A 46,628-nucleotide genomic window follows, 5' to 3' on the forward strand; every position below is an offset into this window, starting at 1 on the left:
GTGCGCGCCGGGCGCAAGGTTTATTACCGGCGCGATGCGGTTCAAGACTGGCTGACGCAGCAGGAGATGCCGAACCCGCGGCGTGTGGGGGCACGCCGATGAGCATCCCCCTGCCCTTCCGGCAACGGAGCCGTCGCGCTGAACGTGATGAGGCGCGCGCGGACTGGATTGACGAGCGGCGGCGCGAGGCCCGCATCGTCGTGGCCGACGTCATCCATCATTCCGACCATCTGCTGCGCGTCGCCTGCAATGTGCTGATCCGCCATGGCGAGACACCTGAGGAACGCGAGGATGCGCGGATCTTGCTGGTCGTGCTGGAGGCCAAGGCCCCGGGGCGCGGTAATCATCACAACCAGGATCCGGAGGTGGAGCGATGAAGCGGCGTGGAACGCCTGAGGCAGATCTGCAGCGCGCTGTTGTGGTCGCCCTACGCTTTGCCCTGCCCAAGGGGGCGATCGTGCATCACTGCGCCAATGAAGTCACCGAGGCCGGGCCCCGCGGTGCGCGACGTCAGGCGATCCTGGTTGGCATGGGCGTCCACCCCGGCTTTGCCGATCTCATCGTGCTCTGTGACGGGCGCGTGCTGTTTCTGGAGTTGAAGTCTCTGAAGGGGCGGCTCAGTCCCGCGCAGGAGGCATTCCGCGACGCGGTGCTGGCGCTGGGCTTTGGCTGGGCGCTGGTGCGCAGCCTCGACGATGCGCTGGGCGCGCTGGCCGATCACGGGTTCACCACACGGATCGTGCAGGTCGGTACACCGGAGGCCCCGCGCGATGCAGGGGCACGCCACGATGGTACCGCACTCTTAGCGCGGAGGGCCACATCATGAGCCATGCCGCCACCAACTGGGCCATCCAGCGCCGTGGGCTCAAGCCCACCACCAAGATTGTGCTCTGGCATCTGTGCGATCGGTTTAATCCTGACTACGGCTGTTTCCCCTCCCAAGCGCGGCTGGCGCATGATTGCGAGATCAGTCGCTCGACCTTGAATGATCATCTTGGTCAGCTGGAAGCAGCTGGATTGTTGCGCCGTGTGCCGCGCATTCACCCTGTAACCAAACGACAGATGCCCACACGCTACATCTTGGGGTTCGAGCCCGGCTTTACCCCGCATGATACGAACCCGTGTCCAGAAACCGGACACGGCGCATTGCCATTCGATGGGACAGTGTCAGGGGACCAGAATTTCTGCGCCGAACTGGCCGATGAGCAGGACCCGTGTCCTAAAACGGGACACGGGATTGAAGCGCGACCCGTGTCCGATTTTGCCCCTGACCCGTGTCCGGAAAATGCCCAAAGCCGTGTCCGGAATCCGGACACTAACCTTGTAAGAGAACCTTTAAGGGAACCAGTAAAGGAGGAGGAGGATGCGCGCGGGCGCGAAATCGGTTTTGATGATTTTTTTGGCGACCTGCTGCAAGCGCTGGGCTTCAATGCCGACCGCGCACTGCCCGCCTGGTGGCAGGGCTGGCCAGCACGGCAGCACGTCCAGCGCTGGATCGATGATCTGGGCATGTCGCAGGATCGCATCCTTGCCGTAGCCCGCGAGAGCCGCGAAGCGCACCCTGCCCCGCCAGATGGGCCCAAGGCGCTCGATCGGACGATGGAACGGGCGGTACGGCGTGACGCCGAGACTGGGACTACCGCAGCAGGCAGCGGTCGAACAGCCAATGGGCAGCGCAAGCGCGAGGCCGGTCCCCGTCCCAGTGATGACCAGCTGGCCGCGTTCTACGCCGGGATGGTCAATTCCGATGCCTTCCTGCCTGCCAATGCCATCAGCAGCGCCATGTGCGGATTGATGCTGGCACGCCAACTGGTCACACCGGACCAGCTGCGTCAGCGGGGTGTGCTATGAGCAAGTTTGATCGCAGATTGCCCCGTATGCGGGTGCCGCCCAGCGCAGGCGGCAAGCCGAAACGTGCGCTGGGCGTGCAGCAGGCGCTGGAATGGGCCTTCCGGGTCGAGAAAGCCCAGCTCGAACTGCCACCACGACAGGACGCCGATGCGGAAAGCCGCGGCTTCGGGTTGGAGTATGTTCTGATGCAACGCGCCGTACTGGGCTGCAAGGTCGATGGCGGTCAGCACAAGAGGGACAGCTACACCCATCCAGACGCCGAGGTCATCGCGGCCACGGTGGCCGGACTGCCCGACAGCCTTGGTGGGATCCGCATGGCCCTGCGCGTCACTGAGCTTGCACGGGCCGGGATGACACCTGACTGCATGTCGGGTGCGGTGCCGCGTTGCGTGCCCCGTGAGACGCGCGAGAACCAGCACGGGGTCCGATCCGTCACCGAGGTGATCGGGACAGAGCGCGTCCTCTCACGAGGCAAGTGGCGCAGCGTTGATGTGCTGCACTGCCCCGTCATCTGGCGGCCCCATCCGGAGCAGATAGCATCTGCACGGCGCGGCTATAACGACTGGTGGGCGACGTTGGATTGGGTGCGCGATGGGATAGTGGCAGCCGGGATGCTGAGGGAGGTGAAAGTCACGGGAGTGATGCCGAAGTTGAAACCTTGGAAAAACAAGTGATAACGTCGATCCCGGCCCAAAGCGGACTTAGACCGTCATGCCCAATGCTGCAGCGCGGCCAAAGACGGCGGTCGTTTCCCCGAATACAATTTTCTTAAACTGAACTCGCTCGTTCGGCTTCAATTTGACGTTCGTAAGTTTCCAACAAGAAGTGTCCGCGTAGCCATTGGAGAACATATTGCGTCAACCTTGGATGGTCTGCATGCTGGACAAATGCACTAACAATTTGAGCGAGGCTCAAGCCATTCATACGAATCAAGTTTTGCAGCACCTTACTGGTAGCACACCGCGCTTTGGTTCCATTTGGATAAAGTGTAAATGCACGCCTCGCAAATTCAGCTGCAGTCGTGACATGACTCGCGACATCTGCATTCGGAGTTCCCAGATAAGCTGCTGCATAAGAAAATCTTTGAAGATCGGGCGTATCATCACACATGAGCATTCGCATCAACGTCAATTCGTTGAAAGCAACATAGGAGTGTCCAAGAGCGCATAAACGTAACAAAACATCGCCATATGCCTCAACACTGATAGCTTGTTCAGCCACCAAGGTTCGAAGCAAGGCATCCATTCCAAAAGCTTCTTTATTACAAATGTCGGTCGCGACCTGCCGCAGGCGAAGATCGGCCGAAAGTAGGATACCGTCCTCCCTCTCTACAACGCTTAAGCAATCAAACTGTCCGCCCAAAAAATCCGCAAGGCGCAGCAAGTCTACACTCATCCCTGAAGGCACTTCGATACCAACGATATTGCAAACGGCTGCAACCTGATCGCGAAGCTTCTCCATCCCTGTCGCTTGCATCGTCACTTCGTCGGCGGACAATTCTTGAATGGTAAATCCGTCACCTTGCGCCGACATTGACTTTCGTCCGTCCGGACTGTCGCCCATCTCTTCTATCATTTCAGAAAAATCATCGATTGTTGAAGCGGGAACCGTGAGGTTGGGAAAGACTTCCTTGGCCGGTTGCAACATTTCCAACTTTGCCATCAACCAGACTGTATAAGCGTCGATCACTACAATGCGTTCCGATGCACCAATGGCGATTGACAATTCTCGTTCTGTGTCAGCGGCATAGCCAGTCGCACTAAAGACCTGTTTGCCACTCTGCGCCAAGTGGATGGCAAAATCTATGACGTTATCGCCGCCCGCCTTCGCCATTGCTCCCAAGGGCATTGGATTGTCGCGGTACTGATCTTCCAGACGCTCAATCGAACTTCGACGTTCTCGCAAACTCTTAAGGAGCGGAGTGACATCGTCACCGACCATCGTGACTGAGTAAAAGCTTCCGTTATTGGGGAACTGGTCTTGTAGCGTGCGCGTAATCTCGTGAAACAGATGTAAGTATTTTGATTTAATTTCGGACACTGTCCATACAAAGGTATTAGGGCCAGCAAACGTCTCAAAAGTGTCGCCCTGATGCTTACCCAGCGCGCCCTGAACGATAGGATTATCAATGGAAACATGGTCTTGAAGATCGCTTTCAGCCTCAGTAATGACAATCGACCAATCATTATTATGTGGACGCGTAAGCTTCACCATCGACCCGATAGCGACAACATCCGTTGACGGAATCTGTGGGGCATCGCTGTCAAATGCATCCCCCAACATCAATCCACTGTATCCCAAACAAACTTTGAAATCATTGCGGTTTCTCGATGTCAAATCATACGCGTATTCCAAGGCATCGGCTCGACCATTACGCCATAAAAGTTGCGCCATGCCCATTCGGTCGCCCTTTGGGCCCTCAAGCACTGCGAGATCAACGGTTTCTAGAAATTTCTTTGCGCGCTTTGCCGCTCCGTCGCGAGACAATGCCTGCCAGAACGCTAGCTGTGTACGGACGCTGTTCGGTTCAGCAACCAAAGATCGTTTCAACCAAGGAGACGCTTCGTCAGGCTTGCGACGGTTGAGGTGGAAATGCCCTCCAGCTCTGTTGATCTCGGCACCGTTATCACCCGCCTTCCTGACTGCTGCAAAGAATAGAATTCCGGATTCATACGGTACGGATGTCCTTGCATAAGACATGGCCAACCAATTTCGCGCACGGCCGTCTTGACTAGGATCGACATGGTCACGGAGCAACTTAATCACAATTTCTGGGATATCGCGGTCCATCGCTTCCCCAGCTAAAGCCCGTCTAATTTCTGCATCCCCTACTAAATCTGCATTCGCCGCTCGATCAAAAACCTCTGCGGACAGATCCTCGAATCCCGCCGCCATGATCATCTGAGACAAGAAAAGATCGCGCTGCGGAGAGGTGGCTTCGCTGCGTTGGTAAATCCCTCTAAAACCTTCTTCCTTTTCGCCCTCAGGGCCCGTCATCACGCGAAGCACATCGCTCATAAACTCAGGATCAATTCGCCCGCTAGGCCCGATTTCTTCTGGATAGGTTTCGCATATCTCTAGGGCATCGCCCCAAGCTTCATCGCGCAAAGCGCGCTCAATTTTCAATACCGCCGCACCTTCAAAGTCTCGGGTCAATACCCGATCGAGCAAAGCATCATTTCTGGTTTCGATTGCAAATGCACCAAGCACCTGCGTCGTACCTTTGTCAGTTAGCAACAGGTCCGTATGTGTAACTATTAGGGCTTCTGCTGCCAGTCGGTTGCCCGTGACACGATGTGCAACAAGCGTATTTTGCAACAAAACGAGATCAGGTGTGCTTTTGGAGGCTTCTGTTCCAAGATGGGTTTCCCACTGTTGCTCTAATTCAGTCGCCGCTGTAGCCGCTCTCTCCATTATCGCCGTATGCGCGGCCGGGTCACCTACATCCATAACAACAGCTTGCACGGCGGCATTAATCGCCGCTTCTGCCTCATGTCGCTTGGCTCGCGTGGATTCCGGGTACAGTGCTGCGCATTTGACGGCATCATTGAGCCATGTGTCGTCACTATTAGCCCGCTTGGCATCAACCAAAGCGAGACAGACGTCTTTGGATTGACTGATAACGCCCGGGAGCGCCCCTCGGTCAAGAACCTCTCCCTGCGCGCTTTTCGTGTAGATCAGGTTCGCCCAATGCATCGGTGTATTGGGCTCTTCATCAATGAGTTTCTCTAGTAATTTGGTAGCTTGGCCTGTGTCTCCAGCAATCAAATAACCAACGACAGCATTAGCTCGAATCTTAGGGCTGTCCGGATCGATTCTCAGGGCAGTTAGGAAGTGCTCAGCGGCTTCATCATATTTCCCAAGAGACTTGAGACACATCCCTTGTAGCGAACGCACGCGCGCCATAAGTTTTGGGGGGATTTGATTGGAGCGCTTGTTGTCTTCAAATCGTTCACTGAGAAGATCCAGCGCTGTTTGAAATTTGCCGCCTAGCACAAAGCTACGGCAAATTTCCAATTCACCATCAAGCGGGTCTGCATCAATAACTCCAACATCCAGCTTGCTAGCAAGAGCATCAACACGACCCCTCGTGTCCTCGATTTTATCAACTATTTCAAATTGCTCCAATCGGAGTCCCGCAGTTTCTTTTTTCAGTTCCTTGACGTCTTGGCCTTGCTGGTTGGTCGCCTGTGTGACGCTCTCCTGCCAGCCAGCTTTTTGTTTGTCTAATTTCGACGGCAACAACCAGCGTGCGAAAGAATTGAATATACCTCCACCGGGCAACAAAGACATACCAGTCTCAGCCGCAACTCTCGTTGTTTCAGTAATCTTTGTGCCTTTCCCAGGCTTCTCTATCTTGGTCAACTGCTTCGCCTCACGCCTATTTCAAATTGCGCAGCCGCTGTGGCACAACTTCTACAACCTTGTTTTTATGACCGCAATTGTACAATGAAACGCCCATGGGTATATAGCGTTCCGGCTAAAATCATTTGATTTCCGATTGGCAGTTCAAAGGATCGCTAATAGTCATAGTGCATATGCAGCGAACTTCCGCTCTCCGCCCTTCATGTAGAAATGTGCATGGCGCAGCATCTGTCACTACCGGCCCTTTCTGCCGATCATTCCCCTTCACAAAACACCCTGCGCGCCTGTTTGGCAATCACCGCAGCCCGCGCTACACAACTCGGATCTCCGATCTTCCGGTGGTGAGGTGATGCACGGGCGACAGCCCTCGCCCCCCCCACCCATGGTTCCTCCTCGGCCCCATGTGTATACGGTGGGGCTTAGCGCGGCATTTCGCTAGCGCCTGGCTTTTTCACCGGGGAATCCAGGCGGAATCCACTTGGCGCGCGATCTGGGGAAAAGCGACTCATTATCAATGGGTTGCGGAATCACGACTTTGGCGTGCTGGATTCTTTTGTGGAAGCCAGGGAATCCACTTTGCGGAAGCCATGTGTGGATGCCTCCCGTTGTGCAAGGAAAATTTTGACCTTCTTGGCATGTGATCGAGTGCGGTCATGTGTCAGGCCTCACTGTGCGGCTTTTCACATGCCGCGGGCCGGTATGGAGATACGCGGATCAGGTCCAAATCACCCATGACGCGCTCAAGGCGGCGCTTTGGCTTCCCCTGGTTTTCCTGATCCCGATCTGATCGATCATTTGCCCATGCGGGTCATTGCCTTCCTCACACTTCCGAGCGGCAGGTTGCAGCAGGGTTCAATTTCACCCCACCATCACCGGCCCCCGGTATTCTTCGTTTTTCGTCAACATGGCCCAAAGGTAAGCGGTCGCTGGGGACCACGGGTAGCTTATCTTGACGGCGTGAGGTTCCACGGCAGCAAGTCGTCGAGGCGGCTTTGCGGATGACCGTTTGCGATCGATGTCAGGGTTGCCTTGAGATAGGCGAAGGGCTCGACGTCGTTGATCTTGCAGGTCTCGATCAGTGAGGCGATGCGACCCCAAGCGATGCCACCTTCGTCGTGACCCGCGAAGAGCGCATTTTTCCGATTGAGCGTAATTGGGCGGATTAGGTTTTCGACGCGGTTGTTGTCGATCTCGACGCGGCCATCGGCCAGGAAGGTCTGCAGCCCGTCCCAATGATTGTGGATGTAAGTCAGCTTTTCGCCCAATCGGGATTTGGCGGAGATCTTGCGACGTTGTTCTTGCAGCCAATCGCCGAATGCTGCGACCAGCGGTGCGCTGAGAGTCCGGCGGGCAGACAGGCGCTGGCCGGGCGAGACACCACGGATATCGGCTTCGACGGCATAGATCTCGGCGATGCGGCGCAGGCCCTCGGCGGCGATCTGTGATCCGTCGCGGTCGAAGACTTCCTTCAGCTTGCGGCGCGCGTGCGCCCAGCAATGGGCCACGCGAATGGGGGTGCCGCCCTTACGGGTAGGTTTAGTCAGCCGGTTATAGCCCTGGTATCCGTCGATCTGCAGGATGCCGTCAAAGCCGGTGAGGAATGTTTCGGCATTCTCGCCCGCTCGGCCCGGGGCATAAAAGTAGACCACACCGGGCGGATCTTCACCGCCCCATGGCCGGTCATCGCGGGCAAGAGCCCAGAGATAGCCGGTTTTGGTCTTTCCGCGCCCCGGATCCAGCACCGGAGCGGTGGTTTCGTCCATGAACAGCTTGTCTGATCGTTTCAGGTGTTCGGCCAGCCGGTCGACGACGGGCTTGAGGTGGAACGCCGCCTTCCCAACCCAGTCCGCCAGCACCGCGCGGTGCAGATCAAGACCCGCCCGCGCCAGGATCTGGCTTTGGCGATACAACGGCAGATGGTCGGCATATTTGCTGACCAGCACATGGGCGAGCGTCGCTTCTGTCGGTAATCCGCCCATGATCAGGTGGCTGGGCGCCGGTGCCTGGGTCACGCCGTTTGTGCAGGTCCGGCAGGCGTATTTCGGGCGCACGGTGACAATCACACGCAAATGCGCCGGCACGATGTCCAGCCGCTCCGTGCGGTCTTCGCCAATCTTGTGCATGATACCGCAGCCACAAGGGCAGATCAGGCTGTCAGGTTCGATAACCTCTTCGATGCGCGGCAATGCGGCCGGGAGATTGCCGATGGTCCGCTTTGGCGCGTGCTTGGTTGCCGTCTTGTCATCTGCCTTGGCGGCAAGATGTTCCTTCTGCACCTCGACCTCGGCCAGTGCGATGGACAGATCCTCAAACGCCAGCTGCCGTTCATCCTCGGTCAGCTTTTCCGACCGCTTCCCATGCAGGGCATGGTTCAACTCGGCAATCAGATGCTGTTGGCGTTGGGTAATATCCTGAAGTGCTGCGATCGTTTCCATCAAGGTCGCAACCACTGCACGCTGCGCGGCCGGGATAGTGGAAAGGTCAATGACAGGTGTCGCGATCATGACCCGATATTATGATAAAATCTCAGTAAAAACACGCAAAAGACAGCGGTTGATTCATTCTGCCGCAGCAGGGGGCCGTGTCTCCAATGCCTTGACCTTGCGCCAGTCCAGACCGGCAAACAGAGCCTCGAACTGGGCGTGGTTCAGCGCCATTACCCCGTCCTTGATCGCTGGCCAGGTGAAGGTCGTATCTTCCAACCGCTTGTAGGCCATCACCAGTCCGGTGCCGTCCCAATACAAAAGCTTCAGCCGATCGGCACGGCGCGATCGGAAGACAAACACCGTGCCGGTGAACGGATCCTTGCGCAGCACCGATGACACGACTGACGCAAGACCATCATGACCTTTCCTGAAGTCCACAGGCTGCGTCGAGACCAAAACCCGCACGCGGTTTGACGGGAACATCATGGCCGCGCCCCGATTGCCCGCACGATCTCGGCAATCCGGTCAGAACGCGTCTCTCCGTGCAATCGGATCGTGACTTGGCCTATCGCAATCTCGATCGATGCTGAGGGCGGTGCTGCAGGCTTGACTGGCTGCCCTGCAACAGCGGGCACATGCGCCCCACCGCCGCCATCCGACACCATGACAGGCGCAAAACAGAAGCTGTCATCTTCAACCGCAGGCAAAACCAGCCGGCCATCACGTGCCCGCCTGCGCCATTCTGAAAGGTGGTTCGCGCGAAGCCCATAACGCGCAGCAACCGCGTTCACCGTCACACCCGGCTTCAACGTCTCGGCAACGACCAGCGCCTTGACCTCGTCAGGCCAGCGACGCTGACCATTTCCCCGCATCTCTACACCATAATACCTGAGAAACTCACCCGTAGTTGCCATCGCGAAACTCCCGCACCAATCTCCGTCAGGCGCGGCATCGCAGATCAGACTATCGGCCGGAAGGTGGGGGCCAGACGCCGCTTACGCCCAAAGTCCCCGCGCCATCTTGTTAGCCAAAGCGATGGCGACCAGCATGCGTGGCTTTCGGGCCAGCATTTTCGCAAGCCACGACCCTTCCGCAGCCCCCCTCCGGCCTGCCCAGCCCACCACGGCCATCGCCCCGATGATGAGCAAGCGGCGGATATCGCGCTGACCCATTTTCGATGTCTTGCCCAATATCTGCTTGCCGCCGGTCGATCGCTGCAATGGCACCAGACCAAGCCATGCCGCAAAGTCACGCCCGCAGCGAAAGCTTTCCATCACGGGCGCAAAGGTTTCGACGGCCAGCGCCGTGATCGGGCCTACGCCCGGCATGGTCCGCAGACGCCGGGCGACCTCGCCCTGGCCTGAAAGACGAGAGATTTCCTTGTCGAGCACCGCAAGCCGCTCGGTCAGCCGTGTGATCTGGTCAATCACCTCACGACAAGCAAAGCGCACCAGCGAAGGCAGGTCGCTGCTGTCGTCTTCGACGATCAGGGCCAATTGCTTCACGTTCTGGACGCCGGTCGGCGCGATGTAGCCGAACTCATAAAGATGCGCTCGCAGCGCATTTATCGCCTCGGTGCGCTGGCGAATAAACTGCGCGCGGGTCCGGAACAAAACCGCCCCTCCCTGCTGCTCTGGCGTCTTGGGGTCCACAAAGCGCATGGTCGGGCGCAACGCCGCTTCGACGATGGCCTCGGCATCGGCGGTGTCGTTCTTGTGACGTTTGACGAAGGGCTTGACGTAACGCGGCGCAATCAACCGCGGCTCATGGCCCATCTGCGCCACCTCGCGCGCCCAGTAATGCGCACTGCCACAGGCCTCCATTGCCACGATGCAGGCGGGATGGCCCGACATGAACTTGTGAAACTGAACCCGCGTCAGCTTCTTGCGGAACACGACCGAACCATCGGCCGCTGCGCCATGGAGCTGGAAAACGTTCTTTGCCAGATCGACGCCAATGATGGTAACTTCTTTCACGGATGCCTCCTTCGATTTGCTTGGTTTCAACGTCCAAAGCTTGGCACATTGCGATGCCGTAGGGGAGGGAGGCATCCACTCCATCACCTGCCAGACACCTTCAAAACAGCGGTTTGACCCGAGACGGGGAGGCATTAGCGCCTCGCCGGATCGGGACTTCACTGGCCGTTGGTTGCGACGCCACATCAGCTGCACACATCGCGTGTGGCGTGCACCCGGACCCAGCGGCCTCGTCCGCGCCCCGTAAAAACGGGGATGACTACCGTAGCCGAAGATCGTTTCGACCTGCGCCACGGCTTCGACGCAGCTTGACCCTTTGCGCATTGTCCAACAACACTGATACCAACAAGGCAGATCCGCCAATGCGCCAGCGGCAAAGGAATTGCGATATGACGACAGATCTTCAGGTTGTACCGGCACGGTGCGGCCGCGCGGTTCGTTTGGACAAAGGACTGGCGATCCAGATCATCAACACCCATGGTCAGCAGGTCGTCGACACCTGGTGCTTCAATGCCGACGACCTGTCCGAGTTCATGTCGATGGAGCATCTGCACGCCAACTTGCAGGGGATTTTTCCTGCGCAGGGCGATGGTCTTGCGACAAACCGGCGGCGGCCGATCCTGATTTTGGAGGAGGATACCTCTCCCGGACGCCATGACACCATCATCGCGGCCTGCGACGTGCATCGCTATGCAGCGCTGGGCTGCCGCGATTATCACGACAACTGCACCGACAATCTGCATGCGGCCCTTGGACAACTGGGCCTGCGCGCCCCCGACTGCCCTGCCCCGCTGAACCTGTGGATGAACATTCCGATTGGCCCCGACGGCAAGATCGCCTGGGGAGAGCCGCTGAGCAAGCCCGGGGATTATGTGACGCTGCGCGCCATGATCGATTGCATCGTGGTCATGTCAACCTGCCCGCAGGACATGATCCCGATCAACGGTTCGGCGTGCCTGCCGACCGAGGTTCACTATCGGCTGATGGACTGACCGGCAGCAGAACGATCTTGGGATCACCCCAGCCCGGGGTTGATCCGATAGACCCGCGCGCCGTCGCCTTCTTTCGCCGAGGTCACGATCAATCCCTGCTTCTTGCCCAAGGCACCCGACATTGCGCCCCTCGCGGTGTGCGGTTGCCATTGAGTTGCTGCGACAATCTCCTCCATCGTCGCACCCTCTAGTGCCTGCAGCATCGCGATCAGCATTGCCTGCTTGGTGCCCGCTCGTGGGTTCGGCTTCGTTACCTCCGCCACCTCGGTCGCATTTTTGCGGATGGCAACCACGGCTTTCACCACCACCGGCTCGATCCCGATGGCCAGCAATCCAGCGTCGGTGACCACCAGCGTGGTCCCATTCCCATCGCCGGTCTCGCGCCAGAGCGGTTCGCCCCGGCTTGAAGAGGCATCGATCTCCTGCAACCAGCCGCGCTCAATCATCCGGTTGACAGCCATTTTCGCCGCCGCCCCCGCCAGACCCTTGGGCAATGGCATGGCAATGTTGTCAGGGCGCTGGGCACCAGCAGTCAGAATGATGGTCTGGGTTTCGGTGAGTTTGATCATGGCGTTCCTCTTACTGATCATGGTCGACAAGGAAGACGATGATGCGCGACAGCAGATCGTTGCAGCCTTAAGCATCGGCCCCAAGGATCACGTCGCCGTCTTCGTCGCGTTCCAGATCGGCGATCTCGCGTAGCAGGGCGATGGCATCATCGCAGGCGGTGAGGCGTTCGGCCTCCCAAGCGGCGGAGATGGCGCCCTGTTCGATCTGCTGGCGCTGGGCGGGATCAAGCGGCATGCTCGCCCTCCTTGAAGGCACCGTCGGTGATCTGGCGCAACAGACTGGCGTAATGGTTCAGGGTGCCAACATGGCCCCAGTTGATCTCGTCGGGGTTGGTGTTGAAATGCTCGTCGCTCAAAGCCTTCAGGCACTCCAGCATCTCGTCCATCTGGAGTTTGGTGGTTATGAAGGCGTTGAGGGCTTTGTCGTTGGAGGCGTTGGCGCGGCGGGTGGTCATGGCGTAGTCTCCGGGGGTGAGTTGCATCGTTTTGGTGTAATCACCATCACTCTGGTGGGGCGCTGAGTTTAGGCATTTCCGTGCAATATCAGTGCCTTCTGATTACACTTCGGGCGCATCGGCGTGCGGCACCACATTCACCCACTGGCATCCGATCCACATGTAGAGGTGGGCGAATTCCCGCGTCGGGCGGGGCAGGATGCGGGGATCGCGGGGCGGGCTGAAGCAATCCAGCGCCTCGGGCGTGACTTGCCGGATTTCCTTGGCGGCGAGGATATCTTCGGGCTTCCACTGGGCCAGCGCGGCCAGCATGTGGGCTGGGTATCCATCGAAGTGCACGTAGACATGCGCCCACTCATCGGGACCGATCTGGATGGCGATCTGCGCGCGCGTGCTCATGGCGTTGCGTCAGATCAGCTGCAGATCGACCAGCACCACGCTGGCAGCGGCCAGTTGCGCGGTCGGCAGGTCGATCTTGATGTGCGAGAACAGGTCCGAGCAGTTGGCCTTGATCCCGCCTTCGCGCAGCGCGGCTTCGATCACCTTTGCAACCACGCTGGGGCGGCTGCGGTCAAGGTGGTCGGGCAGCGTGGCGAAGTCGATGCGGATGGTGGTGGTGGCCATGGTCATAACTCGTCCCTCCTTCAGCGTTGGGTGGCGGCGGCCAACATGGCCTTGGCACCAGCGACGCGCCCGGCCTCATAGGCCGCTTCCAGTGCGGCGCGCATCGCCCAGACGGCGACATCGTGGAAATCCAGCCGGTCGCTGTTCTGGGTTTCCAGCGTCTCAATGAAGAAGTGCCTGGTCGCGATGTCGAGGATCAGCGCCTCGGGTGCTGTGGGTGTGGCTTTGGTCGTTTGTGTCATGGTCTGGATCTCCGATCCGGGGTGATTTCCTGATCGGAGAATCGCTCTTACCCAAAGTGTAATCAACAGAAATAGATCTTCTTTTCCTGTTTATTTCCAATAACTTGATGATAACTCAATCGCCATGAATGGTATGTCTGAGCGGGAATACTCCAGCCATTCCGGGCTGTCGCGCGGGGCGATCCAGAAGGCACGAAAAGCCGGACGGCTGGTGGTTTACGGCGACGGATCGATCAACGCGGCGGCCTCTGATGTCCGGCGTGGCGAGATGACCGACCCGGATCAGCAGCACCGCAGCACCGGCGGCGACAGCGGGTTTGCCGGACCAGCGGACATCTCGTCGTACCTCAAGGCGCGCACCGCGCTGACAGTCTATCAAGCGCAGGAGCGCCAACTGGCGATCCAGAAGAGGAGGGACACATTGGTTGACCGGGCACGCGCCGCGGCGCTGATGGCCGCGCAAGTGGCGACTGAAGTGGAAAGATCATCGGACACGCCGGTGACGATTGATGCCGGAACTATGCAACGCGTCCTGGAAAGCCACGTCCGCAAACAGTTGGAGGCTCTTGCTGATCTTCGAGTCTCGTTAAGCTGAGAGCGATTTGGGGCGAAATACAATCCAGATTTCTATGTCGCAGACGACAAGTGCGCTTTGCGACCATTTTTGGCCATAGGACAGTCTGCTTGGCCGGATGTGGCGATCAGCGACCCTGCATGAAGACTCTGCGCTTATTCCAAAGGTCGATTATGCAGTGTCGCTGACCGATCCAGCACGCGAATTCCGCGTAGTGCCAGTTGTTCCAGCACCGTCGACTGATAGCTCGCAACAGCCGCGCGCAACCAGTACTCAAACCGATTTGCAGCCTTTGAGCTGACAACATTTGGCGACGAAAAAAGGGAATATGTTTGCGTGCTGATCAAACCCGCATCGAACGGGACAATCAATTCGCCCAGACGGATCAGCGGCAGCGTCAGAAAGCTGTCCCCCATCGCCAGCCCGCCACCGGAGGTAGCAACCGAAATGCACAGGGTGGTTTCGTTGAACAGGGTCTTGTGCAGGCGCGCGCCTCCGGGATCAAATCCAGAATACTGGCACCATTCTTCCCAGACGTCATAATTGTTGTCGATGAAATACGGGGCTTCGGCGACGCATTGACCGGGCTGCAAAAATCGGTTGGCAAAGCCTTGCGTGCAAACCGGCATGTCAATCCACCGGCACAATTCGCTTTCCATCAGCAGACTCGACGGATGTTCGCCATGCATCCCATAAAAGATGCGAAAATCGAAATCCTCGTCATGGCGGAAGCTGCCATTCTTTTCAGCGGTTATTTCAACCGAAATGCCTGGATTGGCCACCAGAAATGACCCGACCTGCCCCGCCAGCCAGCCCGAGGCGAAATCGCGGCAGACCAGAACCCGCACACGCTGACCCTGACCCTGACCCTGACCCTGACCCGACCGTCGGACGACGCTTTCGGTTGTGGAAGAGATCAGATCGAACGCCTGCTTCAACCCGACGCACAGCTCTTGCCCGGCGTCTGTCAGGCGGATTCTGTTGCCGGTGCGTTCAAAAAGGGCGCAGCCAAGGTCCTGCTCCAGCAAGGCGAGCTGCTTGCTGATTGCAGGGCGAGTGACGTGCAATTCTGTCGCGGCTGCCGAAACGCTGCCGGTGCGCGCCACGGCATCGCACGCCCGCAATGCGGTAAGGGATCGCCACTTTCGCATTCCGTTCGTCCTGTGATTAACCTGAAGTTACGCTGGCTGAAATCTTGTCACTTGTCACGTCAAAGCTGTGACAGGCAAGGTTGCAGGCATCGCGCTGCACCAGCATGGGGCGGTATTATCAATCGAGCAGGAGATTTCGCATGGTGGCCCCGATCCGATTTTCATCATCAGGACCAACAGGTTGGGATGCCTTAGGCGATATACCTCTGGATCACGCAGAGCTTTTGGCTGGCCTGCCGCTGGGTCAGGATTTCAGCTACTTTCAGCGCCCTGAGGCAAAACTTCGCGCCGGAATCTGGCGATCTACCGCTTATACCGAACACTACGAAAACTATCCTTGCGATGAATTCATGATCGTTCTGGAAGGTGAAGTGACGCTGGAGAATGACGAGATCTGCGAAACCTATCGCAAGGGCGATGCTTTTTTGGTTCCGAAAGGCTTCAAGGGCATCTGGCGGCAGCCTGTGGCGATGTTGAAATTCTATGTGATCGTCGAATGACACTGCGTCAGGCTGAACCTGCGTTGCGCGATGAGGGTATCTACGATTACGTCATCATTGGGGCCGGATCGGCGGGCTGTGTTTTAGCCAACCGTTTGGGGGAAGATCCCAAAACGCGTATTCTGGTGCTGGAGGCAGGCGGCAGCGACCGCGCCACGATCGTGGCCATGCCCTCTGCGCTGTCGATGCCGATGAACACTGCCCGGTTCAACTGGGGCATGACGACCGAGCCAGAGCCGGGTCTGGACGGGCGGGTGATAAACCTGCCGCGCGGCAAGGGCCTTGGTGGATCGTCCTCGATCAATGGCATGTGCTGGGTGCGCGGCAATCCGATGGACTATGAGCTGTGGGAGGCTTTGGGTGCAGACGGCTGGCGATGGTCCAACGTTCTGCCATATTTTCAACGGCTGGAAGATGTGCAAGGCGGTGGGCCGTTGCGAGGCACTGATGGGCCGATCAAAGTGACGCGTGGCCGGGAAACCAACCCGCTTTACCATGCATTTGCGCAGGCCGGGGTGCAGGCAGGCTATGCGCAAAGCCCGAACATGAACCAACGCCAGCACGAAGGCTTTGGCCCGATGGAGATGAACGTTGGCGGCGGTGCGCGCTGCAGCGCTGCGGTCGCTTATCTGCGGCCTGCGATGGCGCGCGGCAATGTGCGGGTGATCACCGGGGCGCTGGTGGACAAGATCGAATTTGCAGGCCGTCACGCCACAGCGGTGCTGTTTGCGGTCAATGGTCAGGCGTGCCGAGCGCAGGCCGGGCAAGAGGTGATCCTGTCTGCCGGTGCGATCATGTCGCCGGTGATTCTGAAACGCTCGGGTGTGGGGCCGGCGTCTGAATTGCGCGACCATGGCATTGAGGTGCGCCACGACAGCCCCGGAGTTGGCGAAAACCTGATGGATCACCTAGAGGTGTATATCCAACAAGAATGCACCCAGCCGATCAGCCTTTACCCCGCACTTAGCCTGCTGGGCAAAGCGCGGATCGGTCTGGAATGGCTGCTGACCCATCGCGGTTTGGGGGCCACCAACCATTTTGAAAGCGGTGGCCATATTCGCAGTCGTGCCGGAATTGTTTACCCAGATATCCAGTATCACTTTTTGCCGCTGGCGATTTCTTATGATGGCAAATCGGCGGTGCGGGGCCATGGCTATCAAGTGCATGTCGGCACCAAACGCTCAAAAAGCCGGGGTTGGGTGCGGCTGCGCGATGCAAGGCCGCAAAGCCTGCCACGGGTGCAGTTCAACTACATGACGCATCCGGACGACTGGCCGGAGTACCGCGCCTGCATCCGGCTGACGCGTGAGATTTTCGCACAGACCGCTATGGCCCCCTATCGCGGGGCAGAGCTGGCTCCGGGGGCGGATGTGACCAGCGACGACGCGCTGGACGCCTTCCTCAAGCGGAAACTCGAAAGCGCCTATCATCCCAGTGGTACCTGCCGGATGGGCACCGACGCGGCGGCGGTCACCCACCCCGACGGCCGGGTGCATGGGCTGCAGGCGCTGCGGGTGGTTGATGCCTCGGTTATGCCACAGGCCACGGCGGGCGATCTGAACGCACCAACCTTGGCACTGGCCGAACGGATGGCCGATCTGATCCGGGGCCGCCATCTGCCTGCGGCCACCGATGCCCCGCTTTTGGCCGCGCAAGACTGGGCCACAGCCCAACGCACGCCGCACATCTTGCGGGATTATTCCAGCGACCGTGCAGCCTTGCGCGACATGCTGCTGGCCAACGCACGGGGCAAGGCGCTGCCCACCTGACACGCGCCGGCAATCGCAACCCACAGCAAGGAGACAAAGATGACCCGTATCCGCCAGGACCAAAGCTTGAACCGTCGTCGTTTTCTGCAATCCACCGCGGCAGGCGTCAGCCTGTTGGCGATGCCCGCAATCATCGGCAGAGCCTCGCTCGCCACCGCACAAACCAGCTTTGCCGGTGAAAGCCTGATCGTTGTACCGTGGTCGGGCAATTATGAACTGGTGTTCAAGGAAACTGTGATTGACCCGTTCAACGCGCAATACGGCACTAAGGTTGAAAGCGTTGGCGGCTGGGATCAAATGGTGCCGCAGATCATTGCAGCCCCGGCCGACAATCCCCCATTCGATATCACCGTGACCGAGGAATTCATCGCAGGTCAGGGCCAGTCCGAAGGGCTGTGGGCCAAGGCCGATCGCGCAACCATTCCCAACCTTGACGCGGTCTACCCGTATTTCGCCGAAACCCGGCCGGGCTATGAAAGCTGGGGCGTGCCATTCGCCGGGGGCACGTCGATGCTGATTGTGCGCAAGCGGCTGGAAATTGCGCCTGATACCTGGGGCGTGCTGTGGGATGACCGGCTTGCAGGCAAGGTCACGGCGGATGGATCGTCGTGGTGGTGGTCGCTTTCGGTTCCGGCCGCGATGAGCACGGCACATCCGGGCCTAGATGAAATGTACGAACTCGCCACTGCCGAGCCGTTGTTTGCCAAGATGGATCAGCTGAAAGTCGCGCGCTGGTATATGACCGGCGCCGAACAGGCCAACCTGCTGAACCAAGAAGAGGCGGATGCGGCGCTGACTTATTCCTCGGATGCGCTTGGTTTTCTGACCGATAGCCCCGATGAATATGTCGCTGGCGTGCCGAAAGAGGGCACTTCGGCTTGGACCGACTGGTTCATCAAGGTGCGCGGCACCCGGCACAACGATCTGGCTGATTTCTTTTTGAACTATCTGCTTGAAAAAGAAACGCAGGACCGGTTCCTGGCCAAATCCATGGTGTTCATGTCGCGCAAAGACGTGATGGTGCCGCCGCATTGGACTGGCTATCCGCAATCAAACGCCGATTTCCACAAGATGTTCCAACTGATCACCATCGATGGCTGGGCCAAGATCAATGCCAATTATCAGGCATTCGATGATCGGATGAAGCAAACCATCACCCGCTCGGCGGGCTGAACCGAAACGGCGGCATCCGCAGGTGCCGCCGTTCGCTTTTGCAATGGAAAAGGACGCCCCGTGCCGCAAGCAGCCCTTGATCTGGAACATATTTTCCGAAATTACGGCCCCGTTGTGGCCGTGGATGATGTGTCGCTGACCGTGGCCAAGGGCGAATTCGTGACACTGCTGGGGCCGTCGGGGTCGGGTAAAACCTCGACTTTGCGGCTTATTGGTGGCTTTGAAAACATCGACGCCGGTGCGATCCGCATCAACGGCGCGCGGGTTGATCATCTGCCGCCCTATCTGCGCGACACCGCGACGATTTTCCAGTCGGGGGCGCTGTTTCCGCACAAGACCGTGGCCGAGAACGTGGCGTTCGGCTTGCGGATGCGGCGGGTTTCCAAGGCGGATATCCGCGCTCGTGTCGCCGAAGCCTTGGCCGTGGTGCGGCTGCAAGGGTTGGAAGACCGCTATCCTGACCAGCTTTCGGGAGGGCAAAAGCAGCGGGTGGCGCTGGCGCGGTCCATGGCCGTGCGGCCCGCGATATTGTTGTTCGACGAGCCCCTGTCGGCGCTTGACCTGTCGTTGCGTCTGCAATTGCGCTCTGAAATCAAACGTCTGCATGATGAAATCGGCTTCAGCGCGATCTACGTCACCCATGACCAGGGTGAGGCCATGGCAATGTCGGACCGGGTAGCGGTAATGCAGAGCGGCAAGATCGAACAGATCGACCGCCCAGAAATCGTGTTCAACGCGGCGGCCAACGAGTTCATTCACACCTTTGTCGGGGAAACCTGCTGTCTGACGTTCCGGATGGACGGCGGGCGGGCGGTTGATCCTGCAACGTCCACTTTGGACCTGCATCTGGCGCAACCTTTGCCGGATGGCACCTACAGGCTTTATCTGCGCCCCTCGCAGCCCAGCCTTGGACAGGCGGCGCAGGCCTTGCCAAACCGCGTGACCGCACGGCTTGGCTTTGTCGAGTTTCTGGGGGAAAAATACCGCCACCATTTGATGGCAGGCCCCTGCGAGATCGTGGTTGATCAGCCGGGTGCTATGGCGGCAGAGCCGGGCGCAGACGTTCTGATCGGTTGGGAATCCAGCGCGATGCGGATATTCCAATGACCGGCCCAAAACGTAGCCGCCTGACGCCTTGGCTGTTACTGACCCCGGCGCTGATCCTTGCGGTGGTATTTTTTGGCGTGCCTGCCCTTTACATGGCGCGCATGAGCGTCAACGCCCACGAACCGCAAAGTTATTTCACCCCCGGCTTCACCTTCGAAAACTATGTCCGCCTGACCCACGATCCGGTGATTGCGGGGGCGATCTGGAACACGGTCTGGCTGGCCCTGATCGGCTCGGCTGTGACGATTGTTCTGGCTTGCGGCTTTGCGTTGATTGTCTGGCTGAAACCCGCGCGTTGGCGGCTTTGGTTCATCGGGCTGGCCTTGCTGCCGCTGCTGATTTCCGAAATCGCAATCATTTTCGGCTGGTGGATGGTGTTCCCAAGGAATGGGCTGCTCAGCGTCGCCCTGATGTCTTCGGGCCTGATCACCGATAAGATCAGCCTGATGTACACCGAGGGTGCGGCGTTGGTCGGGCTGGTCTACATCACCCTGCCCTATTGCTTTTTCATCCTGCTTTCCGTGTTCGATGGACTGGATCGGCGGGTTCTTGAGGCTGCGTCAGATTTGGGCGCACCGCCACTGACCACCTTTTACGAAATTTTGTTGCCGCAGACGCGGGCCGGGTTGCTTGCGGCTTTCGCGCAATCGTTCATCTGGACCATGGGTACCTACGCCACGCCGATGGCGTTGGGGCCAGATACGCTGTGGACGCTGGGATTTCTCATTCAGGACCAGATGCTTGGCAAACACCATTGGCCGATGGCCGCCGCCCTGTCGATGGTGCTGGTGGTCGGCGTGGCGCTGGTGGTTCTGCTGACGCGGTGGCTGCAACCGCAGCAAAGGTCGTTCCATGTCTGACGCACTGCGCACACCCCGGATCGGACCGCGCTTGCTGCGGGCGATTGCGGCGGTTTTCACCCTCAGCCTGGTGGCCTATATCCTGATCCCGGTTCTGGTGACACTGGCCATGTCGTTCAGTGGCGCGGCGCAACTGCGGTTTCCCATCCGGTCATGGTCTTTGGGTTGGTACGCCGAGTTTGCCGCAAGCCCGCAATGGACCGGGGCGCTGATCAACAGCCTGATCATTGCCACTGGCACGGCAATGATGTCCACGCTCGCCGGGGTGGCTGCGGCCTATGCCTACACGCGCTATACTTTGCGGTTCAGCACTTTGCTTTATGTGCTGTTGATGTTTCCACTGTTCATGCCGGGTATTGTTCTGGGATTGGGTGTTGCTTTGACCTTCAGTCGGTTCAGCATTGGCGGCTACAGCCTGTTCGGATCGCATCTGCTGGTGATGATCGCGCATTCGCTTTGGGCGATGCCGCTGGTGTTCCTGCTGATGGAGGCGGTGTTTCGGATGACAGACCGCAGGGTGATCGAGGCCGCGCAGGATCTTGGCTGCCCGCCGCTGCGCACGTTCTTCGAGATCGAAGTGCCGATGATATCCACCGGCCTGATATCGTCGCTGTTGTTCGCCTTTGTCATCTCGTTGAACGAATTCGTCATGGCGTTGTTTTTGACCGACCGCGACACGCAAACACTGCCGGTGTTGATGTGGCTTGGCCTGCGATCCGCAGCCACCCCGCAAATTGCGGTCGCGTCGGTGGTGCTTAGCCTGTCGGTCTTTGCCTGCCTTAGCCTGATCATGGTTTGGTATGTCCGCCAATTGCGCAAAACCACCCGATGAAAGGCGTAGATATGCCCCGTATGGATCCCCGCTATGGCGTGCTGTTTGAACCTGTGCGCATCGGCCCTGTCACTGCGCCAAACCGGTTTTATCAGGTCCCGCACTGCACCGGCATCGCAGATCGCGCCCCTGCCGACGTGGCCGCCATGCGCGAGATGAAGGCGATGGGAGGCTGGGGCGTGGTTTGCACCGAGAATATCGAAATTTCGCAGGATGCAGATATCTCGCCCTATCCCGCCCTGCGGTTTTCCAGTGACGCAGACATTGCGCGCCAGGCTCGCATGGCAGATCTGGTGCACAAGCATGGCGCGCTTGCAGGGGCAGAACTGGCGCATATGGGGCTTTATTCAGCCAATCGCACGTCACGGCGGCCCAGCATCGGCCCGTCATCGCGTTTGCTGATCGAGGCAATCGAGCCGGTTCAGGCCCGCGCGATGGACAAATCTGACATCCGCACCCTGCGCCAAGATCACCGCGCCGCTGCCTTGCGCGCCAAGGCGGCAGGGTTCGATATCATCTATGTCTATGCCAGCCACAATTTGTCCATCGCCTCGCATTTTCTGGCCCGGCGCTTCAACGACCGCAGCGACGAATATGGCGGCAGTCTGGAAAACCGCGCCCGGCTGTTGCGCGAACTGCTGGAGGATACCAAGGAGGCGGTCGGGGATCGCTGTGCCGTGGCGCTGCGTTTCGCCGTGGAAGAGTTCCTTGGCCCGGATGGGTTGACCCACGATGGCGAAGGGGCAGAGGTGGTTGAACTGCTGAAAGACCTGCCCGATCTTTGGGACGTCAACCTTTCTGATTGGTCAAACGACAGCCAAACCGCGCGGTTTTCGCAAGAAGGCTATCAAGAGCCGTTCGTGCGATTTGTTAAACAGATCACCGGCAAGCCGGTTGTAGGCGTGGGGCGCTTTACCTCACCCGATACCATGGTCAGCCAGATCAGGCGGGGCTTACTGGATTTCATCGGGGCCGCGCGGCCTTCGATTGCCGACCCGTTCCTGCCGCTAAAGATTGCCGAAGGCCGCATCGACGATATTCGCGAATGTATTGGCTGCAATATCTGCCTGTCGTGCGAAAACAGCTTTGTGCCAATCCGTTGTACGCAGAACCCCACGATGATGGAGGAAGGCCGCGCCGGTTGGCATCCTGAAATCATGCCCGCCCGCCGCTCTGACGATCGGGTATTGATTGTAGGCGGCGGGCCCGCGGGGCTCGAATGTGCGCTGTCATTGGCCCGGCGCGGCCATCACGTCACTCTGGCCGAAGCCCGCGACGGCTTTGGCGGTCGGGTGTCGCGCGAAGCGGCCTTGCCGGGCATCGCGGCGTGGGGGCGGGTGCGCGACTACCGTCTGGGCCAGTTGGTCAAGCTGCCCAATGTCGAACTCTACCCCGGCAGCCGGATGGAGGTTGCCGATATTCTGGGCTTTGGGGCCAAACGCGTCGTAATCGCCACCGGGGCAACATGGCGGCCTGCGGTCATGGCCCGCGACGGGCGGCGCGGTGCGGACTTGGACATCCCCGTTCTGACACCGGATGACATCATGGACGGCCTGTGCCCGCAGGGGCGGATTTTGGTGCATGACACCGAAGGCGGCTATATCGGCGGCCTGATCGCGGAAAAGCTGCAACTGTCCGGGGCAAGCGTGACCTTTTCCACCCCGGCGCTAACCCATTCGGGGTTCCTCAGCCTGACGCTGGAACAAGACCGCGTGCTGCGCCGCCTGACAGGTCTTGGCGTCGCGCTGATGGCGGGGCGCGAATTGTCAGTGGGCCTGAACGGTCGGGTACAGCTGGTATCGGTCCTTGGAGGTGATCCGCTGGACTGCGCTGTGGATCATCTGGTGGTGGTGGCCGATCGGGTGCCTGCGGATAGGCTTTCGCAACAGTTGCTATCAGACCCCGCCAACCTGGCCGAGGCCGGGATCAAATCGGTTGATCCTGTGGGCGACTGCGTCGCACCGGGCCTGATTGCACACGCCATATATGCGGCTCACCGGTTGGCGCGGAGTTTCTGACCTGCAAATGCATCGTGTCTTGCTGTTCACGCGGCGCGGTTAACTTCATTTGTTGCCGTACAACCGGCGCAGAAAAAAGATGATCGAGACACTGGGACGTATCGAACCCTGCCTTTTCTAGGAATTCAGACCAGCCGAACCGGCTGATCTCGTTCTTGAAATTCCAGCGCGCCTAAGTACGCCTGTGCCGCAGCTTGGATCCGGAGAGCAGCTCTGCTGAAACCCAGTCGTGCGTTGATCTGGTATAGGACTTAGGCTCCCTGAAAAAACTGTGCCAGTCTCCAATCGGCTGCGGATCGCAACTGAAATTTCACGTATAAGCCATTCACTGCTATTCTCTCGCCTTTCTGTTCAGTCAAGGTTTTGGGTCGGGATTCTCGGTGTGACCATCAATGGCAAGGATCTGCCCCGAGATCCGCGCACCCGCATCTGATGCCAGAAACACCGCCATCGCGGCCACATCCTGCGGGCGTGCAAAGACCCGAAGCGAAGTACCAGCCTCGTAGGCCTTGCGAATGATGTCAGCTGTGGTCCCTTTTACCACTGCTTCGCGTTCAATCACGCCGTCGATCCGAGGGCCTTCGACGCAGCCGGGGGCGATGACATTAGCGCGGATGCCGTAAGGCCCTGCCTCCATTGCAACCGTCTTCATCAGGCCATTGATAGCCCATTTCGCCGCGACATAGGGCGCTCGGTAAGGGGATCCAAACTGCCCCGCAGTCGAACCGGTAAAGATGATGCTGCCATTTCCTGCCGCTTTCATCATCGGCAAAGCGCCCTGCGCTGCAAGCAGAGCGCCACCCAGGTTGACGGCAAGGCACCGCTGAAATGCGGCAAAGTCCTGATCCTCGACGAGTGCGGTCGTCCCGGGCGTTCCTGCATTGGGGCACAAAGTGTCAAGACCGCCCCAGGTCTTTTGAACGCGCTGGAATAGCTCTGACATGGCAACTGGGTCGGCCACATTGAGGCAATCGCGCTGCCATTCCGTCGGACAGCTATCCAAAGCACTTTGTGAGATATCAGTGATCCAAACTCTCGCACCGGTTGCCGCGAAGGCTTCGGCCATGGCCCGCCCTATGCCCGAACCTCCGGCAGTGATCAGTACTGTCGAACCGGCCCGCGCATCATTCATTTGGCCGCACCCTCGCTGCGGTCTTGTTGGCAAAAGCCTCCAACCTGGCTCGCGCCTCTGGCTGCGTGTTGACCACGCCAGCCACGCAGGCTTCAGCATAGGCGGCATCCAGTGGCGACATGTTCTGCATGTGGCTGATGGCAGAGCAAATGGCGAAATTGGTCAAAGGCAGGTTTTGTGCCGCCTTGTGGGCCAGATTCAGTGCGTGGTCTAAGCTGGACCCTTCTACGAGATATTGCGCAAGGCCAAGATCCACGGCCTCTTGGCCCTGATAAACCCGGCCTGTCAGCATCATGTCAATCATCCGCGCCTTGCCAACCAGACCGGCCACCCTGATTGTCGCCCCGCCCCCAGTAAAGAGGCCGCGCTGCCCCTCGGGCAATGCGAAATAGGTGGTCTTGTCGGCCACGCGGATATGTGCCGAACTCGCCAGTTCCAGCCCGCCGCCCACGACCGCGCCTTTCAGCGCGGCGATGACAGGAACCCCGCCATACTCCATTTTGTTGAAAGCCTCGTGCCAGCGCAGGCAAAGATGCCAAAACGCGGCCGGACTACGGTCTGCCGTGTGATGCTCGATCAGGTCCAGCCCGGCGCAGAAATGATCCCCCGATCCGGCCAGCACGATGGCGCGGACGTCTGCGCGCGGAGCGGTGGAGAAAAACGTGACCAGCTCTTCGATCGTATCCGAATCCAATGCGTTGCGTTTGTGCGGGCGGTTGATGGTCACGACATGAACCCCATCATCGTGGGCTTCGATAGCAAGGTTCGTGTAGTGCGATGGGTCGATCTGGATGGCCATGGATGCGGTCCTATTCAAAAAGTGAAGGAGGGGGCAGATGCACTCTGCCGGGTCAGAATGTTACGCCAAGAAGACTTGCCGCGCCCTGCGTGACGCGGGACCGCTGAAGGTCAACCTCTGGCAGGATGTGGTGGGCGTAGAACTGCGCTGTGGCGATTTTGGTCGCCATGAACGCGCCGTCTTCGCCGCGCGCCAGCGCCGCTTCGGCCACGAGTACAGACCGTGCCATTTGCCACCCAGCCACAAGATTGCCAGCCAACATCAGAAAGGGCACCGCCCCGGCATAGGCAGCGTTTGCATCGGCGGGCGCGACCGCAATCAAATGGGCGATGGTGGCCTCAAAGGCGCTGCGGGCATCGGCAAGCCGCGCGCCAATCTCTTGCGCCACGGATGAGCCGGTCTGCAGTTGTTGTTCCGTCACGGCGATCATCGCGGCGATGCGTCTCGCGACCGCGCCGCCGTCGCGTAGCGTTTTGCGGCCAAGAAAATCGTTGGCCTGAATGGAAGTTGTGCCTTCATAGATCGGCAGGATGCGTGCATCGCGGTAGTGCTGTGCCGCCCCGGTGTCCTCGATGAAGCCCATGCCGCCATGGATTTGCACGCCCAGCGAGGCGGTCTCCACCCCTTTTTCGGTGCAAAACCCCTTGACCAGCGGCACAAGGAACTCGGCCAAAGCCAAGGCTTCAGCGCGCTGTTCGGGCGTGCCTGCGGTCTCGGCCCGATCTTGGCATCCGGCAGCAAAGGTGGCCAGTGCGCGGCACCCTTCGGTCATGGCGCGCATCTGGGCCAGCATGCGGCGCACATCGGGGTGATGAATAATGGCGACCGCCTCGGGCGCGCTGCCATCAACGGGGCGGCCCTGATGGCGGGTCTTGGCGTAAGACAACGCCAACTGATAGGCGCGCTCGCCAATGGCCACGCCCTGAACGCCCACAGCAAAGCGGGCGGCGTTCATCATGGTGAACATGTATTCCAATCCGGCGTTTTCGCGCCCGATCAAAAACCCGGTCGCACCTTCGAACGCCAGCACGCATGTCGGGCTGGCCCGGACGCCCAGTTTGTGTTCGATGCTTTGGCAGCAGACAGCGTTCGGTGTGCCATCCTCCACCAACCTTTTGGGTACCAGAAACAGGCTTATACCCTTGATGCCCTTAGGCGCATCCGGTGTGCGGGCCAGCACAAGATGGATGATGTTCTCTGTCAGATCATGCTCACCATAAGTAATGAAAATCTTGGTGCCGGTAATCTGATAGCTGCCATCGGCTTGACACTCGGCGCGGGTTCTCAGCAACGCCAGATCACTGCCCGCCTGCGGTTCGGTCAGGTTCATCGTGCCGGTCCATGTGCCCGACACCAGCTTGGGCAGATAGCTCTGCTGCATCTGCGGCGACCCAAAGTGGCGCAGGGCTTCGATCGCGCCGTCGGTCAACAAGGGACATAGCGCGAAACTCATATTGGCGGCGTTGATGATTTCACCAGCAGCAGCTCCAACCGCACGGGGCAAATCCTGCCCGCCATACTCGGACGGATGCACCAAGCCCTGCCAGCCCATCGCCATGAACTTGGCATAAGCCTGAGGGAAACCGGACGGCGTGTGAACCTGCCCCCCCTCGCAGCGCGATCCTGCCCTATCACCCGGCGCGTTCAGGGGCGCAATTTCCTCGACACAAAAGCGGCTGAATTCCTCTAGAACTGCCGCCGCGATCTCAAGGTCATGCGCCGGTTCGCCAGACCACGGCGCGATATTCGCGATGTTGAACAGCAGGTCTTTGACCGGCGCTTCGAATGTCATGGCTGGAACCCCATCTCGTGCGCTTTTGCCCACAGAATGAACTTCTGGATTTTGCCGGGAGCGGTTTTGGGAAAGGTGCGGAGCGCCCAGGTTTTCGGTGCATTGAAATGCGCGATGATGTTGCGGCAAAAGGCGATGACCTCGGCCTGAGTGACGCGGTGGGCGGCCATCTCCGACAGATCGGGTGGCGGCAAGGCCCGACCCGCAACCGTCTCGATCGCCCGAAGATAAGTGTGGCGGTGGCGATAGATTGCCGTCTTGGGTCGCCCTGAGGTGCCCGAAGGATCATTCAACGCAGGTGCCTGCCACTCGTCTGCGGGCAACCGCAGCGCGCGCTCTGGATTGATTGCCCGGATCACCCTCATGTCGCCGACCACTTCCCCAACCGGGTCAAAAAGGCATCAAGGGGTGCGCCGGGGTCACGATTGCCCGCAAGGTCCAACTTGGCAAAGTCGATCATCGCGACTTCGTGTGCATAAATCAGGTCCATGCCGTCGAACACCTCTTGTGGCGCAATGACTTTCAGGCCGGCGAATTCGTCCAGATAAGCCGGATACTCGCGGACCATCTCCTCCATGGCCGCCTCCCAGGACTGAATGGGATTGGCGAGGGCTTCCTCTCGCCCGGACTCGCGAAGGGCGGCAAGGTCGGGCGGGATCACGCCAAGGGCCTTTGCCAAGGGACGCAGGGCCGCTTCCATGCAGTTTTCGATTAGGGCGATCTTTTCCCAGATCGCGGCGCGTCGCGGGTCGGGTTCGGCCGTGGCGAAGGTTGCGAAGTAGGTTTCGCCCGAAACCTCATCCGCATAGGAAAGGGCAAAGCCTTCGGCGAAGGTCGCGAATGTCCGTGCAACAATGGTCATTGAATGCGAACCCCCTGCCGGATCAACTCGCGCTGGACAGCATCCATGTCGACCATATCCACGTCACAGTTGGACTTCACCGCCTGCGCTGCGGCAACGCCCGCGCCCTGACCGGCCACGGCACAGCAGGCCATGTTGCGCGTTGCCGCATGGGCCACCATGTCGCCGCCAATCGCCCGGCCTGCGACCAGAAGGCCCTTGATCCCTTTCGGCAGCATCGAGCGGTAGGGGATATGCATGTAGCGACCCGTGGTCGGGATGATCAGGATACCGTAGCCGTCGATGAATTCGGGGTAGATGCCGATGGTATCCTCGAACCTGCCTTGGTGGCGCACATCCGCTTCGGTCATGTTGTAAATGGCATCAATCTTGCGGGTGTCGCGGATGCCGATGGTCATGCCGAAGTTGCGCAGCCTCACCCCTTTGCAGCCTGGCATGAAATGCCGCAGCGCCTCGATGGCAAGCATCGCCTGTTTGCGGCCCTCGACCTCTCCCCGCGTCATGCTATCGGGGTCGGTGCCATCGATCCCGGCCAGATGCACGAGGTTCATGTAGGTCAACTCGCCCGTGTCATGCATCGCACCCCAGGTACCCGCAATGGTCGTCAGATGCTTGGGGATGATGCCTTCCTCAATCGCCTTGGCGAAGGGTTTCTTGAGGAAGGGCGAGAACATGTCGTCCTCTTTCCCGTCGGTTTCCACGGTCCATTCGCCGGTGGACCAGTCCTTGTAAGTCTGCGGATCGGCCTTCACCTCGGCCATGAATTCGGCCTTGTTGACGCCTGCAAGGTGGAACATCACGGAGGCCGCCTGCATATGCTCGGACGGAGTTTTCGGCGCAGGAGCACCGCAGCGGACGGCAACATCAGCGTCCCCCGTCGCGTCGATCACCACTTTCGCAAGGATCGCCTCACGTCCCGCCTTCGATTCCACGATGATGCCTGCGATGCGGTCACCTTCCATGACCGGGGCAACGAAAGTGCGGTGCATCATGCCATGAATGCCTGCATCTTCGACCAGCCGGTCGGCGACCAGCTTGAAGCCTTCGCTGTCCAACTCATAGCTCAGCGATTGGCTTTCTGGCACGGCGGCGCCCATCGCCTTGGCGCGATCCTCAAATTCGCGTCCGATGCCATTGGCCTCAATGGTCGCCTCATGACGATACCAGGCCAGACCCTCGACCCCCACCACGGTGATGTTCCCGCCGTAGCAACCAAAGCGTTCAACCATGCAGACCTGCACGCCCGCGCGGGCAGCAGCCAACGCGGCGGCCAGTCCACCGGGGCCGGACCCCACGACCAGCACATCGGTGTGGTGAATGACCGGCACATGGCGAGTCGGTTCGGTTATAAAATCAAGGCTCATGTCAGACTCACAGGAAAGGAAGATCGGTCAATTTTCCGGGCTGCATCACACCCGCCACTTGCGCCTGAACCGCATCCCCGATGACGCAGGCGCTGTCGATGAGCGCAAAGCCGATGTTTTTTTGCAGACGGTAAGAGAAGACGCAGTTGGTCAGGTCGCCCACTTTGCGACCCTCCTTGAAGATCGGGTTCCACAGGAAACCGGGCTTCACCGGCTCTCCCGCATCCAGAATGATCCCCAGAGAGTGCCGCTTTGGCCCTTCGGCTGCGATTCGTCGCAGGGCGTAGATGCCCACGGTATCGTCAGGCACCTGCAGATCGACATATTTGCCCATCCGTACTTCATAGGGGTTGGTGGTGCTGTCAGTATCCCCTCCATAAGAGATCAGACCAGATTCCACCCGCTCGCACCAGTTTGGGCCGCCCGGCCCGATGCCCCAAGACGCACCCGCCTCGCGGAAGATGTTCCACAGCGCCGTGCCTTTGGTCGCGTCGCGCAGATAGATTTCGAACCCGCCCTGCTTGGACCAGCCCGAGCGCTGGACAACCACCGGGATGCCCTGAATCTCTGTCTCGCGGAACCAGAAGTACTTCAGCTCGCGCACCCAATCACCGCAGACATGCGCGACCACGTCCTCTGCCTTTGGGCCTTGAATGGCCATGGGCGAGACATCGGGTTCGCTTACTTCGACATTCAGCCCTCTCTCGGCGGCGATAGCGGCGGCCCAGAACCAGATATTGCTGTCAGCAATCGACAGCCAATAAAGATCATCAGCCAGCTTCAGGCAGATAGGATCGTTAATCAGGATGCCCTGATGGTTGCACAGCGGCACATATTTGCCCTGCCCAACCTTTTGCTTCGACAGATCGCGTGGCGACAGGATCTGCGCCAGCCGCCCGGCATCCGGCCCTTTCAACTGAACCTGCCGTTCGACCGCCACATCCCATTGGCTGACCCCATTGATCAGCCGCCAGTATTCTTCCTCGGGTTTGCCAAAGGCCGTCGGCATCAGCATGTGGTTGTAGGTGGTGAAGTTGGTGACGCCTTCCTTAACCGTGGCCTCGTAGAACGGCGAGGGACGCAGTCGGGCAGAGGGGGTAATTCCGAACAATTCAGGCTCCGGTCAGTTGGAGGAAAGATGTAGAGTGGCTTGGATCAGGGCGACAAGTTGCTCGTCGCTGACCGAATGGTTGTAGTCGTCGCGCCCCAGAACCACGATGGCGTCGCCATTTGGCAGGGACAGCACGATGTTGCCACCAGAGCCACGCATGCCGGGCACGTTCAGCACAGTGTCGTCGCGCTTGGCGACAGTGCGCCAGAAGGCAAGGCCATAGTCGGGGCTGGCAGAGAGGCTTGCGACCAGAGTTGGATCAAGAATCTGGCCGCCAACTGGGCCTATGCCGCCGTTGGCGATCAACTGTCCGGCGCGTGCCAATGTGTCGATAGTGGGCAAAGCCCCCCAAGCGGAGAACGGGAAGCCGATAGAACCGTCAGGGGTGTAGTTGGTGCCCGAGATGAAATGCGGCGCGCCGATCGGGGCGTAAACCTCGGTTTCCAGCATGGTCAGGATGGTGGCGTCCGGGCCTTCTTTCGATTGCAGAAAGCGTTGCATTGCCAGCGCGGCAATCCACATGTCCTGATCCATGTAGACCATCTTCTGCCCCGGCCCGGCGACGTTGGGGTTGAGTTCCTGGTTGAAGTAGTGGCGGATCTGATCGGCCAGCGCGTAGGAGTAGGACCATTGGTAGGTGTTGGTCGATTTCGCGTCCCAGTTGGCATCATAGCCATCCGGCCCCATGCCCGATTGCATGTTGAGCGCGTTGCGGATCGTCACCGTGTCCATCCGCTCCTTTGCGGCGGAAGACGGATAGGTAAACTCCTCGCCCTCCTTGAAATAGCTGACGATGAGCGTGTCGAGGAACTCCGGCCCGTATTTCTGCGCTAGCCGCATTGCCGCCATGCCGGGGATCAGAGATTTTGACACGGACCAGACCCCGACGCGCATCTCTTGCTGGTAGGGATGAGTGCCGAAGGGCGTGGTAACCGGGTTCATGTAAAGCGTACCCCTGTGCAGCACCGCCACGGCAAGCGTGCGCACCGGGTCGAGCCCCCCTGCCGCCACCTTCAACGCATCGCCAAGGTCGTCCAGCGGTTTCACAGGAAGCCGTGTTTCGCGCTCGGCGTTGAAATCCGCCGTCACAGCCGCCGCGTCAATCTTGGTGGCGAATTCCAGCGTTGCGGGCACTTCGGCCCAGGCCGTCACGTCGAAATCAGGGTCCCAGAACAGGAACCCACCCGCAGAATCCGATGAGAACTGAACTTGCAGTGGTGTCACCTGCCCGTCCTTGTATTCAAAACTCGCCAGGCCCAGCCAAGCTTCGCCCTCCTGGCTTTGCACCAGCGAGATCGGGAAGGCCGCCTTCGACCAGCCCGCATGTTCGCCCTCGGTCAGCCTCCAGGTCTTGCCCGGTCCAGCAATGAATTCCCAGAATGAGGCGGTGCGCTCGGCCACCGGTCGGCGAATGATGCCGCGGTTGGCGGGGATCAGATCGCCTGTGTCAGTGGCGACCAGGTTCAGCGTCAGGCCCGGAAAGAGGCCCGCATCAAGCTGCATCAGCGGCAAGGCGCACGCCGGGTCCTGCTTGGCGAGAAAATCGAAAATCCCCCACCATTCGAACGGGTACCGGATCATCTTGTCGGCGGGGTCAGCCTCAATCATCATGGCCGTTGTGGTCAAATCCAGACGCGCGGCGAAAGGCATCCCCGGTGCGGCACCCTTGGGGGCGCTGAATGAAGTGGTCGCCGTCCATCCCGGTGCTTCTGCATGCGCTGCTCCCGACACCAGAAGCGATGCTGCTGTCGCAAAACCGGCGTAGACCTTGGTGAAAGTTGACATTCGAAACCCTCCATCCATGAAAGAAAGCCCCTGCCGACGGGCGTTTGCACCCAATCGGCAGGAAGGTGTGTCAGATCAACTGACAGGGAGCGCTGATCGACTTCGATCCGCGTGACCCTAAGGTGAGGCAACTTCGGCCAAGGGTGCAAACAACCAGTTTTCACGCTGAGGGCCTGATTTGGTTATAGCCATGTCAAGCGATCTCGAAGAGGCCAGCAGCCCCCATTCCGCCCCCCACGCACATTGTCACAACCGCCAGCCGTGCGCGGCGCCGCCGTCCCTCCAGCAATGCGTGGCAAGCAAGACGGGCGCCGGACATGCCGTAGGGATGGCCGACGGAAATCGCACCACCGTTCACGTTGACCCGTTCGGGATCAAGGCCAAGCTGCTGGATGCAGGGCAGCGCCTGTGCGGCGAAAGCTTCGTTCAACTCCCAAAGGTCGATGTCACCAACTGTCAGGCCCGCACGTTGTAACAGCCGCGGCACTGCATGGATCGGGCCAATACCCATGGTTTCGGGCGCACAGCCCGCGACAGCCATGCCGCGAAAGACCCCAAGAACAGGCAAGCCACGTCGTTCCGCCGCGCGCCTTTCCATCAGCACCAGTGCCGCCGCGCCATCGGAAAGCTGGCTGGCATTGCCCGCCGAAACCGTGCCGCCGTCGCGCACCGGTTTCAGCCTTGCAAGGCTGTCCAGCGTTGTCTGGGCGCGGTTGCCCTCATCGCGGCTTAACGTCACCATTTCGGTCCGGGTTTCGCCAGTATCCCGGTTGCGGATCAGGCGCGTCGCCGTGATGGGTACGATTTCTGCGTCAAACCGCCCCGCCGCCTGCGCCGCCGCCACCCGCATTTGTGATTGCAGCGCGAAAGCATCCTGCGTCTCGCGCGAGATCCCGAATTGCCGGGCAACGACTTCGGCCGTGTCGATCATCGACATGTAGGCATAGGCCGCATGGTCGGTCACTGTCGGGTCATTTTCGGCAGTCACCCAGTCGAAGTAACGGGCCTGAACAGCCGAGACGTTCTCTTGCCCCGCAGCAATTGCCACATCCATGCCCTCTTGCACGATCTGATGTGCCGCGATCGAAATTGCCATCAGGCCCGACGCGCACTGCCGGTCCACTGTCTGGCCCGACACCGTAAGGGGCAATCCCGCAGCGAGCGCTGAAAGCCTGCCAAGGTTCATGCCGGCGGTACCCGCGCCAAGAACCGTACCCATCACCAGATCCTCGACCTCGCCCGGATCTATTTCGGCACGCATAACTGCTGCGGAAATGGCGTGCGCAGCCAATGTTGGTGACTTGATGTTGTTAAGGCTGCCCTTGAACGCCACTCCGATCGGCGTGCGGGCGACAGCAACAATAACGGCTTCGCGCCTCATGCAATTTCTCCCTTTGTCAGCATCTGACGGATCACCTTCTTGTCGATCTTTCCAACAGAAGTGCGCGGCAGTTGCACCACCGCGAAAATGTGGTCAGGCGCTGCCCATTTCGGCAAGTCACCTGCGGCAATCGCCGCCGCGATGCGGGCTAGAATGGCTTGCCGGGTGGTCTCTGCCCCGTCGAACACAGCCACCAGCACGGGTCGCTCTCCCCAGTGGTCATCGGGCACGCCCACCGCCGCCACCTCATGCACTCCAGGCACGACGGAGGCCAGATTCTCCAGCGTCAGCGACGACACCCACTCGCCGCCGGACTTGATTACGTCCTTCAACCGATCGGTGATGCGCAGCGTACCGTCCGGGGCCACATGGCCGACGTCGCCAGTATGCAGCCAACCATCGCGCCACAGATCGGTGCTGCCCTCGGGGTTTTTCAGATACCCCGCCGTCAGCCACGGCGCGCGGGCGACGACCTCGCCCGTCGTTCGTGCATCCGACGGCACCTCGCGCATGTCGCGGTCCACCACCCGCACCTCGACCAAAGGCGCCGCGCGCCCGGTGGCGGTACGGATGGAAATGTCGTCGCTGCTCTGGCTGGCCACCATGTCGGCGACGGTCACGAAGGGGCAGGTTTCCGACATGCCATAGGCGGCATGGATATCGATGCCATGGGTCCGGGCCTGACGGGCCAAGCCTTCCGGCAGGGCAGAGCCTCCGATCAGCACTTTCCACTGCGACAGATCTTTTGTCGCCGCCTCTGGCGCTGAAAGCACCATTGACAGGATCGTCGGCACGCAATGCGAAAAGGTCACACCATGTTCGGCAATCAGCGACAAAAGGCGCGCGGACTCATAGCGACCCGGATAGATTTGCTTCAGGCCAAGGAAGGTCGCAATGTAAGGAAAGCCCCAGCCGTGAACGTGAAACAGCGGCGTGATCGGCATATAGACATCGTCGCGTTTGATGCCGCCCTTGCCCGGCACCGTACCCAACCCCGCGGCAACGGCCAGCGTATGCAGCACCAACTGGCGGTGGCTATAGCTGACCCCCTTTGGCTCTCCCGTGGTGCCGGTGGTGTAAAACAGCGTCGCACGGGTGTCTTCGGCCAGATCGGGAAAGACAAAGTTCGCATCCTCTATGGCCAACAGCGTCTCGTACTCGCCGCTAAACCCATCAGGCAGTGCTGCCGGGACATCAGTCAGAAAAATCAACCTCGCCGGGCGGATGATCCGCGCCAACAGCGGCAGCAGCAGCGGCAGAAAATCCGAGTGACACAGGATGGCATCATCCTCGGCATGGTTTATCGAGAACAGCACTTGCTCGGGCGACAGGCGGATGTTCACTGTGTGCAACGTCGCCCCGATCATCGGTATGGCGAAAAAACACTCCAGATACCGTGACGTGTCCCAATCCATCACCGCAATGGTGGCTCCGCGCCCCAGACCTAGCCGGTTCAGAGCCGCCGCCAGTTGGCCAATCCGGGCGTGGAACTGACGGTAGCTCTGGGCCTTGCCTTCACCGTCATGAATTGTCTGGTCGGGGTTTCGACCGGCAGGTGCCCTGAGCATCTGGCCGATGAGAAGTTGGGTATGCGTGAGGGCTGTCATGGGATCATCCGTCTGGAACAGCGAAAGCCTAACCCGGAATTGACCAACTTACACATGACGAAAAAAGGGGCTAAGCTTCGCTTGCGGATAGCCCTGCTTCGTTTGCAGGCCGCGAATCGAGCGCCAACAGTTTGTCTGGCGGCTGTGTGAGGGGGTTCGGAAAATGGGACATCAGTTGCCGCCGCTTCCGTGGCTGCGTGCGTTCGAAGCGTCGGCGCGGCACCTTAGCTTTACCAATGCTGCGGCCGAGTTGAATCTGACGCAAGCGGCCATTTCCAAGCAGGTGAAGCTTCTGGAGCACCACCTGCACGAACGTCTGTTCGAACGCCTGCCGCGCAGCCTGGCACTGACCAAAGCCGGGGCCGCATACTTGCCTAAGGTGAATGACGCCTTCGAACGGCTGGCTGCTGGCACCCAGGAAGTCTTTGGAAATCGACGCAACGCGATACTGACGGTGCGCGCACCACTTGGTTGGGCAGTAAACTGGATCGCTGAGCGCCTGCCCAGTTTCTTTGATGATTATCCCAAGGTGCCAGTCCGGATCATTTCATCGGTTTGGTCCGAGGAAGCCGAAACCGAACGATATGATCTGGACATCCGCTATGGCAGCGGCAAGTGGCGCGGGATCGTTGCTCAGCGCGTAACATGGGAGCGGCTTGATCCGCTATGCACGCCAGAGGTTGCCGCGCGGTTGGGATCGCCCGAAGATCTGGCAAAAGAGCGTCTTCTGCATGTCATGGGCTACAAAGAAGGTTGGTCCACTTGGCTGGCAGCCGCAGGTGCCACCAAGGTGAATTCGGGCGCGGGTGCGCAGTTCGACTCCTCGCTGATGGCCTATGAGGTGGCCGCAAATGGCGGAGGTGTCGCGTTGGGGCGCACCTCCATGTCCACGAAAGAGCTGAGATCAGGGCGGCTGGTCCGCCCCTTTGCACTATCGGTTCCGGTTCAGGAGGCATTTTACATTCTGACACCGGAGGAAGGCCTCAGCCAACCTGATGCTGCCCTGTTCAGAGATTGGCTGATCGCCAAAGCCGAAGAGGACAGGCAGGACTTGTCCTAGCGAGCCCGCAGCCTTACTCCGGCGTCCAGCCGTATCACCTCACCGTTCAGCATAGGGTTGCGGATCATCGACAAACAAAGGTCAGCGAAATCTTCTGGCTCGCCAAATCGGCGTGGAAAGATCGCATCCGAGGTGATGGCGTCGACCACCTCGGGCGGAACTTCAGCAGCCATCGGCGTATGGAACAGACCCGGCGCGATGGCCAGAACCCGCACCCCGCGGGCCGCGAATTCGCGCGCCGCCTGAATGGTCATCGCGGCGATGGCCCCTTTCGAGGCGACGTAGGCCCCCTGCCCGATCTGACCCTCATAGGCGGTGATCGAGGCGGTGTTGACGATGACGCCGCGCTCGCCATCTGGTCCGATGGGGTCAAGCGTCATCATTCGGGCGGCGGCCTTGGTCATAACAGAAACCGTGCCCAACAGGTTCACCCGGATCACCCGTTCAAACCGCGCCATTTCCACCGGTCCGTCTCGACCCACCAGCCGCATCGAGCCGGCAATCCCTGCACAGTTGACGACGATCCTTGCCGACCCATGCGCGCGCTCCGCCGCATCAAGTGCTGCGATGACCGATGCGTCATCGGCGACATCGCAGGCCAGTTGCAGGATGCCCGGCTCCGACGTGCCAACGTTCAAATCCAGGGCGGCAACCCTTGCGCCCGCCTCGGCAAGCGCACGCGCGGTTGCAAGACCAAGACCCGATGCCCCGCCTGTCACCAGTGCGGATATCCCAGAAAGATCACGCATTGGCACCTCGCGCAGTGAGCAGCCGGTTCAGCCAGTCGGGGTCCATTTCCGGAACCGAAGAGAGGAGAAGGTTGGTGTAATCCTGCTTCGGATTGGCAAAAAGCACGGCTTTCGGCCCGCGCTCGACCACCGCCCCGTGCTGCATGACGACCACCTCGTCGGCGATGGATTTTACCGTGGCGAGGTCATGCGTGATGAACATATAGGCAAGGTTCAGTTCCGATTGCAGCTGGTCAAGAAGCTTGAGAATGCCCTCCTGCACGATCTGATCCAGCGCAGAGGTTACCTCGTCGCAGATGATCAGTTGTGGCTCGGCGGCCAAGGCGCGGGCGATGCCGATGCGCTGCTTTTGCCCGCCCGAAAGCTCGGATGGCAATCGGTCGATGTACTTGTCCGGCTCCAATTCGATCAACGCCAAAAGGTCTCGGATGCGGGCTTCCAGTGCCTCGCCCTTCAGGCCAAGGTACATCTCCGCCGGGCGCCCGATCAGTTCGCGCAGGCGCAACTTGGGGTTCAAGGCGGTATCGGCCATCTGGTAGATCATCTGGCACTGGCGCAGTTCTTCGCGGCTCCGGGCCTTGAAGTTGGGGGGCAGCGCCTTGCCGTTGAACAGCACCTCACCTTTGCGCGGCACCAGAAGCCCGGTGATCACCCGCGCCGTCGTGGACTTGCCCGACCCGCTTTCGCCCACGACGGCCACGGTGCGGCGGGCGTAGATGTCAAAGCTGACATCCTTCAGTACATCGACCGCACCGTAGCCTGCTGTGACGTTGCGCACAGATACAACCGGCCTTCCTGTCGCGGGCGGCTGTTCGGCGCGGGCAAAACTGCGAACTGCCCAAAGGCTGCGCGTATACTCCTCCTTTGGGTCGGTCAGCATGCTGCGGGTATCGGATTCTTCCACCTCGTCCCCGCGCAACAGAACCTTGATCCGGTCGGCCATCTGGGCCACCACCGCAAGGTCATGCGTGATGTAGATTGCCGCAGTCCCGAACTGGCGCACGATGTCGCGAATCGCGGCCAGAACCTCAATTTGCGTGGTCACGTCCAGCGCAGTCGTCGGCTCGTCAAAGATGATCAGATCGGGACGACAGGACATGGCCATGGCGGTCATCGCGCGCTGCAATTGCCCGCCCGAAACCTGATGCGGATAGCGAAAGCCGATTTCTTCGGGGTTCGGCAGACGCATGCGGCGGTAAAGCTCCACCGCATCGGCCTCGGCCTTTTCACGCGACATCACGCCGTGAACAACTGGACCCTCGCAATACTGGTCGATCAGCTTGTGTGCCGGGTTGAAGCTGGCCGCTGCCGACTGCGCCACATAGGCAATGCGCTTGCCGCGCAGGCCCCGGCGCTGGGCTTCGGGGGCCGTGCGCAGGTCCATCCCGTCAAAGTCGATGGTCCCGCCAGAGATACGGCAGCCGTCGCGAGCAAATCCCATCGCGGCCAGACCCAGAGTGGATTTCCCCGCCCCGGATTCTCCGATCAGGCCCAGAACCTCGCCCTTGTGCAGGGTCAGGTCTACGCCCTTAACGATCGGGTGCCAGGCATCGCCCGACCGTCCCTCGATCTGCAGACCCTTGATGGTCAGAAGCACCTGTTTTTCCATGGGCTTACTCCTTCAGCCCGCTCGCGCGGTGCAATTGCCAGTCCACCACGAAGTTCACCGCCACCGTCAGAAGGGCGATCGCTCCGGCGGGCAGCAGGGGGGTGATGTCGCCAAAGGTGATCAGCGTGGCATTCTCGCGCACCATGCTGCCCCAGTCGGCGGTGGGCGGCTTGATCCCAAGACCAAGAAACGAGAGCGCCGAGATCGACAGAAACACAAAGCAAAAGCGCAGGCCAAACTCGGCCACCAATGGTGCCATCGCATTGGGCAGGATCTCGCGCCGGATCAGCCGCCACATACCTTCGCCGCGCAAGCGGGCGGCCTCGATATAGTCCATCACCACGATGCCTTGGGCGACCGACCGTGCCAGACGATAGACGCGGGTAGAATCGACAGCTGCAATGACAAGAATCAGCGTCAGAACCGAAGTGCCGAAGATCGTCAGCAGAAGAAGCGAAAATATCAGCGCCGGGATGGCCATCAACGCATCGACAAAGCGCGATACCCACTGGTCAAGTCGTCCGCCGACCAATGCCGCCCAAATGCCAAGCACCGCCCCCACGACAAAGGCCAGCGCCGTCGTGGCAAAGGCAATGCCCACGGTGTTGCGCGCGCCATAGATTAACCGGGTCAGCGTGTCGCGGCCCAGCTTGTCGGTACCGAGGTAATGGGGTGCTGCCCAGGGCAGGTATTGCGCGCCCAGAACCTCGCCTTCGCCGTAAGGGGCGATTGCGGGGGCAAGACTGGCCACGACGACATAGATCACGATCACCGCAAGCCCGAACGAGGCCGTCAGCGGCATGTCGCGGAACATGGGCTTGTGATGAAGGGGCGCGGCTGCCTGCAACCCGGCGCGGGTGGCAAACCCTACGGTGAAAAACAGGCCCAGACCGACAATAATGGAAAGAACAATGGTCATGGCCCTACTTCCTGTGCATCAGGCGCGGGTTGGTGATCGTTGAGAGCACATCCGCGATGAGGTTGAGCAGCACGTAGGCCGAGGCAAAGATCAGCGCGATGGCCTGCACCACCGCAATGTCACGGTTTGTCACCGCGTCGATCATCAATTGCCCCAGGCCCGGGTAGACGAAGACTACCTCGACCACCACCACGCCGGTGATCAGGTAGGCAAGGTTCAGTGCCACCACGTTGATGATTGGTGCTAGTGCATTCGGCACCGCATGGCGAAGCACGACGCGCATCGGCGACATGCCCTTCAACCGCGACATCTCGATATATGGCGAGGCCAGCACGTTGATGATCGCCGCCCGTGTCATGCGCATCATGTGGGCGGTGACGACAAGGGTCAGCGTCAATGCGGGCAGAAATGCCATGTACAAAAGATCGCCCGTCGTCGTCGTGCCCGTGATGCGCACCATCGACGGAAACAGGCCAGTCTGCGCCAGCCAAAGGACAAGGATGTAGGCCACGAAGAATTCAGGGAAGGAAATCGCCGTCAGGGCCAGGGCGTTCGAGGCCCGATCGAAAATCGAATTGCGCCAAAGGGCTGCCAGAATTCCCAGAAGCAGCGACAGGGGAACAGACAGGGCGGCAGCATAAAGTGCCAAGAACAGCGTGTTGCCAAGCCGCACGCCCACCAGTTCCGAGATCGGCTTTTTCGTCGCCATCGACACACCGAAGTCACCCTGCAGAACACCGGTCAACCAGTTCCAATAGCGAAGCGGCGCGGGATCATTCAAGCCAAGCTGTTCGCGCAACGCGGCCAAGGTTTCCTTTGTTGCCGACTGGCCCAAAAGCTCGCGGGCGAGGTCGCCCGGCAGAAGCTCGGTCGCCCCGAAGATCACAACGGAAATGATGAAGAGGGTCAGCACGCCCAAGAGCAGCCGCTGCCCGATCATCCGCCAGATATCGTTCATCTTTTCCCCCTGTTTCGACCTGAGCCCTGCGGTCTTGGCGCCGCGATGACCGAAAGGCCCCGACAGGCAATACCCGTCAGGGCCATGTTTTCAATCGCCTAGGATTAGGCGAACCACCAGCGCTCCACGCAACGGAAGCCGTCGAGGTTCCAGTTGTTGGAAACCTTCTCGGGGGTCGCTACTGCGTTCGACAAGGCCATTACATAGTTGTTGTACATCGGGATGATCGTCGATCCTTCGAAAGAAACGATCGTCTGCATCTCTTGGTACATTTCCCGGCGTTTGGCCTCGTCCAGTTCCGAGCGAGCCGCGACCAACAAGGCGTCGAACTTCTCGTTCGACCAGAAGCTCTCGTTCCACTCAGCGCCTGCTTTGTAGGCTGTCGTGAACATCTGGTCTTCGACCGGACGGCCGCCCCAATAGGACGCGCAGAATGGCTTTTTCATCCAGACGTTGTCCCAATAACCATCATCCGGCACCCGGTCGACGGTGATCGTGATGCCCGCGGCAGCGGCCTTCTCGCTCATCAGAACGGCCGCATCGACCGCACCGTTGAAGGCAGCATTGGCGGCCGAGAGAGTGACCTCCAGCTTATCCATTCCAGCCTCTTTGAGGTGGAACTTCGCCTTGTCCGGATCATAAGTCTTTGCTTCCATTTCGGCATGGAAATAGCGGTTTGCCGGACCAATCGGGTTGTCGTTTGCCACCGAGCCATGGCCAGCAAGAATCTTGTCCACCAGTTCCTGCCGGTCGAAAGCGTACTTCAGCGCCAGACGCACGTTGTTGTCCGTGAAGGGAGCCACACGGGCGTCCATCGGGAAGACATAGTGCGCGTTACCAGAGATCGACAGGATCTTGGCCACGCCCCGGCTTTCCAGAAGCGCGATCGAGGCCGGGTCGACCTGATCGATGGTATCAACCTCGCCGGTCATCAGCGCGTTCAGGCGAGCCGCAGGGTCAAGGATCGACAAAAGGACGATCTGGTCGAAGTGTGCCTTGTCCGATTTCCAGTAGTTCGGGTTGCGGTTCAACGTGGCTTGAACGCCCGGCTCATAGCTTTCGACAATGTAGCCGCCGCAGCCATCGGTCGAAGTCGGGTCAATCTTGCCGTCTGCGCTGGCCATAACGGGCAGGTGGTAGTCGGACATCAGATAAGGGAAGTCCGCATTGGCGGCGTTCAGCGTAACAACCAGATTCGTGCCGTCGACCTTGATATCGGTCACAGCGTCGAAGAACGGCTTCGCAGCCGAGGTCGAAGCTTCGCCGCGATGGTGGTTCAACGATGCCAAAGCATCCTCTGCCGTCACCGGCTTACCGGAATGGAAGCTGACGCCCTGACGGATCTTGAAGACCCAAGTCATGCCATCTGCAGATTCCCAGCTTTCCGCGATTTCCGGCACAAGATTGCCATCCGGCGCAATTTCAATCAGATAGTTGTGGCGGGCTGCCGCGAAGGTCTGGACGTAAAGCTGGTCCCACAGGCCGGGATCATAGCCGTCGGTCGACGAACCGTGGCCAATGCCAATACGGAACACGCCCCCCTTCTTTGGTTCCGCCTGGGCCATTGCCATGCCTGCAGGCAGGATCAGCCCCGCCGCAGTCATGGCCATCCCGCTCTTCAGCAGGCCGCGACGGGTCATTCCGCGCGGAAACATTGAGTTTGTCATGCTTTTCCTCCCTTGTGATAAAGTGCGCCATAGGCGCTTGGCCTGAAGCTCTCGACTGCGGCTTCGGTATAGGTCGCCCGGTCAAGCCAGGCCGGACTGATCTCCACCCCCCAACCCGGGGCGTCAGACACGGTGACGTGGCCATCCGTCACGGCGAAGGGCTGACCCAGAAACAGGTTGCGCTGCCATGGGTAGTAGTCATCGCCCTCGATCGACAGTTCTAGGTATTTCCCGGCATTGGGGATCGCCGCCAGCAGGTGCATCGAACACATCGTCACCAAAGACAGGTTTGCCGAATGCGGCGTGCAGGACAGGCCCGCTGCTTGGGCCATCTGCGCCACCTGCAAAGTCCGGGCCATGCCGCCCATGTACATCACATCCGGCTGCACGACATCGACGGCCTTCATGGCAATCATCCGGGACCATGTGCCCATGTCCCAGTCCTGTTCACCCCCGGTCACGTCGATCTCCAGCGCCTCGGTTACGGCGCGGGTCGCTTCCAGATCCCAATAGGGCACGGGTTCTTCGTAGTGCCCGATGCCGTGATTGGTCAGCAGCCGTCCCACCTCGATGGCGCGCGGAACCGAGAAACCGGAATTGGCATCGACCAGCTTGTCGATGCCGTCGCTCAAGGCGCGGGACAGTCTCGAGATGATCTCTTCGGTCCGCCCCGGCCATTCGTCCTGGTCCTCGCCACACTCGGCGCCGATCCGCCATTTCGCGGCAGTGAACCCCTGCTCCGAACAAAGGCGCAGCAACCTGTCCGCCTCGTCCTTTGGGGTAATGTCGCGCTTCATCGAACTGGCGTAGGCACGAATGCGCCCCGGCCCGCCGCCCATCAGACTGGCAACCGGCTTGCCTGCCCTTCGTCCAGCCATATCCCAAAGGGCGGTGTCCAGCCCCGCCAGCGCCCGGGCACGGTAGCTTCCGGGATACTTGTGCTCGCGCTGTTCGATCAGATGCACCAGGCCTGCGATATCGGCACTGTCGGCACCCAAAGCCCATGGCACGACTTGCCGATGAAACACCTGCGCGGTTATGTCGGCATTGTAGGTTGACGTCTGACCCCATCCGAAAGCCCCGTCCTCTGCCGTCGCACGGACAAAGCAGACAAACTCGTTATGGAATGTCTCGAGACGGGCGATCCGTGTCATCGGGCTCTTTCGTGGCAGATCACTGGACGTTATGATCGACCAACGATTTCCTGAGTCTCGCTTCCTGACAAGCAACCAATATCGGGCCTTTGGGGGTACAGGAGTTATCCGTTCGCAATTTCCAGCGAGCCGCAGACTGATTGATCAGAAACGAGAGCAAGCCCGAATTTCAATGTTCACCTATTGTTCCCGAAGACTCTGCTTAGATTGCGCGAGCATGGCGATCGCCGTTTTCCGATTGGCCTCACCATCCACAGTCCCCAAAAAAACGCAAATGTCCCCGCCTTTCGGTAAGCGGCGGCCACGCCCCATTGGATTGATGAGTTCCTGACGCCCGCCGCGCCTGCGAGAAGGTCTGCTTGAGCAGATGGAGGTTGCGCATGGCGGACGGTGGCGGTGGTTTTATGGGGCGGTGTGAGGTTGTCGAACCGCGGCGGCGAGGCAAGCGGCGGTGGCCTGCTGAGCTCAAGGCTCGGATCGTTGCCGAAAGCCTTCAGCCGGGTGTGCGGGTCTGCGATGTGGCAGCGCGCTATGACATCCTGCCCCATCACCTGTCAGATTGGCGTCGGCATGCCCGACAGGGTCGGCTTGTTTTGTCGAGCGACCTGATGGACGCGCTGACCACATCGCCAAGTTCGGCGGTCACGGAACCTGCCTTTGTGCCGCTGTCCATTCTGCCCGACCCTGTGGATCCGCAAGGATCGGCTATGGTCGAGGTGTCTCAGAACGGCAGCGGCGTGATAACGATTGAGGTGGGACCCGATCTGCTGCTGCGCATTCCCAGCGATGTCGCGGTGGAACGCGCGGCGGCGCTGGTGCGCGCATTGCGTGGGGCGGCATGATTGTCGCCGGCCAACGGCTGCCGATCCTGATCGCGACGAAGCCGGTCGACTTCAGGTGCGGGCATAACGCTCTGGCGCTGATCGTGCAGACCGAGCTGAAGCTCGATCCACATTCCGGGGTGACGGTGGTGTTCCGCTCGAAGCGCGGGGACAGGTTAAAGATCCTGGTGTGGGACGGCACCGGGATGGTGCTGATCTACAAGGTCCTGGAACAGGGTAGCTTTGCCTGGCCGAAGGTTCAGGATGGGGTCATGCGGCTGTCGCGCGCACAATTCGAGGCGCTGTTCGAAGGTCTCGATTGGCGGCGGGTGGTTGCCCAGAGGGTGGTGCCGCCGGCTGCGGCAGGATGACTCACCAGGTTGGTTTGGGGTTTGTTTTATTGGGCTTTCCACCTTGGATCAGGTATAAATGCGCATGTCACAGCCCCTTGATCTCAGCCAGTTTCCAGACCTGCCGCCCGAGGTGGTGAAAGCCTTTGCAGCGGTTCAGTTCGAGCTCTCGGTCGAGCGCGCCGCACGCCAGCACGAACAGGCCGTGGTCGCCCAGAAAGAGACCTTCATCACCGAGCTCAAGGCGCTGATCGAGAAGCTGGAAGGTCAAGTTCAAGAGTATCGACGCACCAAGTTCGGGCCGAAATCCGAGAAGCTGGACCCTGCGCAGTTGGAGCTGGCGCTGGAAGATCTGGAAACCGCCATCGCCGAGACGCAGGCGCAAATCGCCGCCGTCGAGGACAGGATCGCGGCCAGCGAACCAGACCCAGAGAAGCGCAAGCCGCGCGCGCCCCGCAAGGCCCGGGCATTGCCCAAAAGCCTGCCGCGTGTCGAGCGCGTGGTCGAGCCCGACAGCATCCTGTGCCCCTGCGGCTGCGGCGACATGGTGCGGATCGGCGAGGACCGGAGCGAGCGGTTGGATTACATCCCTGCGCGCTATCAGGTCATTGTCACCGTGCGCCCCCGATATGCCTGCCCCAAGGGGCGCACCGGCGTGGTGCAGGCCAAAGCCCCCGCGCATCTGCTGGAGGGAAGCTGGCCGACCGAGGCGTTGCCGGCCCAGATTGCGGTGTCCAAGCATTCCGAGCACATGCCGCTGAACCGGCAGGCCGTGGTCATGGCCCGGCATGGGGTGCCGATCGACCGCTCGGTGCTGGCCGACTGGATGGGCAGAACCGGAGCCCTGATCGCCCCCGTGGTCGATCACATGGCCAAGCAGCTTCTGGCTGGCAGCACTCGACTTTACGTTGACGAAACCACCGCCCCAGTTCTGGATCCGGGGCGCGGCAAGACGAAAACTGGCTATCTCTGGGCGGTGTTGCGCGATGATCGCGGCTGGAACGGTCCTGCGCCACCCGGCGTGGTGTTCCATTACCGGCCTGGGCGAAAGGGCGAATACGCCGCCGAAATCCTTGATGGCTTCAACGGCACGATCCAGGTCGATGCCTATGGCGGCTATAGCCATCTGGCCACGCCGAAACGCACGAGCGGTGATCCGCTGCGGCTGGCCTTCTGCTGGGCGCATGGCCGGCGCAAGCTGATCGCGGCCAAGCCCAAGAAGGGATCTCCCATCGTCGAGGAGGCGCTGTTGCGCATCGCGGCCCTCTACAAGATCGAAGATGCCATCCGTGGCTCGGACCCGGATCATCGTCTGGCCGTCCGGCAGGACCTGTCGCGCCCGCTGGTCGATGAACTCTTTACCTGGTTGGCCGCCCAGGCTGCACGCGTGTCGCGCAAATCCGACCTCGGTGAGGCAATGGCCTATATGCTGCGCCGCCAGGACGGCTTCCGGCTCTTCCTCGAGGACGGGTGCGTCGACATTGACTCCAACCTCGTGGAGAACGCCATCCGCAGCCCGGCCATGAACCGCCGCAACGCGCTCTTCGCCGGCCACGACGAAGGTGGCCGCAACTGGGCCCGCTTTGCCAGCTTGATCGGCACATGCAAGATGAACGGCGTGGAACCCTACGTGTATATGCGCGATCTGTTCACGAAGCTGGCCCACGGCCATCTCGCCCGTGACATCGACGATCTGATGCCGTGGGCCTACGCCCAACAGGGCCGGGATGCATAGGGACCTCGTCTCGTAGTCCCTGACGAGCTACCGGCCGCCCTCCGCGTGATCCCATTGCGACGCCGCGCAAGTGCAAAATCAATGGGGCGTGGCCGCCGCTTACGCCTTTCGGGGGGGACTCGTCAAACGTTGACGTGGTGTTGACTCGTTTTGCGCTTACCAATACACAAGCGAAACGCTCAACATCTAAGCTTTTGGTTTTGTGGTATATTTTGGTTGCGGGAGTCAGATTTGAACTGACGACCTTCAGGTTATGAGCCTGACGAGCTACCGGGCTGCTCCATCCCGC

General features: G+C 60.1%; 46 protein-coding genes. 18 read left to right on the forward strand and 28 right to left on the reverse strand.

Translation table 11 applies throughout. From position 1 onward, the window contains the following. Positions 1-98 precede the first annotated feature (98 nt). The 4 genes from ACEN2R_RS16955 to ACEN2R_RS16970 are packed head-to-tail and all read left to right on the forward strand — an operon-like array spanning position 99 to position 2,525. Positions 99-377 carry a hypothetical protein gene (locus tag ACEN2R_RS16955; protein ID WP_442043869.1) on the forward strand — a complete coding sequence of 93 codons (279 nt, stop codon included), beginning with the start codon at positions 99-101 and terminating at the stop codon, positions 375-377. Further along, on the forward strand, positions 374-826 hold the full coding sequence (locus ACEN2R_RS16960) for a VRR-NUC domain-containing protein (RefSeq protein ID WP_442043870.1): 453 nt from the start codon (positions 374-376) through the stop codon (positions 824-826). Before ACEN2R_RS16955 ends, ACEN2R_RS16960 begins: the two co-directional genes overlap by 4 nt. Beyond that, positions 823-1,851, forward strand: coding sequence for a helix-turn-helix domain-containing protein (locus tag ACEN2R_RS16965; RefSeq protein ID WP_442043871.1), 1,029 nt, complete (start codon positions 823-825; stop codon positions 1,849-1,851). The genes ACEN2R_RS16960 and ACEN2R_RS16965 overlap by 4 nt, the downstream gene beginning before the upstream one ends. Then, positions 1,848-2,525, forward strand: a complete 678-nt coding sequence (locus ACEN2R_RS16970) for a hypothetical protein (RefSeq protein ID WP_442043872.1) — start codon at positions 1,848-1,850, stop codon at positions 2,523-2,525. The genes ACEN2R_RS16965 and ACEN2R_RS16970 overlap by 4 nt, the downstream gene beginning before the upstream one ends. Positions 2,526-2,619: 94 nt before the next feature. Here ACEN2R_RS16970 and ACEN2R_RS16975 read toward each other — a convergent pair whose 3' ends face one another. Continuing rightward, on the reverse strand, positions 2,620-6,216 hold the full coding sequence (locus ACEN2R_RS16975; protein ID WP_442043873.1) for a PIN domain-containing protein: 3,597 nt from the start codon (positions 6,214-6,216) through the stop codon (positions 2,620-2,622). A 173-nt stretch (positions 6,217-6,389) separates the two neighbouring features. Here ACEN2R_RS16975 and ACEN2R_RS16980 point away from each other — a divergent pair, with 173 nt between their 5' ends. Further along, the gene (locus tag ACEN2R_RS16980) at positions 6,390-6,566 is read left to right on the forward strand and encodes a DUF4113 domain-containing protein (protein ID WP_442043913.1); all 177 of its coding nucleotides are present in this window, start codon (positions 6,390-6,392) and stop codon (positions 6,564-6,566) included. Between the two features lie 594 nt (positions 6,567-7,160). Here ACEN2R_RS16980 and tnpC (ACEN2R_RS16985) read toward each other — a convergent pair. The 4 genes from tnpC (ACEN2R_RS16985) to ACEN2R_RS17000 form a co-directional block, all read right to left on the reverse strand. Further along, on the reverse strand, positions 7,161-8,651 hold the full coding sequence (tnpC, locus tag ACEN2R_RS16985) for an IS66 family transposase (RefSeq protein WP_442043914.1): 1,491 nt from the start codon (positions 8,649-8,651) through the stop codon (positions 7,161-7,163). 123 nt (positions 8,652-8,774) lie between these two features. Further along, positions 8,775-9,128, reverse strand: coding sequence for an IS66 family insertion sequence element accessory protein TnpB (gene tnpB, locus ACEN2R_RS16990; protein WP_442043874.1), 354 nt, complete (start codon positions 9,126-9,128; stop codon positions 8,775-8,777). After that, complete coding sequence (gene tnpA / locus ACEN2R_RS16995; protein WP_442043875.1) at positions 9,125-9,556, reverse strand: IS66-like element accessory protein TnpA; 432 nt, start codon at positions 9,554-9,556, stop codon at positions 9,125-9,127. Before tnpA (ACEN2R_RS16995) ends, tnpB (ACEN2R_RS16990) begins: the two co-directional genes overlap by 4 nt. Before the next feature lie 81 nt (positions 9,557-9,637). Beyond that, positions 9,638-10,618: an IS110 family transposase gene (locus tag ACEN2R_RS17000; protein ID WP_442043876.1), complete on the reverse strand. Its 981-nt coding sequence runs from the start codon at positions 10,616-10,618 to the stop codon at positions 9,638-9,640. 389 nt (positions 10,619-11,007) lie between these two features. On the opposite strand from ACEN2R_RS17000, the gene ACEN2R_RS17005 reads away from it, so the two are divergent. Continuing rightward, positions 11,008-11,610, forward strand: coding sequence for a DUF1989 domain-containing protein (locus ACEN2R_RS17005; RefSeq protein WP_442043877.1), 603 nt, complete (start codon positions 11,008-11,010; stop codon positions 11,608-11,610). A 23-nt stretch (positions 11,611-11,633) separates the two neighbouring features. On the opposite strand, the gene ACEN2R_RS17010 is transcribed toward ACEN2R_RS17005, so the two are convergent. From ACEN2R_RS17010 to ACEN2R_RS17035, 6 genes are all read right to left on the reverse strand, one after another. After that, the gene (locus tag ACEN2R_RS17010; protein WP_442043878.1) at positions 11,634-12,179 is read right to left on the reverse strand and encodes a DUF3489 domain-containing protein; all 546 of its coding nucleotides are present in this window, start codon (positions 12,177-12,179) and stop codon (positions 11,634-11,636) included. Between the two features lie 67 nt (positions 12,180-12,246). Beyond that, a complete protein-coding gene (locus ACEN2R_RS17015; protein ID WP_442043879.1) occupies positions 12,247-12,414 on the reverse strand; it encodes a hypothetical protein in 168 nt (55 codons plus the stop codon). Next, positions 12,404-12,634 carry a hypothetical protein gene (locus ACEN2R_RS17020; RefSeq protein WP_442043880.1) on the reverse strand — a complete coding sequence of 77 codons (231 nt, stop codon included), beginning with the start codon at positions 12,632-12,634 and terminating at the stop codon, positions 12,404-12,406. Before ACEN2R_RS17020 ends, ACEN2R_RS17015 begins: the two co-directional genes overlap by 11 nt. Before the next feature lie 102 nt (positions 12,635-12,736). After that, positions 12,737-13,033, reverse strand: a complete 297-nt coding sequence (locus tag ACEN2R_RS17025; RefSeq protein WP_442043881.1) for a hypothetical protein — start codon at positions 13,031-13,033, stop codon at positions 12,737-12,739. A 9-nt stretch (positions 13,034-13,042) separates the two neighbouring features. Further along, positions 13,043-13,264, reverse strand: coding sequence for a hypothetical protein (locus ACEN2R_RS17030; RefSeq protein WP_442043882.1), 222 nt, complete (start codon positions 13,262-13,264; stop codon positions 13,043-13,045). 14 nt (positions 13,265-13,278) lie between these two features. After that, positions 13,279-13,500, reverse strand: coding sequence for a DUF6900 domain-containing protein (locus ACEN2R_RS17035; RefSeq protein ID WP_442043883.1), 222 nt, complete (start codon positions 13,498-13,500; stop codon positions 13,279-13,281). A 124-nt stretch (positions 13,501-13,624) separates the two neighbouring features. On the opposite strand from ACEN2R_RS17035, the gene ACEN2R_RS17040 reads away from it, so the two are divergent. Further along, positions 13,625-14,095: a hypothetical protein gene (locus tag ACEN2R_RS17040; protein ID WP_442043884.1), complete on the forward strand. Its 471-nt coding sequence runs from the start codon at positions 13,625-13,627 to the stop codon at positions 14,093-14,095. 134 nt (positions 14,096-14,229) lie between these two features. Here ACEN2R_RS17040 and ACEN2R_RS17045 read toward each other — a convergent pair whose 3' ends face one another. Beyond that, positions 14,230-15,225, reverse strand: coding sequence for a LysR family transcriptional regulator (locus ACEN2R_RS17045; protein ID WP_442043885.1), 996 nt, complete (start codon positions 15,223-15,225; stop codon positions 14,230-14,232). A 140-nt stretch (positions 15,226-15,365) separates the two neighbouring features. Between ACEN2R_RS17045 and ACEN2R_RS17050 the strand changes: the two genes are divergently transcribed. The 7 genes from ACEN2R_RS17050 to ACEN2R_RS17080 are packed head-to-tail and all read left to right on the forward strand — an operon-like array spanning position 15,366 to position 23,484. Then, on the forward strand, positions 15,366-15,725 hold the full coding sequence (locus tag ACEN2R_RS17050) for a cupin domain-containing protein (protein WP_442043886.1): 360 nt from the start codon (positions 15,366-15,368) through the stop codon (positions 15,723-15,725). Further along, a complete protein-coding gene (locus ACEN2R_RS17055) occupies positions 15,722-17,494 on the forward strand; it encodes a choline dehydrogenase (protein WP_442043887.1) in 1,773 nt (590 codons plus the stop codon). Before ACEN2R_RS17050 ends, ACEN2R_RS17055 begins: the two co-directional genes overlap by 4 nt. A gap of 39 nt (positions 17,495-17,533) precedes the next feature. Continuing rightward, positions 17,534-18,667 carry an ABC transporter substrate-binding protein gene (locus ACEN2R_RS17060; RefSeq protein WP_442043888.1) on the forward strand — a complete coding sequence of 378 codons (1,134 nt, stop codon included), beginning with the start codon at positions 17,534-17,536 and terminating at the stop codon, positions 18,665-18,667. 60 nt (positions 18,668-18,727) lie between these two features. Next, positions 18,728-19,774: an ABC transporter ATP-binding protein gene (locus ACEN2R_RS17065; RefSeq protein WP_442043889.1), complete on the forward strand. Its 1,047-nt coding sequence runs from the start codon at positions 18,728-18,730 to the stop codon at positions 19,772-19,774. Then, complete coding sequence (locus ACEN2R_RS17070) at positions 19,771-20,634, forward strand: ABC transporter permease (protein WP_442043890.1); 864 nt, start codon at positions 19,771-19,773, stop codon at positions 20,632-20,634. Before ACEN2R_RS17065 ends, ACEN2R_RS17070 begins: the two co-directional genes overlap by 4 nt. Next, a complete protein-coding gene (locus tag ACEN2R_RS17075) occupies positions 20,627-21,466 on the forward strand; it encodes an ABC transporter permease (RefSeq protein ID WP_442043891.1) in 840 nt (279 codons plus the stop codon). The genes ACEN2R_RS17070 and ACEN2R_RS17075 overlap by 8 nt, the downstream gene beginning before the upstream one ends. A gap of 11 nt (positions 21,467-21,477) precedes the next feature. After that, positions 21,478-23,484: an oxidoreductase gene (locus tag ACEN2R_RS17080; protein WP_442043892.1), complete on the forward strand. Its 2,007-nt coding sequence runs from the start codon at positions 21,478-21,480 to the stop codon at positions 23,482-23,484. A 355-nt stretch (positions 23,485-23,839) separates the two neighbouring features. Here ACEN2R_RS17080 and ACEN2R_RS17085 read toward each other — a convergent pair whose 3' ends face one another. The 10 genes from ACEN2R_RS17085 to ACEN2R_RS17130 all read right to left on the reverse strand — a co-directional run bounded on the left by ACEN2R_RS17085 (position 23,840) and on the right by ACEN2R_RS17130 (position 35,317). Next, positions 23,840-24,616: an SDR family oxidoreductase gene (locus ACEN2R_RS17085; protein ID WP_442043893.1), complete on the reverse strand. Its 777-nt coding sequence runs from the start codon at positions 24,614-24,616 to the stop codon at positions 23,840-23,842. Next, positions 24,609-25,415, reverse strand: a complete 807-nt coding sequence (locus ACEN2R_RS17090; RefSeq protein ID WP_442043894.1) for a crotonase/enoyl-CoA hydratase family protein — start codon at positions 25,413-25,415, stop codon at positions 24,609-24,611. The genes ACEN2R_RS17085 and ACEN2R_RS17090 overlap by 8 nt, the downstream gene beginning before the upstream one ends. Positions 25,416-25,467: 52 nt before the next feature. Next, entirely contained in the window at positions 25,468-27,207 is a 1,740-nt protein-coding gene (locus ACEN2R_RS17095) for an acyl-CoA dehydrogenase (RefSeq protein WP_442043895.1), read from the reverse strand. Next, on the reverse strand, positions 27,204-27,572 hold the full coding sequence (locus tag ACEN2R_RS17100) for a hypothetical protein (RefSeq protein ID WP_442043896.1): 369 nt from the start codon (positions 27,570-27,572) through the stop codon (positions 27,204-27,206). The genes ACEN2R_RS17095 and ACEN2R_RS17100 overlap by 4 nt, the downstream gene beginning before the upstream one ends. Next, positions 27,569-28,069, reverse strand: coding sequence for a hypothetical protein (locus ACEN2R_RS17105; protein WP_442043897.1), 501 nt, complete (start codon positions 28,067-28,069; stop codon positions 27,569-27,571). Before ACEN2R_RS17105 ends, ACEN2R_RS17100 begins: the two co-directional genes overlap by 4 nt. Further along, positions 28,066-29,433: an FAD-dependent oxidoreductase gene (locus ACEN2R_RS17110; protein ID WP_442043898.1), complete on the reverse strand. Its 1,368-nt coding sequence runs from the start codon at positions 29,431-29,433 to the stop codon at positions 28,066-28,068. Before ACEN2R_RS17110 ends, ACEN2R_RS17105 begins: the two co-directional genes overlap by 4 nt. 7 nt (positions 29,434-29,440) lie before the next feature. Beyond that, positions 29,441-30,544, reverse strand: a complete 1,104-nt coding sequence (locus ACEN2R_RS17115) for a glycine cleavage T C-terminal barrel domain-containing protein (protein WP_442043899.1) — start codon at positions 30,542-30,544, stop codon at positions 29,441-29,443. Positions 30,545-30,556: 12 nt separating this feature from the next. After that, the gene (locus tag ACEN2R_RS17120; protein ID WP_442043900.1) at positions 30,557-32,329 is read right to left on the reverse strand and encodes a hypothetical protein; all 1,773 of its coding nucleotides are present in this window, start codon (positions 32,327-32,329) and stop codon (positions 30,557-30,559) included. Between the two features lie 193 nt (positions 32,330-32,522). After that, positions 32,523-33,710 carry a thiolase family protein gene (locus ACEN2R_RS17125; RefSeq protein ID WP_442043901.1) on the reverse strand — a complete coding sequence of 396 codons (1,188 nt, stop codon included), beginning with the start codon at positions 33,708-33,710 and terminating at the stop codon, positions 32,523-32,525. After that, positions 33,707-35,317, reverse strand: a complete 1,611-nt coding sequence (locus ACEN2R_RS17130; RefSeq protein WP_442043902.1) for a fatty acid--CoA ligase — start codon at positions 35,315-35,317, stop codon at positions 33,707-33,709. The genes ACEN2R_RS17125 and ACEN2R_RS17130 overlap by 4 nt, the downstream gene beginning before the upstream one ends. 163 nt (positions 35,318-35,480) lie before the next feature. On the opposite strand from ACEN2R_RS17130, the gene ACEN2R_RS17135 reads away from it, so the two are divergent. Beyond that, positions 35,481-36,377, forward strand: coding sequence for a LysR substrate-binding domain-containing protein (locus ACEN2R_RS17135; RefSeq protein WP_442043903.1), 897 nt, complete (start codon positions 35,481-35,483; stop codon positions 36,375-36,377). On the opposite strand, the gene ACEN2R_RS17140 is transcribed toward ACEN2R_RS17135, so the two are convergent. The 6 genes from ACEN2R_RS17140 to ACEN2R_RS17165 all read right to left on the reverse strand — a co-directional run bounded on the left by ACEN2R_RS17140 (position 36,374) and on the right by ACEN2R_RS17165 (position 43,433). Then, entirely contained in the window at positions 36,374-37,126 is a 753-nt protein-coding gene (locus ACEN2R_RS17140) for an SDR family NAD(P)-dependent oxidoreductase (RefSeq protein WP_442043904.1), read from the reverse strand. The two genes, ACEN2R_RS17135 and ACEN2R_RS17140, sit on opposite strands and share 4 nt — an antisense overlap. After that, positions 37,119-38,735, reverse strand: a complete 1,617-nt coding sequence (locus ACEN2R_RS17145; protein WP_442043905.1) for an ABC transporter ATP-binding protein — start codon at positions 38,733-38,735, stop codon at positions 37,119-37,121. Before ACEN2R_RS17145 ends, ACEN2R_RS17140 begins: the two co-directional genes overlap by 8 nt. Before the next feature lie 4 nt (positions 38,736-38,739). Beyond that, complete coding sequence (locus ACEN2R_RS17150) at positions 38,740-39,654, reverse strand: ABC transporter permease (protein ID WP_442043906.1); 915 nt, start codon at positions 39,652-39,654, stop codon at positions 38,740-38,742. A 4-nt stretch (positions 39,655-39,658) separates the two neighbouring features. After that, the gene (locus tag ACEN2R_RS17155) at positions 39,659-40,612 is read right to left on the reverse strand and encodes an ABC transporter permease (RefSeq protein WP_442043907.1); all 954 of its coding nucleotides are present in this window, start codon (positions 40,610-40,612) and stop codon (positions 39,659-39,661) included. A 104-nt stretch (positions 40,613-40,716) separates the two neighbouring features. Then, positions 40,717-42,279: an ABC transporter substrate-binding protein gene (locus ACEN2R_RS17160; protein ID WP_442043908.1), complete on the reverse strand. Its 1,563-nt coding sequence runs from the start codon at positions 42,277-42,279 to the stop codon at positions 40,717-40,719. Continuing rightward, the gene (locus ACEN2R_RS17165) at positions 42,276-43,433 is read right to left on the reverse strand and encodes a mandelate racemase/muconate lactonizing enzyme family protein (RefSeq protein ID WP_442043909.1); all 1,158 of its coding nucleotides are present in this window, start codon (positions 43,431-43,433) and stop codon (positions 42,276-42,278) included. Before ACEN2R_RS17165 ends, ACEN2R_RS17160 begins: the two co-directional genes overlap by 4 nt. 380 nt (positions 43,434-43,813) lie before the next feature. Between ACEN2R_RS17165 and tnpA (ACEN2R_RS17170) the strand changes: the two genes are divergently transcribed. The 3 genes from tnpA (ACEN2R_RS17170) to tnpC (ACEN2R_RS17180) all read left to right on the forward strand — a co-directional run bounded on the left by tnpA (ACEN2R_RS17170) (position 43,814) and on the right by tnpC (ACEN2R_RS17180) (position 46,339). Then, positions 43,814-44,275 carry an IS66-like element accessory protein TnpA gene (tnpA, locus tag ACEN2R_RS17170; protein ID WP_442043910.1) on the forward strand — a complete coding sequence of 154 codons (462 nt, stop codon included), beginning with the start codon at positions 43,814-43,816 and terminating at the stop codon, positions 44,273-44,275. After that, positions 44,272-44,625: an IS66 family insertion sequence element accessory protein TnpB gene (gene tnpB, locus ACEN2R_RS17175; RefSeq protein ID WP_442043911.1), complete on the forward strand. Its 354-nt coding sequence runs from the start codon at positions 44,272-44,274 to the stop codon at positions 44,623-44,625. Before tnpA (ACEN2R_RS17170) ends, tnpB (ACEN2R_RS17175) begins: the two co-directional genes overlap by 4 nt. Positions 44,626-44,689: 64 nt before the next feature. Then, the gene (gene tnpC, locus ACEN2R_RS17180) at positions 44,690-46,339 is read left to right on the forward strand and encodes an IS66 family transposase (protein WP_442043912.1); all 1,650 of its coding nucleotides are present in this window, start codon (positions 44,690-44,692) and stop codon (positions 46,337-46,339) included. Positions 46,340-46,628: the final 289 nt, after the last annotated feature.

Origin of the sequence: Pseudogemmobacter sp. W21_MBD1_M6 (genome assembly GCF_052119585.1) — a bacterium.
In the GTDB taxonomy this organism is placed as follows: Bacteria; Pseudomonadota; Alphaproteobacteria; order Rhodobacterales; family Rhodobacteraceae; genus JBGQOJ01.

What these genes read in the sequence shown, in the direction of transcription:
- ACEN2R_RS17025 (WP_442043881.1), bottom strand. Translation starts at nt 13,033, where the DNA reads ATGAGCACGCGCGCGCAGATCGCCATCCAGATCGGTCCCGATGAGTGG.
- ACEN2R_RS16970 (WP_442043872.1), top strand. Translation starts at nt 1,848, where the DNA reads ATGAGCAAGTTTGATCGCAGATTGCCCCGTATGCGGGTGCCGCCCAGC.
- ACEN2R_RS17135 (WP_442043903.1), top strand. Translation starts at nt 35,481, where the DNA reads ATGGGACATCAGTTGCCGCCGCTTCCGTGGCTGCGTGCGTTCGAAGCG.
- ACEN2R_RS17050 (WP_442043886.1), top strand. Translation starts at nt 15,366, where the DNA reads ATGGTGGCCCCGATCCGATTTTCATCATCAGGACCAACAGGTTGGGAT.
- ACEN2R_RS17165 (WP_442043909.1), bottom strand. Translation starts at nt 43,433, where the DNA reads ATGACACGGATCGCCCGTCTCGAGACATTCCATAACGAGTTTGTCTGC.
- ACEN2R_RS17140 (WP_442043904.1), bottom strand. Translation starts at nt 37,126, where the DNA reads ATGCGTGATCTTTCTGGGATATCCGCACTGGTGACAGGCGGGGCATCG.
- ACEN2R_RS17100 (WP_442043896.1), bottom strand. Translation starts at nt 27,572, where the DNA reads ATGAGGGTGATCCGGGCAATCAATCCAGAGCGCGCGCTGCGGTTGCCC.
- ACEN2R_RS16955 (WP_442043869.1), top strand. Translation starts at nt 99, where the DNA reads ATGAGCATCCCCCTGCCCTTCCGGCAACGGAGCCGTCGCGCTGAACGT.
- ACEN2R_RS17150 (WP_442043906.1), bottom strand. Translation starts at nt 39,654, where the DNA reads ATGACCATTGTTCTTTCCATTATTGTCGGTCTGGGCCTGTTTTTCACC.
- ACEN2R_RS17120 (WP_442043900.1), bottom strand. Translation starts at nt 32,329, where the DNA reads ATGTCAACTTTCACCAAGGTCTACGCCGGTTTTGCGACAGCAGCATCG.
- ACEN2R_RS17095 (WP_442043895.1), bottom strand. Translation starts at nt 27,207, where the DNA reads ATGACATTCGAAGCGCCGGTCAAAGACCTGCTGTTCAACATCGCGAAT.
- ACEN2R_RS17125 (WP_442043901.1), bottom strand. Translation starts at nt 33,710, where the DNA reads ATGAGGCGCGAAGCCGTTATTGTTGCTGTCGCCCGCACGCCGATCGGA.
- ACEN2R_RS17105 (WP_442043897.1), bottom strand. Translation starts at nt 28,069, where the DNA reads ATGACCATTGTTGCACGGACATTCGCGACCTTCGCCGAAGGCTTTGCC.
- ACEN2R_RS17145 (WP_442043905.1), bottom strand. Translation starts at nt 38,735, where the DNA reads ATGGAAAAACAGGTGCTTCTGACCATCAAGGGTCTGCAGATCGAGGGA.
- ACEN2R_RS17035 (WP_442043883.1), bottom strand. Translation starts at nt 13,500, where the DNA reads ATGACACAAACGACCAAAGCCACACCCACAGCACCCGAGGCGCTGATC.
- tnpC (WP_442043914.1), bottom strand. Translation starts at nt 8,651, where the DNA reads ATGGAAACGATCGCAGCACTTCAGGATATTACCCAACGCCAACAGCAT.
- ACEN2R_RS17010 (WP_442043878.1), bottom strand. Translation starts at nt 12,179, where the DNA reads ATGATCAAACTCACCGAAACCCAGACCATCATTCTGACTGCTGGTGCC.
- tnpB (WP_442043911.1), top strand. Translation starts at nt 44,272, where the DNA reads ATGATTGTCGCCGGCCAACGGCTGCCGATCCTGATCGCGACGAAGCCG.
- ACEN2R_RS17155 (WP_442043907.1), bottom strand. Translation starts at nt 40,612, where the DNA reads ATGAACGATATCTGGCGGATGATCGGGCAGCGGCTGCTCTTGGGCGTG.
- ACEN2R_RS17040 (WP_442043884.1), top strand. Translation starts at nt 13,625, where the DNA reads ATGAATGGTATGTCTGAGCGGGAATACTCCAGCCATTCCGGGCTGTCG.
- ACEN2R_RS17085 (WP_442043893.1), bottom strand. Translation starts at nt 24,616, where the DNA reads ATGAATGATGCGCGGGCCGGTTCGACAGTACTGATCACTGCCGGAGGT.
- ACEN2R_RS17055 (WP_442043887.1), top strand. Translation starts at nt 15,722, where the DNA reads ATGACACTGCGTCAGGCTGAACCTGCGTTGCGCGATGAGGGTATCTAC.
- tnpB (WP_442043874.1), bottom strand. Translation starts at nt 9,128, where the DNA reads ATGATGTTCCCGTCAAACCGCGTGCGGGTTTTGGTCTCGACGCAGCCT.
- ACEN2R_RS17005 (WP_442043877.1), top strand. Translation starts at nt 11,008, where the DNA reads ATGACGACAGATCTTCAGGTTGTACCGGCACGGTGCGGCCGCGCGGTT.
- ACEN2R_RS17070 (WP_442043890.1), top strand. Translation starts at nt 19,771, where the DNA reads ATGACCGGCCCAAAACGTAGCCGCCTGACGCCTTGGCTGTTACTGACC.
- ACEN2R_RS17020 (WP_442043880.1), bottom strand. Translation starts at nt 12,634, where the DNA reads ATGACCACCCGCCGCGCCAACGCCTCCAACGACAAAGCCCTCAACGCC.
- ACEN2R_RS17130 (WP_442043902.1), bottom strand. Translation starts at nt 35,317, where the DNA reads ATGACAGCCCTCACGCATACCCAACTTCTCATCGGCCAGATGCTCAGG.
- ACEN2R_RS17160 (WP_442043908.1), bottom strand. Translation starts at nt 42,279, where the DNA reads ATGACAAACTCAATGTTTCCGCGCGGAATGACCCGTCGCGGCCTGCTG.
- ACEN2R_RS17090 (WP_442043894.1), bottom strand. Translation starts at nt 25,415, where the DNA reads ATGGCCATCCAGATCGACCCATCGCACTACACGAACCTTGCTATCGAA.
- ACEN2R_RS16960 (WP_442043870.1), top strand. Translation starts at nt 374, where the DNA reads ATGAAGCGGCGTGGAACGCCTGAGGCAGATCTGCAGCGCGCTGTTGTG.
- tnpC (WP_442043912.1), top strand. Translation starts at nt 44,690, where the DNA reads ATGTCACAGCCCCTTGATCTCAGCCAGTTTCCAGACCTGCCGCCCGAG.
- ACEN2R_RS17060 (WP_442043888.1), top strand. Translation starts at nt 17,534, where the DNA reads ATGACCCGTATCCGCCAGGACCAAAGCTTGAACCGTCGTCGTTTTCTG.
- ACEN2R_RS17080 (WP_442043892.1), top strand. Translation starts at nt 21,478, where the DNA reads ATGCCCCGTATGGATCCCCGCTATGGCGTGCTGTTTGAACCTGTGCGC.
- ACEN2R_RS17015 (WP_442043879.1), bottom strand. Translation starts at nt 12,414, where the DNA reads ATGCCGCTTGATCCCGCCCAGCGCCAGCAGATCGAACAGGGCGCCATC.
- ACEN2R_RS17075 (WP_442043891.1), top strand. Translation starts at nt 20,627, where the DNA reads ATGTCTGACGCACTGCGCACACCCCGGATCGGACCGCGCTTGCTGCGG.
- ACEN2R_RS17110 (WP_442043898.1), bottom strand. Translation starts at nt 29,433, where the DNA reads ATGAGCCTTGATTTTATAACCGAACCGACTCGCCATGTGCCGGTCATT.
- tnpA (WP_442043875.1), bottom strand. Translation starts at nt 9,556, where the DNA reads ATGGCAACTACGGGTGAGTTTCTCAGGTATTATGGTGTAGAGATGCGG.
- ACEN2R_RS17045 (WP_442043885.1), bottom strand. Translation starts at nt 15,225, where the DNA reads ATGCGAAAGTGGCGATCCCTTACCGCATTGCGGGCGTGCGATGCCGTG.
- ACEN2R_RS17030 (WP_442043882.1), bottom strand. Translation starts at nt 13,264, where the DNA reads ATGACCATGGCCACCACCACCATCCGCATCGACTTCGCCACGCTGCCC.
- ACEN2R_RS16965 (WP_442043871.1), top strand. Translation starts at nt 823, where the DNA reads ATGAGCCATGCCGCCACCAACTGGGCCATCCAGCGCCGTGGGCTCAAG.
- ACEN2R_RS16980 (WP_442043913.1), top strand. Translation starts at nt 6,390, where the DNA reads ATGCAGCGAACTTCCGCTCTCCGCCCTTCATGTAGAAATGTGCATGGC.
- tnpA (WP_442043910.1), top strand. Translation starts at nt 43,814, where the DNA reads ATGGCGGACGGTGGCGGTGGTTTTATGGGGCGGTGTGAGGTTGTCGAA.